The organism is Nocardia mexicana NBRC 108244 (genome assembly GCF_001613165.1).
In the GTDB taxonomy this organism is placed as follows: Bacteria; Actinomycetota; Actinomycetes; order Mycobacteriales; family Mycobacteriaceae; genus Nocardia; species Nocardia mexicana.
On sequence record NZ_BDBV01000054.1, the window covers coordinates 1 to 48,358 of the forward strand.

At 66.2% G+C, this 48,358-nt stretch carries 51 protein-coding genes and 4 tRNA genes; 38 read left to right on the plus strand and 17 right to left on the minus strand.

Going from position 1 to position 48,358, the window contains the following annotated elements:
• Nucleotides 1-185: 185 nt before the first annotated feature.
• Both NM1_RS41385 and NM1_RS21935 read left to right on the plus strand, forming a co-directional pair.
• Complete coding sequence (locus tag NM1_RS41385; protein ID WP_084519894.1) at nt 186-1,544, plus strand: Fic family protein; 1,359 nt, start codon at nt 186-188, stop codon at nt 1,542-1,544.
• A 293-nt stretch (nt 1,545-1,837) separates the two neighbouring features.
• Entirely contained in the window at nt 1,838-2,095 is a 258-nt protein-coding gene (locus NM1_RS21935; protein WP_068022810.1) for a hypothetical protein, read from the plus strand.
• 265 nt (nt 2,096-2,360) lie between these two features.
• Here the strand turns inward: NM1_RS21935 and NM1_RS21940 are convergent, their stop codons facing one another.
• From NM1_RS21940 to NM1_RS21950, 3 genes are all read right to left on the minus strand, one after another.
• The gene (locus NM1_RS21940; RefSeq protein WP_068022813.1) at nt 2,361-2,987 is read right to left on the minus strand and encodes a hypothetical protein; all 627 of its coding nucleotides are present in this window, start codon (nt 2,985-2,987) and stop codon (nt 2,361-2,363) included.
• 442 nt (nt 2,988-3,429) lie between these two features.
• Complete coding sequence (locus tag NM1_RS21945) at nt 3,430-3,951, minus strand: GNAT family N-acetyltransferase (RefSeq protein ID WP_068022816.1); 522 nt, start codon at nt 3,949-3,951, stop codon at nt 3,430-3,432.
• The gene (locus NM1_RS21950) at nt 3,951-4,739 is read right to left on the minus strand and encodes a GntR family transcriptional regulator (RefSeq protein WP_068022819.1); all 789 of its coding nucleotides are present in this window, start codon (nt 4,737-4,739) and stop codon (nt 3,951-3,953) included. The genes NM1_RS21945 and NM1_RS21950 overlap by 1 nt, the downstream gene beginning before the upstream one ends.
• A gap of 865 nt (nt 4,740-5,604) precedes the next feature.
• Between NM1_RS21950 and NM1_RS21955 the strand changes: the two genes are divergently transcribed.
• Genes NM1_RS21955 through NM1_RS22000 form a run of 12 tightly spaced genes read left to right on the plus strand, consistent with a single transcriptional unit; the run spans nt 5,605 to nt 13,088 of the window.
• Nucleotides 5,605-6,078 carry a hypothetical protein gene (locus NM1_RS21955; RefSeq protein ID WP_068022822.1) on the plus strand — a complete coding sequence of 158 codons (474 nt, stop codon included), beginning with the start codon at nt 5,605-5,607 and terminating at the stop codon, nt 6,076-6,078.
• Between the two features lie 26 nt (nt 6,079-6,104).
• The gene (locus tag NM1_RS21960) at nt 6,105-6,374 is read left to right on the plus strand and encodes a hypothetical protein (protein ID WP_147289046.1); all 270 of its coding nucleotides are present in this window, start codon (nt 6,105-6,107) and stop codon (nt 6,372-6,374) included.
• Nucleotides 6,374-7,012: a DUF2637 domain-containing protein gene (locus NM1_RS21965; RefSeq protein WP_068022828.1), complete on the plus strand. Its 639-nt coding sequence runs from the start codon at nt 6,374-6,376 to the stop codon at nt 7,010-7,012. Before NM1_RS21960 ends, NM1_RS21965 begins: the two co-directional genes overlap by 1 nt.
• 39 nt (nt 7,013-7,051) lie before the next feature.
• Nucleotides 7,052-7,306 carry a hypothetical protein gene (locus NM1_RS21970; protein ID WP_068022831.1) on the plus strand — a complete coding sequence of 85 codons (255 nt, stop codon included), beginning with the start codon at nt 7,052-7,054 and terminating at the stop codon, nt 7,304-7,306.
• A complete protein-coding gene (locus tag NM1_RS21975; protein WP_068022835.1) occupies nt 7,303-8,628 on the plus strand; it encodes an FtsK/SpoIIIE domain-containing protein in 1,326 nt (441 codons plus the stop codon). The genes NM1_RS21970 and NM1_RS21975 overlap by 4 nt, the downstream gene beginning before the upstream one ends.
• On the plus strand, nt 8,625-8,942 hold the full coding sequence (locus NM1_RS21980; RefSeq protein ID WP_068022838.1) for a hypothetical protein: 318 nt from the start codon (nt 8,625-8,627) through the stop codon (nt 8,940-8,942). Before NM1_RS21975 ends, NM1_RS21980 begins: the two co-directional genes overlap by 4 nt.
• A 2-nt stretch (nt 8,943-8,944) precedes the next feature.
• Nucleotides 8,945-9,160: a hypothetical protein gene (locus tag NM1_RS21985; protein ID WP_068022842.1), complete on the plus strand. Its 216-nt coding sequence runs from the start codon at nt 8,945-8,947 to the stop codon at nt 9,158-9,160.
• Entirely contained in the window at nt 9,157-9,327 is a 171-nt protein-coding gene (locus NM1_RS42435) for a hypothetical protein (protein WP_157123979.1), read from the plus strand. The genes NM1_RS21985 and NM1_RS42435 overlap by 4 nt, the downstream gene beginning before the upstream one ends.
• A 56-nt stretch (nt 9,328-9,383) precedes the next feature.
• A complete protein-coding gene (locus tag NM1_RS21990) occupies nt 9,384-9,968 on the plus strand; it encodes a hypothetical protein (RefSeq protein ID WP_147289048.1) in 585 nt (194 codons plus the stop codon).
• Entirely contained in the window at nt 9,968-11,662 is a 1,695-nt protein-coding gene (locus NM1_RS21995; RefSeq protein ID WP_068022847.1) for a replication initiator, read from the plus strand. The genes NM1_RS21990 and NM1_RS21995 overlap by 1 nt, the downstream gene beginning before the upstream one ends.
• An 8-nt stretch (nt 11,663-11,670) precedes the next feature.
• Complete coding sequence (locus NM1_RS41390; RefSeq protein ID WP_084519895.1) at nt 11,671-11,880, plus strand: helix-turn-helix transcriptional regulator; 210 nt, start codon at nt 11,671-11,673, stop codon at nt 11,878-11,880.
• Nucleotides 11,880-13,088, plus strand: coding sequence for a tyrosine-type recombinase/integrase (locus tag NM1_RS22000; protein WP_068022849.1), 1,209 nt, complete (start codon nt 11,880-11,882; stop codon nt 13,086-13,088). The genes NM1_RS41390 and NM1_RS22000 overlap by 1 nt, the downstream gene beginning before the upstream one ends.
• Before the next feature lie 32 nt (nt 13,089-13,120).
• On the opposite strand, the gene NM1_RS22005 is transcribed toward NM1_RS22000, so the two are convergent.
• A tRNA-Ser gene (locus tag NM1_RS22005) sits at nt 13,121-13,205 on the minus strand.
• A gap of 70 nt (nt 13,206-13,275) precedes the next feature.
• The gene (locus NM1_RS22010; protein ID WP_068022851.1) at nt 13,276-14,028 is read right to left on the minus strand and encodes a VOC family protein; all 753 of its coding nucleotides are present in this window, start codon (nt 14,026-14,028) and stop codon (nt 13,276-13,278) included.
• Nucleotides 14,029-14,198: 170 nt separating this feature from the next.
• On the opposite strand from NM1_RS22010, the gene NM1_RS22015 reads away from it, so the two are divergent.
• A complete protein-coding gene (locus NM1_RS22015) occupies nt 14,199-15,266 on the plus strand; it encodes an alpha/beta hydrolase (protein WP_068022853.1) in 1,068 nt (355 codons plus the stop codon).
• 203 nt (nt 15,267-15,469) lie between these two features.
• On the opposite strand, the gene hisC is transcribed toward NM1_RS22015, so the two are convergent.
• Nucleotides 15,470-16,549 (minus strand): histidinol-phosphate transaminase, encoded by a 1,080-nt coding sequence (gene hisC / locus NM1_RS22020; protein ID WP_068022855.1) that lies wholly within the window; start codon nt 16,547-16,549, stop codon nt 15,470-15,472.
• 124 nt (nt 16,550-16,673) lie between these two features.
• On the opposite strand from hisC, the gene NM1_RS22025 reads away from it, so the two are divergent.
• The 3 genes from NM1_RS22025 to NM1_RS22035 all read left to right on the plus strand — a co-directional run bounded on the left by NM1_RS22025 (nt 16,674) and on the right by NM1_RS22035 (nt 17,703).
• Nucleotides 16,674-17,399 carry a dienelactone hydrolase family protein gene (locus NM1_RS22025; protein WP_068022857.1) on the plus strand — a complete coding sequence of 242 codons (726 nt, stop codon included), beginning with the start codon at nt 16,674-16,676 and terminating at the stop codon, nt 17,397-17,399.
• Nucleotides 17,400-17,503: 104 nt separating this feature from the next.
• Nucleotides 17,504-17,593 (plus strand) — tRNA-Ser (locus NM1_RS22030).
• Between the two features lie 37 nt (nt 17,594-17,630).
• Nucleotides 17,631-17,703: transfer RNA gene (locus tag NM1_RS22035), tRNA-Arg, on the plus strand.
• 241 nt (nt 17,704-17,944) lie between these two features.
• Here the strand turns inward: NM1_RS22035 and NM1_RS22040 are convergent.
• Nucleotides 17,945-18,238 carry a hypothetical protein gene (locus NM1_RS22040; protein WP_068022859.1) on the minus strand — a complete coding sequence of 98 codons (294 nt, stop codon included), beginning with the start codon at nt 18,236-18,238 and terminating at the stop codon, nt 17,945-17,947.
• Nucleotides 18,239-18,822: 584 nt separating this feature from the next.
• Between NM1_RS22040 and NM1_RS22045 the strand changes: the two genes are divergently transcribed.
• Nucleotides 18,823-20,067: an NsdA family TPR-like regulatory protein gene (locus NM1_RS22045; protein WP_211339442.1), complete on the plus strand. Its 1,245-nt coding sequence runs from the start codon at nt 18,823-18,825 to the stop codon at nt 20,065-20,067.
• Nucleotides 20,064-20,543 carry a hypothetical protein gene (locus NM1_RS22050; protein ID WP_084519897.1) on the plus strand — a complete coding sequence of 160 codons (480 nt, stop codon included), beginning with the start codon at nt 20,064-20,066 and terminating at the stop codon, nt 20,541-20,543. Before NM1_RS22045 ends, NM1_RS22050 begins: the two co-directional genes overlap by 4 nt.
• 304 nt (nt 20,544-20,847) lie before the next feature.
• On the opposite strand, the gene NM1_RS22055 is transcribed toward NM1_RS22050, so the two are convergent.
• Together NM1_RS22055 and NM1_RS22060 are read right to left on the minus strand one after the other, a co-directional pair.
• Entirely contained in the window at nt 20,848-21,681 is an 834-nt protein-coding gene (locus NM1_RS22055; protein ID WP_068022933.1) for a class I SAM-dependent methyltransferase, read from the minus strand.
• 508 nt (nt 21,682-22,189) lie between these two features.
• Entirely contained in the window at nt 22,190-23,062 is an 873-nt protein-coding gene (locus tag NM1_RS22060) for a type II toxin-antitoxin system death-on-curing family toxin (protein ID WP_084519898.1), read from the minus strand.
• A 938-nt stretch (nt 23,063-24,000) separates the two neighbouring features.
• Here NM1_RS22060 and NM1_RS22065 point away from each other — a divergent pair.
• Entirely contained in the window at nt 24,001-24,381 is a 381-nt protein-coding gene (locus tag NM1_RS22065) for a VOC family protein (RefSeq protein ID WP_068022936.1), read from the plus strand.
• 13 nt (nt 24,382-24,394) lie between these two features.
• Here NM1_RS22065 and NM1_RS22070 read toward each other — a convergent pair whose 3' ends face one another.
• The 3 genes from NM1_RS22070 to NM1_RS22080 form a co-directional block, all read right to left on the minus strand.
• Nucleotides 24,395-25,210: a pentapeptide repeat-containing protein gene (locus tag NM1_RS22070; RefSeq protein ID WP_169814305.1), complete on the minus strand. Its 816-nt coding sequence runs from the start codon at nt 25,208-25,210 to the stop codon at nt 24,395-24,397.
• Nucleotides 25,211-25,535: 325 nt separating this feature from the next.
• Nucleotides 25,536-25,766 carry a hypothetical protein gene (locus NM1_RS22075; protein WP_068022866.1) on the minus strand — a complete coding sequence of 77 codons (231 nt, stop codon included), beginning with the start codon at nt 25,764-25,766 and terminating at the stop codon, nt 25,536-25,538.
• Between the two features lie 160 nt (nt 25,767-25,926).
• Entirely contained in the window at nt 25,927-26,403 is a 477-nt protein-coding gene (locus NM1_RS22080; protein WP_068022870.1) for a MarR family winged helix-turn-helix transcriptional regulator, read from the minus strand.
• Nucleotides 26,404-26,509: 106 nt separating this feature from the next.
• Here NM1_RS22080 and NM1_RS22085 point away from each other — a divergent pair, with 106 nt between their 5' ends.
• The 5 genes from NM1_RS22085 (at nt 26,510) to NM1_RS22105 (ending at nt 31,340) form a co-directional block, all read left to right on the plus strand.
• The gene (locus tag NM1_RS22085) at nt 26,510-27,664 is read left to right on the plus strand and encodes a GDSL-type esterase/lipase family protein (RefSeq protein ID WP_068022873.1); all 1,155 of its coding nucleotides are present in this window, start codon (nt 26,510-26,512) and stop codon (nt 27,662-27,664) included.
• A gap of 392 nt (nt 27,665-28,056) precedes the next feature.
• Nucleotides 28,057-28,923, plus strand: coding sequence for a haloalkane dehalogenase (locus tag NM1_RS22090; RefSeq protein WP_068022939.1), 867 nt, complete (start codon nt 28,057-28,059; stop codon nt 28,921-28,923).
• Nucleotides 28,924-29,104: 181 nt separating this feature from the next.
• Nucleotides 29,105-29,974: an RNA polymerase sigma factor gene (locus NM1_RS22095; RefSeq protein WP_068022876.1), complete on the plus strand. Its 870-nt coding sequence runs from the start codon at nt 29,105-29,107 to the stop codon at nt 29,972-29,974.
• A 39-nt stretch (nt 29,975-30,013) separates the two neighbouring features.
• The gene (locus NM1_RS22100) at nt 30,014-30,550 is read left to right on the plus strand and encodes a barstar family protein (protein ID WP_068022878.1); all 537 of its coding nucleotides are present in this window, start codon (nt 30,014-30,016) and stop codon (nt 30,548-30,550) included.
• A gap of 157 nt (nt 30,551-30,707) precedes the next feature.
• Nucleotides 30,708-31,340, plus strand: coding sequence for a hypothetical protein (locus tag NM1_RS22105; RefSeq protein ID WP_218022173.1), 633 nt, complete (start codon nt 30,708-30,710; stop codon nt 31,338-31,340).
• A 119-nt stretch (nt 31,341-31,459) separates the two neighbouring features.
• On the opposite strand, the gene NM1_RS22110 is transcribed toward NM1_RS22105, so the two are convergent.
• Entirely contained in the window at nt 31,460-32,227 is a 768-nt protein-coding gene (locus tag NM1_RS22110; RefSeq protein WP_068022884.1) for an SDR family oxidoreductase, read from the minus strand.
• A 179-nt stretch (nt 32,228-32,406) separates the two neighbouring features.
• On the opposite strand from NM1_RS22110, the gene NM1_RS22115 reads away from it, so the two are divergent.
• On the plus strand, nt 32,407-33,324 hold the full coding sequence (locus NM1_RS22115; protein ID WP_068022887.1) for a helix-turn-helix domain-containing protein: 918 nt from the start codon (nt 32,407-32,409) through the stop codon (nt 33,322-33,324).
• Nucleotides 33,325-33,388: 64 nt separating this feature from the next.
• Here NM1_RS22115 and NM1_RS22120 read toward each other — a convergent pair whose 3' ends face one another.
• On the minus strand, nt 33,389-34,180 hold the full coding sequence (locus tag NM1_RS22120; protein WP_211339443.1) for a MerR family transcriptional regulator: 792 nt from the start codon (nt 34,178-34,180) through the stop codon (nt 33,389-33,391).
• Between the two features lie 269 nt (nt 34,181-34,449).
• Here NM1_RS22120 and NM1_RS22125 point away from each other — a divergent pair, with 269 nt between their 5' ends.
• From NM1_RS22125 to NM1_RS22135, 3 genes are all read left to right on the plus strand, one after another.
• Nucleotides 34,450-35,592, plus strand: coding sequence for a DNA cytosine methyltransferase (locus NM1_RS22125; protein WP_174556905.1), 1,143 nt, complete (start codon nt 34,450-34,452; stop codon nt 35,590-35,592).
• Nucleotides 35,593-35,724: 132 nt separating this feature from the next.
• Nucleotides 35,725-36,141, plus strand: a complete 417-nt coding sequence (locus tag NM1_RS22130) for a very short patch repair endonuclease (RefSeq protein ID WP_068022894.1) — start codon at nt 35,725-35,727, stop codon at nt 36,139-36,141.
• 265 nt (nt 36,142-36,406) lie between these two features.
• Complete coding sequence (locus NM1_RS22135) at nt 36,407-37,168, plus strand: DUF998 domain-containing protein (RefSeq protein ID WP_084519899.1); 762 nt, start codon at nt 36,407-36,409, stop codon at nt 37,166-37,168.
• 117 nt (nt 37,169-37,285) lie between these two features.
• On the opposite strand, the gene NM1_RS22140 is transcribed toward NM1_RS22135, so the two are convergent.
• On the minus strand, nt 37,286-38,842 hold the full coding sequence (locus NM1_RS22140) for an esterase-like activity of phytase family protein (protein ID WP_068022897.1): 1,557 nt from the start codon (nt 38,840-38,842) through the stop codon (nt 37,286-37,288).
• 113 nt (nt 38,843-38,955) lie between these two features.
• Between NM1_RS22140 and NM1_RS22145 the strand changes: the two genes are divergently transcribed.
• Nucleotides 38,956-39,732: a maleylpyruvate isomerase family mycothiol-dependent enzyme gene (locus NM1_RS22145; RefSeq protein WP_246011484.1), complete on the plus strand. Its 777-nt coding sequence runs from the start codon at nt 38,956-38,958 to the stop codon at nt 39,730-39,732.
• A 35-nt stretch (nt 39,733-39,767) separates the two neighbouring features.
• Here NM1_RS22145 and NM1_RS22150 read toward each other — a convergent pair whose 3' ends face one another.
• Nucleotides 39,768-40,049, minus strand: coding sequence for a putative quinol monooxygenase (locus NM1_RS22150; protein WP_068022901.1), 282 nt, complete (start codon nt 40,047-40,049; stop codon nt 39,768-39,770).
• Nucleotides 40,050-40,212: 163 nt separating this feature from the next.
• Between NM1_RS22150 and NM1_RS22155 the strand changes: the two genes are divergently transcribed.
• The 3 genes from NM1_RS22155 (at nt 40,213) to NM1_RS22165 (ending at nt 44,979) form a co-directional block, all read left to right on the plus strand.
• A complete protein-coding gene (locus tag NM1_RS22155; protein WP_068022904.1) occupies nt 40,213-42,078 on the plus strand; it encodes an ABC transporter ATP-binding protein in 1,866 nt (621 codons plus the stop codon).
• Between the two features lie 297 nt (nt 42,079-42,375).
• A complete protein-coding gene (locus NM1_RS22160; RefSeq protein WP_068022907.1) occupies nt 42,376-44,235 on the plus strand; it encodes an ABC transporter ATP-binding protein in 1,860 nt (619 codons plus the stop codon).
• 195 nt (nt 44,236-44,430) lie between these two features.
• On the plus strand, nt 44,431-44,979 hold the full coding sequence (locus NM1_RS22165) for a putative glycolipid-binding domain-containing protein (protein WP_084519905.1): 549 nt from the start codon (nt 44,431-44,433) through the stop codon (nt 44,977-44,979).
• Nucleotides 44,980-45,212: 233 nt separating this feature from the next.
• Here the strand turns inward: NM1_RS22165 and NM1_RS22170 are convergent, their stop codons facing one another.
• Nucleotides 45,213-46,226 (minus strand): prephenate dehydrogenase, encoded by a 1,014-nt coding sequence (locus NM1_RS22170; RefSeq protein ID WP_084519901.1) that lies wholly within the window; start codon nt 46,224-46,226, stop codon nt 45,213-45,215.
• Between NM1_RS22170 and NM1_RS22175 the strand changes: the two genes are divergently transcribed.
• The 4 genes from NM1_RS22175 to NM1_RS22190 all read left to right on the plus strand — a co-directional run.
• On the plus strand, nt 46,225-46,764 hold the full coding sequence (locus tag NM1_RS22175; RefSeq protein WP_068022922.1) for a tRNA adenosine deaminase-associated protein: 540 nt from the start codon (nt 46,225-46,227) through the stop codon (nt 46,762-46,764). The two genes, NM1_RS22170 and NM1_RS22175, sit on opposite strands and share 2 nt — an antisense overlap.
• A 177-nt stretch (nt 46,765-46,941) precedes the next feature.
• Nucleotides 46,942-47,415 (plus strand): nucleoside deaminase, encoded by a 474-nt coding sequence (locus NM1_RS22180; RefSeq protein ID WP_068022925.1) that lies wholly within the window; start codon nt 46,942-46,944, stop codon nt 47,413-47,415.
• A 54-nt stretch (nt 47,416-47,469) separates the two neighbouring features.
• Nucleotides 47,470-47,557 (plus strand) — tRNA-Ser (locus tag NM1_RS22185).
• 143 nt (nt 47,558-47,700) lie between these two features.
• Nucleotides 47,701-48,358: helix-turn-helix domain-containing protein (locus NM1_RS22190; protein ID WP_169814306.1), on the plus strand; the 658-nt coding region annotated here is incomplete at its 3' end.

The window sequence follows — 48,358 nt, forward strand, 5'->3', positions numbered from 1 at the left end:
GTCCCCTAGTGCAAGCACCAGGAGCCAGGCAGTGTTCTTGCCACGACCCAAGGCCGAGTCAGAACATTTCTGCAGGTCAACCAGTGTTTCCACGACCGACCAGCCAGCAGCGAGCCTGTCGGGGGAGCCAAAACCAAATTTTGTTAGGATTTGGGTATAGCATGGAGTCCTGACAGGGAGGGTCGATGCATCCTGCGCCGCCGCCTGAGCAACATCAACTACTGACGACGATCGAACGCGATCGTCTCAAAGAGATCTTAGTATCTAACCTCGGATCACCGGCTGATTCGTATTTGCCCTGGGATAAGTTGCGGTACAAGAAGCCGCCGGGGGATCTTACTTCAGAAGAGTGGTGGCTTGTTGTCAAGATGAGTCGGAGTGGTATGCAACGCTTCCTGCCGCTCATGACAATAGAAGGACGGCCGTTTACCTATGCTCTTCCGGATGAAGTGCTTAAGCTAACAGACGAAATAACCAAGAGGGCAAGTGGGCAGATTGCCGCACCCGAACAGGTCACTAACTCCGCTACAAAAACTCGCTATGTTGTTAGCTCCTTAATTGAGGAAGCGATCACGTCAAGTCAACTTGAAGGTGCGTCGACTAGCAGAATTGTCGCCAAAGAATTGATCAGATCCGGTCGTCCTCCACGTGACCGCAGTGAACAGATGATAGTAAACAATTATAATGCAATGGTGTTCGTCGCTGAGCATAAAGATGAGAACCTTACGCCGGCGCTAGTATGTGAACTCCATCGAATAGTAACAGCAGACACGCTAGACAACCCCGAATCGGCAGGTCAAATACAAAGCAATCCAGACCCAGATGACCGCGTTAAAGTTTTCGGTAGAGACAACGACGTACTGCATACACCTCCTCCGGTCGAACAACTCCCGTCTAGATTGCAGGCATTGTGTGACTTCGCGAATGCGACAAGCACGGGAGAAACGTATATACCACCCGTGGTCCGAGCGCTTGCGATCCACTTCATGACCGGGTATGACCACTATTTCGAGGATGGAAATGGGCGTACTGCGCGGGCGCTATTCTACTGGAGTATGCTAAAGGAGGGCTACTGGCTTACCGAGTATGTGACAATCTCCCGTAGGCTCAAAAAAGCCCCAGCGCAGTATGTACGCTCATTTATTTTGACCGAGCAGGACGACGGGGATCTCACGTACTTTATAATCTATCATCTTAATGTCATACGACGCGCTCTCGATGATTTGAATGAGTATCTGGCCCGAAAGGCCGGAGATTTACATGAAGCTCGCCGTCTGCTGTCAAGTAAGGGCGAGTTTAATCACAGGCAACTCGCATTGATCGAGTCGGCAATAAAGAATCCAGGAAATAGGTATTCTGTTCAGACTCACATGGTAAGTCATGGCATTTCCGACCAGACGGCAAGAAATGACTTGAGCGACCTGGAGAAGCGCGGACTACTGATTCGAAGAAAAGTCGGAAGAACCTTCAGCTGGTCTCCAGCTTCGAACCTTGAGAAGGTTCTGTCACGTCGACAATCTGGACATTCTCGTAGATCTGTGTGATTTCTCGGCCTCCTGCGCCGTCCTGGCGAAACACAACTGAATGTCACTTTGAGCTGGAGCATCTACGCTGTCTGTCCAGTTCTTCGGCATTCGGAGACCTTCACGGCCTGGAGAGCGCCGAATGTGCCGCCCTGGAGTGCTCAGCAGATCGCAGTGGGGGAACGGAATGAGTTCAGCAGTTGTCACCGTCGTCGGCTTCGCCTGGCCGTGCTGGAAGTGCAGCGAACACACACGGTGCGTCGTCGGTATATCCCGGCAAGGGCGAGCATGTCATTCGCCTTGGCGATGCAGCAATGACCGTGGCCCGGGATGTGCTGGAGCGCGCCGGCCATGTCGAGCTGGCCTCGCTGATCGTCCAGCACTACTTCCAGGACGGCGAGACGGTCGGGATTGCCTCTGATTGCGAGAAGTGCGGAGCCCTCCAGGGCAACTTCCATATGCATGGTGAGGCGCTGATGCGAGTCGTCGACGCCGATGGACTAGATGGCCTTGACGCACTGGCCACCGGGGGCCGCGACCGACGAAGGGTGGAACGCTCTCGTGGCAGATGAGGATCAGTCCGGCGTCATCCACTTCTGATCCTGCTTGCACAGGCCAGCTACCGAGAGTGGCCCTGCTGGGTGGTGGTCTGCGCATACAGAGGGCTGGCTTCCCCACCTGCCCATAGGGCCTGCCTTTCTCGCGTAGAGGCTCCGCGGTCAAGGGTGGCGTAGGCCATCAGCGGAGCTGACGCCATAGGCGCCCTTGAGGGTGGAGGGACGCGGGAACACAATGCAGGCCACCACCGAGTAGGGTCACGCGGCCGGAGGTCGCGGATTACTTAGGTTCGCGGTATCGGACTGGCACCAGGCCTATGCCTCCTGGTCTCGTTTCGCCAGTTGAAGAGGCAAAATGTAGGAACTCAAGCCTCACTTGAAGCTCCTTCAGGGCGTCCCGGATTGATTCACGGAGATCGATTTGCTTCATGGGAATCGACCGCTCGATCTCCTTAAAGCGCTTATTCAGTCCCTCGAACTCGGGCGCTTCCTGGTTCGCCTTCAAAGGTTCCGCCGCGCCGTCGATGAGTTGCTGTTCCTTCCCCAGCAGGTCCCATCGGATGTCTACCTGCCTGACCTTTTCGGTAAGGACATTGAGCGATGCCCGTTCCAGCTCATCGCTCAGCTTCTCCGAGAAGTTCGCCAAACGGTTTACAGCACCATCGACCTCGGGCGTCACCTCTGTCGGGAAGTCCCGACCCGATGCGATTCCCTCGAACGCTGTCTTGAGCTCGGTTCGAAGAGCTTCCAAATACCCAATCAGCTCGTCCCGGAGCTCCGCATTCCGTTTGCGTGGCAGTTCGTTACGAGTCCACTCCCGGTCCTGGTTGGCCTTGACCATGTTGTAGATGTTGAACCCGAAGCTCAGGATCGCTGTTCCCAGCGCTATCCACGCGACTGCCGTCACTGCGGCGGCTCCTCCACCCTGCTACGAATCTCACTGACTCCTTTGTACGTATAACCGATGAATGTACAGCGCCGACCTGGTTCACGGATCCAAGAAGGCGACCACGGCAGGTGGACCGGCTTGAGTGCAGGCGGGTTCGTGAGCGACTGCGGGAGGCAAGCCGGGTACGGCTCTCGTCGTGCCCACACTTCTCGGGTATCGAAATTCAGCCATCTCGGTTCAGGTAGTGACGGTGTGGCGCGTGGCCGACGCACCGGCGCGCCGGCGGGCGGAGCGCGCGGAGCCCAGCCGCTGCGGGCCGTAGTGCGGCGGCGGCGCGCCGCGCCGTCGCCCTTGATCCTGTATGGCTGAATTCGGCAGTACTCCGCGGCGTTCGTGAGGCATGGTGCGAAGCAGGAACGGCGGAACATTCGCAGCTGCGATCGCGGGGACGTCCCTGGGCTCAAGCCGGTCGACGACTGGGTGCGACGTATACAGCGGCGGGCTCAGCCTGGTCGCCACTGTGGGTGTGGGTGACTGTGCCGATGCGCTGACATCCCATCTTCTCGTACAGGCGGATTGCGTTGCGGTCCTTGAGCATTACGTCGAACGCTATCGCGAGGCCATGGGCTGTGGCGTATTTGTACGCGGTGGTCATGAGGAGGGTTCCGGCGCCGGAGCCGCGGTAGTCGGGGTGAACGAATAGGCGGACCAGGATGGCTAGCTCGGTGAGGCTGTGTCCTGTGGTCTGGTGCCAGAGGTTGGCGGCGTCGTCGTCTTCGCTGGCCTGGGTGAGTGCGATGTGGCCGATGGGCTGATCATCGATTAGGGCGGTCCAGGCCGCGAGTTCGTGGGGTGGGGTGAGCCAAGCGTGGGGGTCGGAGACTCCTTCGACTGGATAGCCGTCCTGGGCGTGTACGCGAACGAGCACCTTGGCGAGTTCGGCGAGGTCGGTGCTTTCACGCGGGCGGACGGCTGGGTTCATCAGTCGTCTACCCGCATCGTGTAGTCGAGGCCCATGTAGTCGGCTCTCATGGTGAACTCCGTGACTTCGAACGGGTGAAGGTCCTGGTCCAAGCCAGTATGCAGGACTACGAGGACCGGTACGCCGTCAGGCAGCATCAAACCGCGTGCTTCCTTGAGGGTCGCCATTCTGGCGGTGACTTCCTCACGGGTGTACGTGATGAGGTGCCCCTTGTCCTCGAACCGTGCGTACAGGTCGCCAGGTCCTAGGTCGTCGCTGTCTGCCAGTACCGAATCCTTGGCGATCTCCCAGGGGATGTACGTAACGCCGATCTGCATCGGTTCGGAGTCGGCGAAGTACCAGTTTTCTCGGCGTACGACGCTCTCGCTGTCAGGGTCGACGTGTAGACGCTCGGCGATGGGAGGCGGCGGGACCACTCGGCCGATTTCCGTGAGGAAGGCGTTCGGGGTGCGTTTCTGGGCTTGAACCTCGGCGTGGAACGGTGAAACGCCAGTCTCGTCTCGGAGCTTCTTGGAATAGCGGCTTTGGCCGAAGCGCATCAGCCGCGGCTTGCTCCGGACGAAAACGCCACGGCCGTGTTTCGCGGTTACCAGACCGGATTCGGCCAGCTGGCGAATGGCTTCTCTGGCTGTATTCCGTGCGACTTTATGTGAGGCCGCGAGTTCTCGTTCGGATGGGAGCTTGGCTCCGGGTTGTATTTCGCCGGATTCGATGGCGGCGCGGAGGGCGGCGGCGATTTGCCGACTCGCTGTATTGCTGCCTTGCGGTGTCCTTGGTGGTTGTGTCATGCCCCTACCTTACTACTGGTCCAAGCCAGTGTTGAGACTGGCTCAAGCCAGTGTTACTCTGGGGTGGCTTAAGCCACATGATGCGACTACGGCAGGAGTGACATGGCCAGATTCGACTGGTGGAGGGAGGCTGAGCCGGACGAGACATCGGCCCAAGCGATCGTGGACCGAGTACAGGCGGAGTGGCGCGCCGAGCGGGATCGTCGGCGCACTCCGGGCGTGCGGTACTGGCCGGACGGGTGGCCGCATGAGGCTCCCGAGCATCCGCTGGGTGTTGATGAAGCTCACAAGATCATGCAGCGCCATCGGGCATGCAGAACTGACGAGTGCCCGCGCAAGAATTCGGCTTGGCGGACCTTGATCGAAGCAGGGCACCTGAAGCCCGATCCTCGGCGTAGCTACTGAATTGCCTGAGTGATCAGCTAATGAGAGGCTGTGATCATTGGAAATTGATGAATGGAAAGAAATGTATACGCAATGGGCCATTGTGACGTTGGGGGGAAGTTGCGGTGAGCACGGTGGTCCTTGTCCCAATGGTGTGTGGGGGCCGTATGGAAGTTTGTTAGAAGCGCGTTCGGCGTCGCGGTTTGTGTCGGCGGGTCATAAATCGCACGTGGTGCCATACTGGGCACGTAGGGCTAAACCTGCTGGTTGATAACAACCTCTGAGAACTCACGGGTCTCCGCAGCTGTGCGGAGGCCCGTTTTCTGTTGCTCAGCTCCTTCTTCGCGCTCCCGGCGCATGCTCCCGGCGCCGCTCGGCGTGGCCACAAACCCACTGGCTCAAGCCAGTATTGCAACTGGCTCAAGCCACTGCTACTCTGGCTTAAGCCAGTAGAGATCAAGGTCACAAGGAGGCAAGAAACATGGCGATCAACAGGGGTTTCCGGTTCCCGATCGGGTTCAACCAGGCGTTCCCGAAGGGGCTGGTGTTGAACAGCGAGATCGTGCCGTTGACGAAGTACAACCCGGATCCGCGGTCGATCCCGGAGCAGGAGTTCGACATCGACAAGAAGACCGGTGAGGGTACGGGGAACCCGTTGTGGAAGGCGACGGTGACTGATCCGCACGAGGACAAGGCGAAGCGGAAGAGCTTCGAGGTCATCTTCATCGCGCCGGTGCAGCCGGTTCCGTCGACGGAGGAGATCGTTCCGGGTACGGGCTGGCGGATGGTCGAGCTGGAGGGGCTGACCGCGGAGCCGAAGGTGATGGGGCAGGGCGAGTTCAAGTACCTGGGTTATCAGTACCGGGCGACGGGGATCAAGGGTGACAACTCGGGGGCGAAGCAGCCTCCGAACAACGTCGGTGCGTCGCGTCCGCGTGACGACAAGGCCGCGTGATTGCCATGGGCTCTTACATCAGCTCGATGAGCACGGGCTTCGCCGGTGTCGAGGTGGAGTATTGGCCGGAGCGGCGTACCGACTGGGGCAGTGTGGTCGATCCGGGTGTGCTGGTCCGGCTCAAGACCGAGGCCGGTCACGCGACGATGGGCCTGTCGATCGAGGACGCGCGCGCTATCGCTGAGGCGCTCCCGCAAGTCCTGATGCTGCATGACGCCGCGGTGCGTCTGGCTGCCGATTGTGCAGTGGACGAGGCGGTTTCGGCTGCGGTCGATGGGGTGGGGAAGGCTGCGTGATGTTCACGCCTGAGCGGGGAATGCTGGCAGCGCGGGTGTTCGCGGTCGTGGTGATCGTGGGCGTCGGCGCTGCCGCGTTCCGCTTGTCCTTCGCTACGTTGCGGGATCTCGCCGTGCTGGCGCATATTCCGGCGTCGGATGCGTGGCTGTTTCCGGTGATCATCGACGGCACGATCGTGCAAGCGACTGCCGGCGCTTTGGTGCTGGCGAAATCGGCTGAGCGGTGGTTCTTCACCTGGGTTCTGGTGGTCGGGGCGCTGGTGTCGTTGGCGGGCAACAGCATTCACGCCGCGATGGCGGGTGAGCCGCTTCCGCCGTGGGCGTGCGCGCTCGTCGCTGCTATCGCCCCGATTTCGCTGCTGGTCGACACGCACGGGCTCGCGGTGTTGTTCCGGATCGCGCAACAGCGGCGTTCCACCCCGGCTCCCGATCCGGTCACAGAGCCGGTGAAAGAGCCTGCACCCGAACTGGTTCCGGCTCCTGCGCCTGCCCCGGAGTCTCGTCCGGTGGCCCACGTTCCTGCCGTGGTGCCGATGTCGCGGCCTCGCCCGGTGGCTCCGGTGCGGCCTATTCGTCCTCCGCGTCCGGTGCAGCAAGAGGCACAAGAAGCACTGTTCGCGTCTCCCGCTGGGGGTTGATCTTCGATGAAACCACTATCCGACGACACGAAGAGTGTCTTGATCACTGCCGGTGCCATGACCGTGGCCGGACTCGGTACCGCCGGGTTCCTGATGTTCGGCCCGCACCACGAGTCCCATGACGCTCCGGTGCGTCCGGCGGCGGTGTCCGCTCCGGTGGAAACGACTGTGCCGCAACCGGTTCCGGAGTGCCTGATGTTCTGCCACGAGCCTGCGGCTCCGCCCGTTGCCGCCGATGGCTGCCGTCTGTTCTGCGAGCTGGGCACCGGGTCGTTCGAGGAGGTCATGCGATGACCGTGGTCGACATGGTGCCCTACGCCGTCGCTGCGGCCGGTGCGGCTGGCCTGTTCACCCGGATGTGCCTGTGGCGTCGCCTGCCTGCGCACAACACGCCGCGACCGATCGCCGAAATCATGGCTGAGGCTCCGGAAGTGCTGCGCACGGCGGTCCTGCATATCGCCGTGACGGGCTACACGTGGCGGATGTTCGCCGACCTGCGTCTCGGGTCGGTCGACAAGGGTTTCCCGACTGTCGAGTGGTGGGACTACGACCGCCACGGCCTGACGGTGGATCTGCTCATGCTGGGCGGCCAGTCCCTCTCGGATTGGACGCAGGACAAGACTCTGGATGCGTTGGCCGCGTATCTGGGGGTGCCGCGGGTGACAGCCTCGTCGCCTGCTCCGGGCTGGGTCCGTCTTCAAGTGCGAGTGCATGACACTCTCGCGGCGTCGACAACGCGGTCGACCGCTGTCCCCAACGAGGTGGACTTGGAGGCGGTCCCGGTCGGGTTCCGCGAAGACGGCGACCTGTGGCTGCTGCGCATCCTCTACGCCCACATCCTGCTCGCCGGTGCCACCGGATCAGGCAAGGGCTCGGTGCTGTGGTCGATCCTCGCGGGTCTGGGTCCTGCCATCCGCGCCAAGCTGGTGGATGTCCGCATGGCCGATCCGAAGGGCGGCGCGGAGTTCGGGCGCGGGGAAGACAAGCTGTTCACCCGGTTCGCCACCACAGCGCCCACCATTCTCGCGCTGCTGGAAGAGGCAGTCAGGGAGATGGATGAGCGGCTGGTGCGGATGCGCCGTGCCGGTGTCCGCAAGCTCGTCCCGACCGCCGATGAGCCGCTGATCCTGATCATCATCGATGAGGCGGCGTCGCTGTCGTCGTATGCGGAACGCCCCGAACAGGAGAAGTTCCGGCAACTGACCGGGCTGTTGCTGTCCAAGGGCCGAGCGGCGGGGGTCTCGGTGGTCGCTGCGTTGCAGGACCCGTCAAAGGAGACCATGCCCAACCGGCAGTTGTTCCCGGTCCGGATCGGGCTGCGCTTGGACGAGCCGACCCAAACGACCATGGTGCACGGGCAGGGCTCACGGGCTCGGGGGGCACGCTGCGACGAGATCTCAGAACACACACCCGGTGTCGGCTACGTGGGTGAGGACGGCACGACAGAGTTCGTGCGGGTGCGCGCGTTCTGGATCAGTGACGACCAGGCCGACGACATCGTGGATACCTACTCTCCGGCACCGGAGATCGCCGGACCCACCGAGGACTACACGGGCTTCGATCCCGATGACTTGGGCGACGAGTCGGCCGGTGGCGACCTGGGGGAGGCGGCATGAATTCCGGGTTCGTCACGCAAGCGCATGTGGTGGTCCTCTGTGACGGTTGCGGGGACCGCTACAGCGAAACCGCCTACGACCAGCTGTGTTTCGCCTCGGCGAACGAGGCCATCGCCTACATCGCCCGTCGCGGTGCCGGGGTCGGGTGGGTCTACGACGGGGACAAGGTGCTCTGCGACGGCTGCGTCGCGTCGGCCCGTTGCGCCGAACACGGGCACCGGTTCCCTGAACCGCGGCGGCGGCTGCTGGCCGGTAAGAACCGCTCGGGCGTCTGCTCGGTGTGCGGCATCAACGACTCAGAGATCGAGGAGTAGCCATGTCTCGCAATGATATTCACGACTACCACGATGCAGCTCTGCGGATGGAAGAGGACGTGATCGACGCTGTGGTCGATATCCGTTCCCGGCGTCGCTGCCACTACGAACGCTCCGGCCTGGACCCGATCACCACCGCAGTACATCTGTGGGCGGAAACCGGAGAGATGCCGGGCTGGGATGCCGGTCTCGATGACGGCGGGGGCTGGGCGGCATGACCGGTGCGAGTAGGGGCCAGGCGCAGCGGCCGGTGAATCCGATTGTCGCGAAGGCCGCTGCCCAGGTACGCGAAGCGAAGGCCCGTCGCCGGAAGCTGCCCGATGTGCCGCAGTGGGACTGCGCCGGACAGCTGACCTTGTTCGTCGCGGAGGGGGAGAGCAGATGAACCGTGAACGAAACATATTGCATTGCAACCAGCCTCGCGACCCTTGCGATGTGATCGTGAGTGCGCTGCTCGAGCTGGTGTGGCAGGTCGTTCGCGTGGCGTTGGTCGCGGTGTGGTGGGCGGCGTTGTTCCCGGTGATCACGCTGCCGCTTGTGCTCGCGGTGGCGGTGGGTGCGGTGTGGGGCTGGGGTGAGGGTGTCGTGGTGGTCGGGGTGTTCATCGCGGGGATCATGCTCTGGCGTCGGCGGAGTCCGGAGATGTTCGAGCGGTGGGTCACCTCGCGGGCACGCGCCCGGTTCCTGGCCTGGTGGCGCTACCGCCGACTGTGGACCAAACGCCTGCACGCCTGTCACCTGACGGTCCGTGATGACGAGGCGACGCGGGTGCCGCGCCTGGTGGCGGTGGAGATCGGGGAAACGCTGGATCGGTTGCGGGTGCGGATGCTGCCCGGCCAGTGCCCCGACGACTACAACAACCGCGTCGAGCGGATCGCGCACACCTTCGGCGCCCACGCCTGCCGCGCCACCGTCGCCGGTCCCAGCGTCATGGAACTCGTTCTGCGCCAGTCGGATTCACTCACCGAAACCATCACCCTGCCCGATATCGACGGTCCCGACCGGACCGGGAGGGAGGCTGCTTGATGACCACCGAACCCACCACCGACAACGTTCCGGCTCGGCAGACTGCTGCGCAGCGGCGGGCCATGCCGAACCTGTTCGAGATCGCGCAAGCCACCGCCGAGAAGTTCGACGTGTGCCAACGCCCGATCCCGATGCGGGTGGAGGACCCACGCACGGGCACCGTCACCTACGAGGGCGCACCGTGCAAGTCCACCATCGAATCGGTGTGCCCGGCCTGCGCCAAAGCCCACCGCGCCCTGCGGATCGCGCAGTGCCGAGAGGGCTGGCACGCTGCCGCTGAGCCGGTGGACTACAAGACCGATCCCACCGAACGGCAAACAGAACTGCTCGCCGAACGGGCGGACCTGGCTGCGGACTACCGGACCGCGGTCGCCGACGGCAACGACGATATGGCCGCGACCCTGCGGGAGGCTGTGGCGGGTCTGGATGAGGAACTGCGGGAAACCGGTCTGCGTGGTCGTCTCCCGGCTCTGGACGCCGTGGGGAAGGATCGGCGTCGGCGGTCGACTCGTCGGCGTCAGGACGTGCCGGACCTGCCTCGCAAGAAGGTGGAGAAACGCAGCATCGGCAAGGTGTTCGACGGCAAGCACCAACCGTCGATGTTCGTCACGCTCACCATGCCGTCGTACGGCCGGATCAACTCCGATGGTGCGACCAGCGACACGGGGGAACCGTGCTCGGACGGCTCGGCGGTCAACCCGGCCGGTTATGACTACGCCGGGCAGGCGCGCGATATCGTGCACTTCTCCAAGCTGGTGGACCGGTGGATTCAGAACCTTCGGCGCGCGATCGGCTGGGACGCACAGTATTTCGCGACGGTGGAACCTCAGAAGCGCGGTGCTCCGCACCTGCACATCCTGATCCGAGGCGCGATCTCCCGCGGCATCCTCAAACAGGTCACCGCGGCGACGTATCACCAGGTGTGGTGGCCTCGGTTCGATCCGGCCAACCGCGTCTACGGCGGACAGCACCAACCGATCTGGGACCACAAGCGCGCGACCTTCGTCGATCCCGGTGACGGCCGGCCGTTGACCTATTGGGATGACGCGCTGGACATCCTGGATTCAGTCGACGACCTCGAGCCTGCGCACACGGTCCGGTTCGGCGTCCAGATGGACCGCAAGCACATCAAGGGCGTAGTCCCGGAGAAGGCGGGCAAGACCATCGGCTACGTCACCAAGTACCTGGTGAAGTCCATCAGCGAAATCGTGGAACCGCGCTCGGACCGCGCCGCGGACCACTACGCCCGGTTGCACCGCGAACTCCAGAACGTCCCCTGCTCGCCCCGCTGCCCGGTCTGGCTCGAATACGGCATCGTCCCGCGTGGAGCCACCGACAAGACCGTCCCGGGTCGCTGCAAGGGCAAAGCGCATCGCCGCGACACGCTCGGCCTGCCGGGTCGCCGTGTGTTGGTCTCGCGTCGCTGGTCTGGCAAGACTCTCCCGGACCACAAGGCCGACCGAGCCGAATTCGTTCGGCAACTCCTCGCCGACGTCGGCATCGTCAAGCCCGACACCTCGCACCTGAAGGTGACACCGGTCGAACCAGGCGACAAGGACCGGCCCCTTCGTGAGCACCTGATCATGGGCGCGATCTCCAAGCGGTCCCGCTGGCGCGCGGAATACCTCAAAGCCCGCATGGCGGCCAGTCCGTCAGGGGCGCAAGAAACTTCGGCAATCCATGAGGCGGCATAGGAGTCGACGTGAGTGACAACGAGATCTATCTACGGGCGAGACAGTTAGAGGAACGGACCGGGATACCCGAAGCCACCTGGCGATGGTGGGCGCACATCGGCTACGGCCCGGAAAGCTTTCTGATGGGTCCGCGGCGGCGAGTGTGGAAATGGTCGGTAGTGGCCGAATGGATCGCCGAGCAGGAACGGTGCACGGCCCGCGGCGGGAAGGCGGCGTGATGGCTGTTCGTCGCAACCCTCGCTCCGGGGTCGAAGATCGCTGGTACAAGACGGTCACCGTAGTCGATCCGGTCACGGGTGCGAAATCTCGGCAGCGGGTGAAGTCGGATCTGTACGGCAAGGGCAAGCGCTGGCGTGCTCGCTACGTCGACCCGAACGGCGTGGAACGGGCGCGAGCGTTCGCGACGAAGGTGGAGGCTCAGAAGTTCCTGGACGGCGACGTCACGACGAAAGTTGTCACGGGGACTTGGGTCGATCCGGACCGTAGCGGTGTGCTGTTCCGGGTGGTAGCCGAGAAGTGGTACACGACCAAGAAGCTCCGCAAGCCCAAGACAGTGGGCGGGTACAGGTCGCTGCTGGACACGCTCGTGCTGCCGCGGTGGGGTGAGGTGCCGCTACGGGAGATCGAGTTCGAAGACATTCAGGAGTGGATCGTCACTCTGTCGGAGTCGGGCAGCGTCCGGTTCGAGGGACGTGGCTTGTCGGCGTCGCGGGTGCTCCAGTGCTACCAGGTGTTTACCCAGGTCCTTCGGTTCGCGATCAAGTCCAAGCGACTCGCGACCAACCCGGCGGCGGATGTCGAGTTGCCCACGATGGTCTCCGGTGAGCGCTGCTACCTCACCCACCTCGAGGTGTTGAAGCTGGCGATGGCCGCCGGTCGCTTCCGGCCTCTCGTGTTGACGCTCGCCTACACCGGAATTCGGTTCGGCGAGGCGACAGCGTTAAGGACATCGGACGTGGACTTCACTAGGCGGCGTATTCGCATCGCGCGTTCGGCAACTTTTGTGCGGGGCCAAGGCACCGTGGAGTCCGATACGAAGAACCACACCACTCGCGAGGTACCGGTGCCGAGCGTGCTCGTTAAGGAACTCGGCAATCTGCTGGAGGGTCGTGAACCTTCGGCGCTCGTGTTTCCGAGTCGCAAGGGCGGATATCTGGAGTCGACCGAATTCCGGTGGGTGTTCGACCAGGCCGTGGAGGCGGCGGGATTGAAGGGCGTGGTTCCGCACGGACTCCGGCACACCGCGGCGTCCCTCGCGATCAGCGCTGGGGGAAACATCAAGGTCGTGCAGAAGATGTTGGGCCACAAGACGGCGACCCTGACCCTCGACCGTTACGGGCATCTGTTCCCGGACGACCTGGATGCCGTGGCCGAGGGTATGGACGCTGGCGCGCGGACTGCTGCGGACGAACTGCGGACTGCCTGAGCCCCATGATCGCCAAGAGCGTTGCTGACCTGCGGTGGGTGTGGGATTTGAACCCACGGTGGCGTGAACCACGACGGTTTTCAAGACCGTTCCCTTAGGCCGCTCGGGCAACCCACCTCGCTCCGGGAGGCCGGAGCCATCCCAGACTACTGGTGGGACCCGGTGCGTGCGCAATCGGTGGCGCGGGTCAGCGGGGCTCGGCGGGCGCGGTGCGGAACCGGAGGCCCGCGATGGTGGTGTCGCAGGGGTGAGGTCCCGTCAGGGTTGTCTCGACGATGCGGTCGGCCGGGCCGGGAATGAATTGCACCGCCGTGCCCGGTAGCGCAATCGTATTGTCGTGGGCGGGAATTCGCACCAGGTCGGCGAGCCAGGAAGCGGCGCGGCCGGGTTCCGGTGTCTCGATGAGGATGGCGGTGAGGTCGAAATCGCCGGGGTCGAAGGCGCCCGCGGGGACGTCGGCAAGGAACTGTTCGCGGGGCGGGTCATAGGTGATGAAGAACGGCGCCCACGACGGGCCGTCGAGGACGAAGACCTCGTGGAAACCGACGGTCCCTCCCATGTCTTCGCGGCTGACGGGGGCCTCCAGGACCTGGTGCCCCTCGGCGCGCAGCCGTTCGGCCGTTGCGGCTGCGTCCGAGACGTTGACCGCGAAGGTGAGCGCCCCGCCGCCGAGCTGTGCGGCAGTCTCGGCCGACTGCCGCAACGCGGTCCACGCGCGTGCGAAGCAGTGCGAGCGGAACTGGTGTTCGTCCACGACCGTGAGGATTTCGACGTACCGCTGGTCGAGTCGCCATCCGCCGTTGTGGAAACCGCCTGCGGCCTCACCCGCTTCCGCGGGCATACCGGCTGCGCTGTATTCCCGAACCGCGGCCACGACGTCGGGTACCCAGTGCAGCAGATGGTCGAACTCGGGTTGTTCCGTCGACTTCGGTGTTCCCAACGTGGCCGCCTGTTCTCATATGCGTAGTCGGATATACATGACTTAGGCTAGCCTAACTCAAAGTGGGACCGGGCAGGATACGCCGAACCCCTGTGGCCCGGGTCACTTTTCGCACGACTTGTGCATGACGAACTTCGACGTCTTCTCCCGCCTCTGGCAGGATATCGGCCATGGTTCGTCGCCGGGCTGGGCGTCGGCTGTCCGGCGCCGCCATTGTCTGTGCCGCACTGATCCTCGGTGCGGCCGGTTTCTCGGCGCCGGGTGCGGCCGAACCTCCCCCCAAACATCAGCCGCCGGCCGAATCCGGTTCTGCCGACGGGCCGCAGCCTCGGGCCGAACCTTCCCCGCCGAAGGTGCCCGAGATCGATCGCATCGAGCCGATCAACGACCGCCTGCTCCGAGTGTTCGTGAAGTCGCCGGCCATGGGCCGCACCGTGCAGGTGCAGATACTGCTCCCGGCCGACCGGAGCAAGCCGCGCCCCACCCTGTACATGCTCGACGGTCGCAGTGCCAGCAACGACTACAACAACTGGATCGAGCGCGGCGACGCCCTGCCGTTCTTCGCCGACAAGAACGTCAACGTGGTCTTCACCATCGGCGGCCCGGCCGGGTACTACACCGACTGGCAGCGCACCGATCCCGTGCTCGGCACCAACAAGTGGGAAACCTTCCTCGCCAAGGAGCTGCCGCCGCTGGTCGACGCCAAGTTCCAGGGCAACGGGCGCAACGCCGTCGAGGGCGTGTCGATGGGCGCGGAGGCGGCGATGATGCTGGTGATGCGCAATACGAAGCTCTATCGCGCGGTGGCCGCCCACAGTGGTTGCTACGCCATGGGTTCGGACCTCGGCCAGGCGCAGGCGCGCGCGGTGGTGCGCACCTACGGCGGCGACCCGGACAACATGTTCGGCAACCAGGACGACCCCGACTGGCTCGCCCACGACGTCATGGTGAACGCCGAAGGCCTGCGCGGCGAGGCGATCTACCTGTCGTCGGGCAGCGGAATGCCGGGCCCGCACGACATCCCCGGCAGCCCGGACTCGGCCACCTCGGTGACGTTCGGCGGCCCGCTGGAGGGTGCCGCCAACGCCTGCACGATGGCGCTGGCCGACAAGCTGTCCCGGATGCAGATCCCGGCGGAGGTGAACCTGCATCCGGTCGGCACACATTCGTGGCCGTACTGGAAGGACGAGCTGCCGCGGGCCTGGCCGACGATCGCGAAGGCCCTGGGGACCCGCTGATCCGGCCTGATCGTTCACTCGTCGGCGATCGGTGTGCAATATTGCCGGTTCGACTCGAAAAGTGGGCGAATAGGCCGGAATCCGCCTCGTGTCGGTCGCGGATGCTGGTCGCTCTCGTCGCGGTGCGCAGCAGCCCGCGCAGTGGAACGGCCTGTCGTCGAGCGCTTCTCGCTCGCCCGTCCCTCTGAGCCTGCACGGGCAGTTCAGCTCAGGAAGCGCGAGATTGTTCCCGGATCCGTGGCGAACTGCAGGAACAGGTCGTTCTCGTGCGGATCGCCCGCCGTCACGCGTACGCCGTCAGTCCCGTAGGGGCGCACCAGAACTCCCGCCTCCGCGCTCGCCTCGCCGAACTCCGCGCTGCGCTCGCCCAGCGGCAGCCACACGAAATTCGCCTCGCTCGGCGGCACCGTATACCCGGCGGCTTGCAGAGCGGTGCGCATCCGATCCCGTTCGGCGACAACGCCGTCGGTGCGTTCGAGCAGCTCGTGCCGGGCGTCCAGCGAGGCGATCGCGGCGGCCTGTGCGAGGCGATTGACGCTGAACGGGATGTGCACCTTCAGCAGCGCGGTGATCACCTCGGGGTCACCCACCGCGTAGCCGACGCGTAGCCCCGCCAGCCCGTACGCCTTCGAGAAGGTGCGCAGCACAAGCACATTCGGGCGGTCGCGGCGGATCTGCACCCCGTCCGGATGGTCGTTCGCGGGCAGCCGCAGGTACTCGTAATAGGCCTCGTCCAGCACCACGAGGATGTGATCGGGCACCATGTCGAGGAACCGCACCAGCTCTGCGCGGCCGTAGGCGGTACCGGTGGGGTTGTTCGGGTTGCAGAAGAAGATCAGCTTGGTGTTCTCGCCGACGGCCGCGGCCATCGCGTCGAGATCGTGGGCGTAACCGTCGGTCAGCGGCACCTGCACGGCCCGGGCGTTGCCGACCTGCGTGACGATCGGATACGCCTCGAACGACCGCCACGCGAACAGCACCTCGTCGGTCGGCGCCGCGCAGGTGATCTGCACCAGCTCCTGGCACAGCGCGACACTGCCGCAGCCGACCGCGACCTCGGCCACGTCCACCCCGTGGAACTCCGCGATGGCCGCGCGAAGTTCGCTGGCCATGTTGTCCGGATACCGGTTGGCGAGTTCCGCAGCCTCCGCGATGGCCTTGGCGACGGTCGGCAACGGGCCCAGGGTGCTCTCGTTGCTGGCCAGTTTCACCGCGCCGGGATGGCTGCGGCCGGGAGTGTAGGCGGGGATGGACTCGAGGTCCGGACGAATGCGAGCGGTCACCCCACCACACTAGAACCTGCCGGACGGACTCGGTCGCAGAGTCCGTCCGGCAGGAAAATTTCTGGATAGCAGTCCTCACGTGCGACTTCTTCAGAAGTTTATAAAGGCGAACTACCCTGGATTCATGTCGGGCATTTATCGAGATATTGCACCATTGCGCGACAGCGGTTCGGAGACGGAAGACGACCGAGGGCCCGTGGCGTCCGCCCGAGTGCCCATCACCGTGATCGAGCCGGAAGGGTACGCGCGCGGCGGCATCGTGGTACTGCACGAATCACGAGAGTTCGCCGACGCGTTGCTGGAGTTGATGGGCTCGCTGTCCAGCGAGGGGTGGATCGTGGTGGCGCCCAATCTTTTCCACCGCAACGGCGCCACCGACAAGGTGTTCGGAGACGACCTGTTCGCCGATTTCGACGCGTGCTTCGACTGGCTCACCGCGCGCGGAGTGTTCGGCGACTGCATCGGGGTGCTCGGCTTCGACTCCGCCGGGACCGCCGCCTTCCTGGTGGCGACGAGCCGGCCGATCGGGGCCGCGGTCAGTGTGGCGGCGCCCGGGATCGCCGAACCGCTCACCGACCGGGCGGATGCGCTGATCCGGGCCGCGCCGCGGCTGCAGGCGCCGTGGCTGGGCCTGTACGGCGACGACGATTTCGGCACCCCCGCGGCCCAGGTCGAGCACCTGCGCGACGCCGCCGCGTCCGCGGTGGTGGCCACTCTCCTCGTCAGCTACCCCGGCCTGCACCACCGCCCAGACCGTCCCGGCTTCGACTCCTCCGACTCCGAGGACGCGGAAACGCTGATGGCCGCCCAGACCAGAATCTTCGACTGGTTCGACAGCCACCTCCGCTGAACAGCCGCCTCCCTGACCAGCCGTTTTGCTTCCTGAGCGGTTGCTCTGTACTCTTGCCTCTCGGCGGTTCGAAAGGACCGGGCCCCTCATACGAGAAGGCTCCAGGAGGCGTGCCAGAGCGGCCGAATGGGACTCACTGCTAATGAGTTGTCCCTTCACGGGGACCGGAGGTTCAAATCCTCTCGCCTCCGCCAAGCCCGGTCCGCCGGGCACCTACAACTTGATAGACATGCGCCCGTAGCTCAACGGATAGAGCATCTGACTACGGATCAGAAGGTTGGGAGTTCGAGTCTCTCCGGGCGCGCAGTTGGGAAGAGGCCCCTCCGCTCAGTGCGGAGGGGCCTCTTGCCTTTCGCTGGGTGAGGCGCAGACGAAGGGGGCGGAACGGGCGCGGGTCCGCCATCATCTGCTCGGCGGCCCGCCGGACGGCCCATCCGGGAGCGCGGTCATACGCTCAAAGTATTCCGATTCCGTTGTCGCCGTGGGGTGTCCAGCTGCCGTGGTCCACAAAGTACTTCCACCGACCTGCGCGAAGCACAGGCGTGTCAATACGCGCGGCCCGAGTCCGGTCGAATTCGCCGGGCTTCCACGAGCGTCCGAAACGCCGCACGCTTGCGCGGGCAGTCCTCGCGGCGGCAGGTCCGGTGCTGCTGCATCGCGCGGTGCGCCTGCGTAACCGTGAACGGTCGGCCAGGCGCAGTGTGCGTGTACGTCACGAACTCGGAGGCCTGGGTTGGCTCACTGTCATCGCCCAGCTCGGTGCGCACCAGCACCCCGACCACGCCGCAGACGATCACCAACAGCGCCACGAACACGGCCCAGGCTGCCGAGGTACTCATGCCTGCCCCACTTGGCAGGGGAATGTCGTCCAGCGAGCGAAACTCGTACGCGGAGAGGCAGTTTCGACGTCGACTATGCACATCAGCGCGTGCAGCTGAATTACGCCCAAATGGCTGGGCGACGGTGTGATCACAGCATCGACATCGGCCGCCCGCACCTGGTCGATCAGCGGAAGCACGGAGGGACCGGGCCAGTACAGGACATAGCCCAGCCGCCGGGCGAGTCTCCGGATCTGTGCGTTGTCCCACGTCGGCCACAGGCCGCCAGCCGGGTCTACCCATGCGAACGCTGTCGGACGTGCCCTCATAACCCGTCTGCCTCCCACTACCGTCGTTGAAGAGCGCCCGCCGCCGGGGAACAGCTGCCACCGGCCGGGGTGGCGTCGCAAAAGGTTGGGTCGGCCGATGTACCGAAGAGTGCGGCATCGACCCAGCGGCGGGGCATGGCTCTAGGCTCGCCGCATCAGTGCTGGTGATCGACTGCATGCCCGGGGGAAAGCCGTGGGAAAGTTGTGGGAAGTGTCCGATCGGACCATGTGCGGAGATCTATTCTGGGGACAGGTCCAGCAGGGAGGCCGCACGCCGTGACGAAACGGAACGAGCTGCTTATCGAGGCTCGGTTGCGGGTGGAGTCGCCTGGGTCGCCTGGCCATTCGATGACACGCCACGAGCTGGCCGATGCCGTGAACGACCACGTTTTCCGGGCAACGAACAAGAGGGGCGCGGTTGATGAGCGGCACATCGGGAAGTGGGAGCGAGGCGAAACAACGTGGCCGAGAAAGGATTACCGGGCCGCGTTGCGAGCGGTCCTGAACGTAGCGACCGATGCCGAACTCGGGTTCGCCAAGCATCGGCAGTCAACGGGTGACGAAGACGTGAACCGAAAGCAATTCTTGAAGACCACGCTCGCCATGAGCGCGGCCATGCTCACCAATACGGCACCGAGCGAATCCGACCTGCTCGACACAATGGCCGGTCCGACCACCAATTACCGGCGCATGGAGTCGTCCGTGCCCTCTGACCGGCTGTCGCCGGCGGTGGAGGCACATCTCAGCTTGGTCTCCGGCATCGTGCACGACAAGATGCGCACCGCAACCGGGTACCGGACGCTGTCCGAAGTGGCCGGGCTAGCGGCATGGCTGGCAGCCGATCGGGGCGACGATGCAGCCGCGCGGCAGCGTTACGCCGACGCCATCACCTACGCCGAGCGCACGCACCATCCACTCCTGGTGTCCTACATGACCGCCAGCCTCGGTCACTACGCCGTCGAAACCGGCGACGGCCGCGCCGGACTCGCACTGCTGCGAACCGCCTCGGCGCAGATGGGTCAGGACGCACCGGACAGCGCAGGCGCATGGTTGTCATCCCTTCTGGCGGTCGCGTACGCGTCGATCGGCGATCGCAATGCGACTCTCGCCGCACTCGACCACGCCGAACGCATGGCCAACCGCCAACGCGGCGAATCGCAATGGCCGTGGGTCTTCGCATTCGACGGCGCGAAGGCTGCTCGCTACCAGGCGAGTGCGCTTGGACGCCTCGGTGACCACCGCGCTGCCCGTGCAGCTTTCGTGGCGGCTGGCCCGGCTCTGGGTGCTCAGAAGCCGCGCGCTCTTGCTCAGGTCGAGCACGCGCATGTGCTGGCCCGCAGTGGCGATGTCGAGGGAGGATGTGCGCTCGCCACTGATGCGCTCCGAGTCGGTCTCGAATTGCGTAGTGAGCGGATTACCAGGGCTGCCAGAACATTTCGGGCTGGTCTGCCAGCTCGAACTACCGAGGCAAGCTTGTTGGACGATGCTCTGGCGACTCTGTACAGGCGGGACCGACGATGACACGTATTGCGATCACCGGACACCGCGGACTGCCCTCGGAGACAACGGAACTGGTGGACAAAGCGATCCGAGCCGAGCTGGCGAAGCGCAGCGACGAAGAACTGGTCGGGTTGAGCTGCATCGCAGATGGCGCTGACACCTTGTTCGCTCGGGCCGTTCTCGACGCGGGAGGATCGCTCATCGTCGTAGTGCCCGCTCAGCAGTATCGGGACGGGCTGCCCACCGAACACCACGTTGTCTACGACGATTTGATCGCGCGAGCGCTCGACGTGATCGCGTTGAGCTACCGAGAATCCACGTCGGAGGCACACCAGGCGGCAAGCGAGCGCATGCTCGACAACGCTGATGAACTGTTCGCCGTATGGGACGGGAAACCGGCACGTGGATACGGTGGCACTGCCGATGTGGTGGCCGTCGCGCAACAGCGAGGAATGCCGATCACGGTCGTCTGGCCCGACGGTGCGCGGCGGGACTGACCGCAGGTCTTCGCAAGAGCGTTGAGCACCACTGCCATCGAGTCGTCCAGATATGGAACGGACTCGCGGAAGTAGTTCTCGGCGCCAGGCCGATCTCCGTTTCGGACACCTACCAGCCCATGTAAGTCCCGGACTGGACCAGCGCAGCCGTGCTCGAGGAGACCGTTTCGGATCGGCTCCCTATGCCCAGTGATGCCGCCTGGCTGGGTACGGCGTCCGGCCATCTCGTACGGGTGAGGCGTAGCACCGATACTCGTACGCAATACCGATCTAACTGGCTACTCCGGTTGGGTCGGTTGGCGTATCAGCGACGAATCCAGCATTGCGCCCGATCCGCCAGGTTCCACCACGAAACAAATTGCGGGTCTTCAGACTTCACTTCCCAACGCGTGGCTAACGCGTCGAAGAATGCGTCATCTCCGGTCTTTCCACCTTTCGGCTCACCGATATAGACCAGTCGCTCACCGCCCGCGGCCTCGAACGCGGACAGCGCTTCCGAAGCCATCGCGTTGCCCCAGCCCGGCGGCCAGCACAGGAACAACACGTCATCCGGTCCGGCCGACCGTGACGCGTACTCTTCCAGGTCACCCACGCTGTGCCATACGTCCGCTTGTCCCGCGGCCTCGATGAAAGAGGCATTCACCATCCGATTCGGTGGTTCGGAGTCGTACGCCTCAACGTTGAGTCCCGCATCGGCCAGCTGAGCCGCCCAGTATCCCCGCCCAGCCCCGAGGTCCACGATCCGGCGACCATCGCAAACGTCGGCCATCCAGTCGACCGTCGCGGGGGAGGGGATCGCATACGCGTAGGCAGCTTGCAAGATCGTCTGCGCAAAGCCGAGCCGAGCGCTTCCCTTATCCCGCCCACCGTTGACCACCTGGCGGCCGTCGTGCTCGAACACCGATGGCGCAACGATGTCCCAGTACAGGTTCGCGCTCACCGACCGATCCCCAGTCATGTAGTGCACGAACCGAAGATCGAACGCCGCGTCCGCTTGTTCGTCCCCCGTCCCCGGCAGCATCGGCGCCGTGTCCAGGTACTCAGCTACCTTCGGATATTCGGTCTTCAGTCTCTGCTCGTCCCCCAGCAGTGCGGCCAGTTCTTCACGACGGTCCGCCGTCAGCGCAAGCTCAGCCATGACCCGATTCTCCCGTGGCACGGCCAGATCCGCGATCAGTTCCACCAAGATCGCGCCGAGCGCGAAGGCATTCGAGCCGTACCCCTACGACAGGCATACGCCCGGAACCGTTGAACCCCAAACGGTCCCAGAGGCGCGGCGAGTGGCGCGCATCGGCTCCCGTGTCCGGTGTGGTCGACGGCATTGATCGGCTTTCGACCGTGTCTCACGATTGCTGCGAACTACTGCCGAATTCAGCCATACAGGATCAAGGGCGGGCGCTGGCGCGCCCGCCGAGCGGCGCCGCCGCGCGGCGCCGCACAGCCCGCCCGCCTCCGCAAGCTCCGGCGAGCGGGGAGCGTTGGGCGCGTCGGCGCCGCTTTGGCGACGGGGTAGAACGCCGACCATTCCTATCTGGCCACCTTTTCAACAACGAGGCCAGTGCTGGGCACGTCGTCAGCCGTACCCGACTGACCTCCCGCAGCCGATGACGAAACGGCCGGCGGGCAGCCCGGTCAACGGCTTGTCGTCACCACACACCAAAATCGGACTGTTGAAAATCCAGCGACACGGTTCGCGTGGAATTCTCGTTCCCCTCGACAACCAGCTGAAAGACGTGACGGCCTGGCTCATGAACATCAAGCTCTACGTTCGCGAAGAAGTATCGGTTCTCCGACTCGTTGATTTTTGCCATGAGCCGAAAAAACTTCCGCGGTTCACCGCCTGGCCGTACGACGCAGCCATCGATCGATCTGGTCTGTCCGACGTCAGCGATTCCGCTCTGGCAGATCATCACGATGGTCAGCCCCACACGGACAGGGAAGGACTGGACAAAATATCTGTCCAGGACGCCTCCAAGTACGTCCATCTTGCCGTTGTCTGCGGCGCGACAATACTCCGCGAAGAACGCACCGGTAATCACCATCGACACGCTGCTGGCAGGCAGTTCCCATGATGAGGCAACGTCAGCCCGGCTGGCCTCCGACTTCGTTCGGAACCACTCGGCTGCCTTCGTCAACGTCAAGTCGAGATCTTCGTCCGTCTTCCAGACGTCCTGACCGACCGCCTGTACAAATACCTCAGCCTCGATGTCCGTCACTCGTGGCAGATCGACTCCATTCACGGCCAAGAACGTCACCGCGGCCAACCATGCCGTGCGCTTGTTTCCATCCGTGAAGTACTGGGTCGTTGCAATGCCGTGAACGTAGGCAGCAGCTTTTGACCAGACGTCCGGGAATCTCTCTACTCCTCCGAACCCCGCAGCTGGCCTCAACGCATTCGACTTGACCCCGTCAAGGTTCGCGACACCCACGCCACCGTCCTGAGCCGCATTAAACCGGATCAAGTCGTCGGCGCTCAGGTACTCCACCACTACTTGAGCCGGTCGAGCAGAGTCGACCACCGCTCCATCTCACGTTGGAACACCAGATCCACCTTCTCTCTGGGTGCAAACGTGATCTCAGGTCCCACAGCATCAGACGAGGCGTCATCCACTGCCCCAGCATGCTGTACATCGCCCATAAGTACAGGCTACAAGAAGACCACCACAGGGTGGGGCGGACAACGGGGCCAGCTCCCATCTTCCTCATGGCCCGATGGTCTCGCTCCAGCCGAACGAGTCAAGGACCACCTACGGTGTCCGCTACGCGGTGCCCAAGGCATCCTTGACACGCCCGACCTCCGCTGAGGGGTGGCCAGTATGAGGAAGATGGGGGAGAAGCAGTCAGGGGCCGGATAGACGACCTGTCCGGCGAGCGCTCTCTGACGTGCTGGACTCAGACTGGCACTGCGGTCGCGGCGACATTGAGCATGACACTCGAAATCGCGAACGCAGAGGCATTGAACACCACTCGAAACGTACGGGAACCGATCATCCTCATCACCTTCCCTTCTGTGTTACCAGCCCAGCAGGCTGACAGATTCGGAACAAGGCTGAGTGCTACGGCCACCGCGACGATGGGCAGTGCCAGCCCTGGCGTTGCCACCAGTCTCAATCCAGCTATGCCAATTTACGGGAACAGCCGCAGTCTGTCCACGGCCCACCGATTTGATCGAGCATCCTTTACTTTGCCCGTACAAACGTCCGCGTATGAACCCGTATTTACCTGGACAGGCGAGGACGGTGATTGCCGAAAACCGTTGCGACGCAATGCTGTCTCCGGACATTGGCGGACAATCATGTACGTCCGAACCAATCAGAAGGTTGGGAGTTCGAGTCTCTCCGGGCGCGCAGTTGGAAGCCTCTGGTCTGCATCGCAAGGCCGGGGGTTTCTTCTTTCCCGAGATCACTGGGACGGGATTCCGCACTTCCCCTTACCTCGGGATCATAGACTGATGCGCATGGCATGCCGCATCAGTGAATTGGTGATCGACGCTGCCGATCCCGAACGGCTTGCCGCGTTTTGGGGTGAGGTCCTCGGCTACGTCGAGCTCGGCCGGGAGGACGGAAGTATCGAAATCGGGCCGCCTGATGCCGGTTTCGGCGGTCCGCAGCCCACGCTGATCCTCAGTCCCAGTGACGAACCGCGCCGTGGGAAGCTCCCGCTGCACATCGATGTCAATGCCACCGACCGTGACCAGGATGCCGAATTAGAGCGGCTGCTCGCGCTCGGTGCCGAGCCCGCCGACGTCGGCCAGACCGGCGACGAGAGCTGGCACGTGCTGACCGACCCGGAAGGTAACGAGTTCTGCCTGCTGCGTGCCCGGCTCCAGGAACTTTGACCACGCGGGGAGATCACGGAACCGGGATCGGTGGTGGGGGCATGAACCCTGTCGGCCATCGGGTCTGCTCGTCGTAATAGACCGAGTCTCCGGTCCCGTCGAGGCCGTCCACCTGGGCGAGCTTCGCGCTCGCCAGGAATGCGCCGTTGAGGTTGGCGCGGTTGAGGGTTGCGCCGGTCAGGTCGGCGAAAAGTGTTGCGCCAGTGAGGTTGGCGCCGGTCAGGTTTACTCTGCGCAGATTCGGCAGGTCGACGCCGGTCGAGTGTGGTCGGCCTCGGAGTTGCAGGCCGGTCAGGCACGTATCGCTGAGGTCGATGGGGATGTCGAATCGGTCGTTGCGGGCGTCGCGGCGGCCGATCACGGTTACGGCGGTCTGGACGTCGAAGTCGAGCCGCCCGGGTTTGCCCGGCGGCCCGACGGTGCGGCACTGCCATACCGGAGACTGGCTGCGCACGAAGGAGGCGAGTACGGAGTAGATGGTCGGGTGGTCCGGCGGTGAGTCCTTGGCCAGGCGTTCGAGCAGGTAGATCGCGGCGAGGCGGGCATCCAGTTTGTCGGTGGTGAGTTGTTCCACCGCCTTCTGGAAACGGTCGGTGACGGCTGTCTGCTGCGACAGCGCGTACTGATTGTCCGTCGCCCGAAGCGACTGTCCCGAGAACCAGAGCGCGGTCAACGCCGCGATCGTCGTCGCGATCGAGGCCACGCTGGCCCAGCCCGACCAGGCAAACACCCGGTGGATGGCCTGCGCTATCCGTTGCGGGGGAACGGTTGTGGACGGCGGAGCTTTGTCATGCCCGGTCGTAGCGGGTCGTTCCGGCCCGTTCGTCATGGGGAGGACAGTAGCGATGGCGGGTATCGGACACGCCGAAACCACCGAAATCCGTTGGGGCACAAGGCCGATAGTCATGGCGTTCGGACATATCTTGGTCGCCCGTCCGGGTCCGATGTGGTGGGCCTCCACGGGGTCCTGTAGGCCGCCTGCTTGCGCGCGCGGCCGCCTGCTCGTCCCGGGCGGCATTGGCGCGGTGTCCAGCTACTCCCCTTCGGTGGGTTGAGCTGACCTCGACCCACCGAAAACGGTTACCGGGCTCGGGCGCCGTCGGCCTGTGAGGTTGTGTCGCAGGCGAAGTCGCGCCGAGCCCGGGCTTCGAGGCTTAGTGGCAGAGGCCGTCCGGGCCCGCGGGCTCGTAGGTTCCTGAGCCGCCGTCGCAGACGTTGCGGAGCCCGCCCGGGGCGAGCGGGTCCGCCGCCATGACGGTCGGCGAACCGGCCGTGTCCTCGATGGTGGTGGGCTCCAGGGGGACCGTGGCGGAGGCTGTGGCGGCTGTGAGGCCGCCACCGATCACCGTCAGTGCGGTCACGCAACCGGCGAATGCGTACTTCATAAAGCTTGCAGTCCCTTTCGTCGACATCCGTGAAATATTCCGGTTGGAATCTTCGCGTAGGGGTCGGCTCACTCGGGCCAAACTTGTCCCCGCATCTGGGGAGGTGCAGGTAGGGAGTGGGGTCGGTGGCAACCGCGACTCAGCGACCGGACGCGGGGTGCTATCGCGACGACCCGGTGATGGCGGTTGCGGAGGAGTTGGTGGCGTCTCGGAGGATTCGGAGGCCGGTGATGAGGCCGTCCAGTTGGTCTGGGGTCAGGAGATCGATCAGCCAGGTTTGCAGGGACGCAAGGTAATCCGGGAGGACCTCCTCGAGGCGATCCCTGCCTGCGGGGGTCAGGGACGCGTAGGCGCTGCGGCGGTCGGCGGGGTCGAGGAGCCGTTCGACGAGGCCCCAGCCGGCGAGCCGGTCGACCAGGCGGGTGACGCCGCTGGTGGAGAGTGCGGTTTGGGTGGCCAGGTCGGTCATGCGCAGGCGGTGGTCGGGGGAGCGGCTCAGGCGCATGAGGGCGTTGAGTTCGAGGCCGGAGAGGCCATGGGCTCGCCAGGTCGGTTCGACCTTGGCGAGCAGACCGCTGTTGGCCTCGAAGAGCAGGCCGGAGATGGTCAGGCGGGGGTCGTCGAACAGTTCGGACATGTGAACACCCTAGCCGATGCTTGCCGAGTAGATAGTTGACAGGAGGAATAAGTGTAAGTAACTATATGCATGAGCAACATTCCGCACAGCAAATATTGGAGCAGTCATGTCGCACAACACCTGGGTCGCTGGCTTCCGGACCGGTGTCATCAGCCCGTATGAGCAGATCAAGCTCGCCGAGTCCCGCGAGTTCGGGGACGAGACGGTGCGTCAGATCTTGCATATGGCCGGGGGTGGGAGTGCGCTTCGCGTTCGGTTGACCAACCGCTACGGCGTCACTCCGCTGTCGATCGGCGCGGCGGGCGTCGCCCTGCGCAAGTCCGGTTCGGCGATCTCTCCGGACACTTCCCGGGCGCTGACCTTCGACGGTGCGGCGACCGCGCTCATCGCTCCGGGTGCGGAACTGATCAGCGATCCGGTCGAATTGCCTGTCGCCGGAGGCGAAGACCTGATGCTGAGCCTGTACCTTCCGGAGTCGACCGGTCTGGCGACCTTCTCGCACCAGCCGAGCGAGATCTCCTATGTCGCAACGGGTAACCATGTCGACGATGTGGAATTGCCGGAGGGCCGAGAAGTTCCAGCACGATTCTTTGTGACGGGTGTCGATGTCCTTGTATCACAAGAGGTTCCAGTGGCAGTTGCGCTGGGCGACTCCTGGTTCGAGGGCTTCGGCACGACGCCGAGCACGAACCGTCGCTCCGTCGACGCCCTGAACGCCCGCCTCACCCACGGCTGGGTGGTGAACAACGGCATCTCCGGAAACCGGCTCACCGCCGTCGAAATCGGTGAATCCGGGACGAACCGCCTCGATCTCGACGCCCTCCAGACTCCCGGCGTCACCGACATCCTTGTGAACTTCGGCATCAACGACCTCATCCTCGGCGCGATGGGCGGTCAGCCGTCGGCGACCGCCGACGAACTGATCGCCGGGTTCACGGACCTCGCCACCCGCGCGCACGCGGCGGGCCTGCGTATCCACGCGGCCACCATCGGCCCCTACGCCGGCTGCGTCTACCCCGGCATGCCTATCGCCGAGACCCAGCCGACCCGGCACGAGGTCAACGAATGGCTGCGCACCACAGATATTTTCGACTCCCTCTTCGATGTCGACCGCGCGGTGGCCGACCCCGACCGCCCCGACTTCATCCGCCCCGAGTTCGACAGCGGCGACGGCATGCACCTCAACGACGCCGGTGCCGCGGCGATGGCGGGCACGGTCGACATCACGGCGCTGTTTCGAACAGGACCTCGAAACGCATAGTTCCGGAGGGGTGATGTGCAGGAGCACGTCATCGAGAACGTGGTCTGTCGACGCACGACCGGCTCACCGATCGGTGAGCCGGTTGTTCTGTTCGACGCAAGCCCGATCCGGTGCCGGGCAGATTCTGATGCGGTGCCGGGCAGGCTCTGCGCGCACTCACGTGGCGGAGATGGGGAGAAGTCGAAGCGCAAGGAGTGACGCACATCACTCCGGCTGTGGTCACAGCAGGCCCCGAACCTGTGTCGAAACCGGGTGTAAGTAGCTGAACACCCGGAAGGGCGGACATGAAACTCCTGAATCGACGGTCACTGCTCCGGGTGATGGGCGCCGTGGCACTCGTCGCGAGCAGTACCGCCGCATGTCTGGCACAGTCCGAGAAAGGACACCCCGTCGTGAATACCGTCGACGTTCTCGATTCGTACATCTCCTACACCGACATCGGGTCCGGTGACACGCCCGTCGTCTTCCTGCACGGCAACCCGACCTCGTCGTACCTGTGGCGCAATGTGATTCCGCATGTGTCGGACAAGACCCGGGTGCTGGCGCCGGATCTGATCGGCATGGGCGCCTCCGGCAAGCCCGACAGCCCTTACCGTTTCGCCGACCACGCCCGGTATCTCGATGCCTGGTTCGAGGCACTCGACCTCGATCAGGTGGTCATCGTCGGTCACGACTGGGGTGGTGCGCTCGGCATGGATTGGGCGGCAAGGCATCCCGGTCGGGTGCGCGGTATCGCGGTGATCGAAACCTTCCTGCGCCCGGGCAAGTCCAGCGAGTCGCCGCCGCAGGCCCGGGAGCTGTTCGCCAAGTACCGCAGCGAAGAAGGGGAGCGAATGGTGTTGGAGGAGAACATGTTCATCGAATTCAACCTGCCCGCGCAGGTGACGGACCTGTCGCCCGAGGACCATGACGTCTACCGCGCACCATATCCAACTCCCGCCTCGCGCAAGCCCCTGCTGGCGTGGCCGCGGGAAATCCCTCTCGACGGCGAGCCCGCCGACGTGGTCGCCATCGTCGAGAACTACGGCCGGTATATGGCGAGCACGCCCGAAATCCCGAAGCTGATCATGGCTTTGGAGAACGGGCAGGGTGCCGCTGCGGCGGGAGTCGAGTGGGCGGCGACCACCTTCGCGAACGCGGAGAAGGTCTCGATCCCGCCCGCCAAACATCATGCGCCGGAGGACCGCCCGCACGAGATCGGTGCCGCGGTGGCGAGTTGGCTCGACGAGCACGCGCTGACCGGCGCCAGGGTTTCCTGAGAAGGGTCGATCTCCCGTGTGCCATCAGTACCGCAACGGCACGGGGCGTACCTGTGGATTCCGGCCACAAGCATGCCGGAATTGGGGGAGGAGCCGTTGCAGCAACGCGGGAATCCGGGAGGCCCCGGGTGTGTGGTGTTTGTCCCGTGACGGATGCGGCCCACCGTCTCACAATGGCGGGATGGACAGTGACATCGCCGAGGCGGCCGACGGCACCGCGCGTGCCGCCGAGCTCGAGTTGGTCGCCCGCGCGGTCGCCGGTGATCAGGCGGCGATCTCGCGGGTGGTCCGGAGCGTCCAGGATCCCCTGTACCGCTTGGCCCTTCGCATGACCGGCCGCCCCACCGAAGCCGAGGACGCGACGCAGGAGATCCTGCTGCGCGTCCTCGGCCGTCTCGACACCTGGCGTGCCGAGGCCAAGCTGCTGACCTGGGCCTACCGTATCGGTGTCAACTATCTGATCAACCTGCGCCGACAGTCGCCGCAGGAACGGGCCGAGCTCGACCTCGACAAGTTCGCCGACGGACTCACCAACGGGCTGTCCGCCGAGGACTACCGCGGCCCGGACGCGGCGCTGCTCTCCGGTGAGGTCCGGCTCAACTGCAGCCAGGCCATGCTGCAGTGCCTGGCCCGCGACGAACGCGTGGCCTTCGTCCTCGGCGACGTCTTCGAACTGAACTCCGCCGAGGCCGCCTGGATCCTCGACGTCACCCCGGCCGCCTATCGGAAGCGCCTGGAGCGAGCCAAGAAACGCATAGGCGACTTCCTGAACTCGAACTGCGGCATCGCCAACCCCAAGGCCCGCTGCCGGTGCTCGCGCCGTGTGGACACGGCAGTGGCGCGCGGCCGCGTCGATCCACGCAACCCCGCCTTCTCCACACACCCGGTAACCGCTGGCGGCCGAACCGCCACCGCGGCAGAGGAGCAGATGATCCGCCTCCACGACGCCGCCTCCGTACTCCGCGTCCACCCGGATTACGCTGCCCCCCAAGCCAAGATGCAGGCGATCACCAGACTCCTCGGGTCCGGAAGATTCCCTCTGCTGGAGTGAGTGCCTGCGCATTCGAGGCTTCGCATAACCTCGCCCACTATGGCAACCTTCGACCCTGACTCGGACCTGAGCCATGATCGGGCGTTCCGGTTGATGATGAACACCTCAGTGACGCTGTTCTGGCGTCCACAGGTCCTCAACGACGCCACCGACTGGCTGGAGGCGCACGGTTACCAGGTCACCTGCCTCGACGCCGCACGCTGGGCAGCTGATCGCGACCTCCATCGCGATCTCGCCGCCGTGCTCGGCTTCCCGGATTACTACGGGCGGAACCTGGAGGCGCTCAACGATTGCATGCGAGATGTCGTCGACCAGGATTACGGCTGGGCACCGGAGGCCGCCGGTCTTGTGTTGGTATTCACCAGCTTCGACGCCTTCGTGACCCGTTCACCGCGTACGGCACAGATCGTCCTCGACATCATGGCCAACCATTCACGCACCGCCGCGCTCTTCGGCCGCCGTCTCCTCTGTCTGGTGCAGAGCAATGACCCGGACATCCGGTTCGAGCCGGTCGGCGCAACCCCCGTGATGTGGAACGACGACGAATGGCTCGACTCCAGACGTCGCACCGACTAGCGAGTCTCATCGGATGCCTCTGCCCGAGCGCGGATTTGGTAGCTGCGTCCGGTCGGCGGTGTCGACGTCTCGGAGGATCGTTCGCGTGGCTGTCAGTTCGCTGCGCTCACGAGCAACCGGAGTACCACTGCCGTACCTAAAGTCGCCAGTGCCCGGTGTGAGCTGCTCCGTCCAGCTCACGCCGGGCGCGACCGAGTACGAACGATTTTCAGGAGTGTCGATGCGCAGGGTACAGACGAGCAAGCTACTGGCAGGGGCCGCTATTGCTGTTGCGGCGGTTGGCTTCTCGGTCGGCACCACGCCTTCTGCCGCCGCCGAGACCGGGTCGGCCGATGGCGTCGATGTCACCGTGACGCCGCAGAGCCCGTCCACCCTCCGGCCCGGTGGGGTGCCGATGCGCTTCACTGTCACGCTCGCAAACAACACGCCTACCGACAACCCCGCGGTGGGCCTGGTGGTGTCGCTGGGACACTGCTCGTGCAGCCCGAGCCCGGTCAAGATGATGCCCGCCGGATCGATGCGGATGCTCGACACCGGGACCAACACCTGGGGCGAGGTGCCGTATGTCGCGGAGGGCGGCGGCACCGATTTCCTCAGCCGGACCGTCGTCGCGCCGTTCCCCCTCCAGCACGGGCAGAGCATCATGTACCAACTGGAAGTGCAGCTCGACCCCGACCAGGCGGTCACCATCGGTCAGTCCGCCGTCGACGTGACCATTACTAACCCCGCCACGAGCACCGCGGTCGGCCCCACCCCCACGACCTCGCTGCCCATCACCGTCGAACCCTAGCGCCGAAAGCGTCGGCCGCCATCGCACCTGCGTGTGGCGCTCGGCATGGATTGGGCGGCACGGTATCCCGGGCGAGTGCGGTCTGGTGGTGACCTTCGTGTCTCGCTGGAGGATCCGCGTTACGACGGCTGCCGGGTCGGCATGATGGTGACCTGCTGCAGGTTCACGCGCGGGGGCTGGGCGGCCAGGAAATCGACGGCCGCGGCGATATCCTCCGGTTCGAGCCAGGTCATCGCCTGTTTCGAACCTTCGAGCCAGTCCCGGGCACCGGTGTCGGTGACGTGGCTCTGCAACTCCGTGCCGACGATGCCCGGTTCGATCGCGGAGACTCGGACATCCTTGGCTCCGAGTTCCGCGCGAAGGGTGCGCGACAGATGCGTCACGTAGGCCTTGGTGCCCGAGTACACCGCGAAGTTCGGGAAGATGTTCTGCGCGGCGATCGAGGACGTGTTGACCAGGTCGGCCACGCCCTTGTCGGCGGCCGCGGCGATCAACTGCGGGACGAACGCGCCGATGGCATTCATCAGGCCGGTCACGTTCAGATCGATCTGCCGCTGCCACTGCTCGACCGGCAGCTCCTCGACGGGTGCGGGCAGCATGACACCCGCATTGTTGAACAGCAGGTCGACGGTGCCGAGTTCGGCGGCGACCCGCTCGGCCGCGTGACGCACGGCCTGCGCGTCGGTGACGTCGACGGCCAGGGCCAGTGCCGTCCCGCCCGCCTGCTCGATCTCCTTGACCAGCTGTTCGAGTCGATCGGCCCGCCGTGCGAGCACGGCAACCCGGGCTCCGGAGGCGGCCAGCCGTGTGGCGGTGGCCTCGCCGATGCCGCTGGAGGCGCCCGTCACGACGGCGACGCGTCCGGCGAGGGTGTGCTGAGTAGTCATAGGTGGTCTCTCCTCGGTGTCGTCCGCGGCGGTTCTGGCCGCGTATTCGAGACAACCGCCGAGAGAGCCCCCGCAGACGGTCAAATCGCGCCCTGGTCGACCTAGGTCCGGCGAACCTGGGTCCAGCAGACCGACCCTCGGCGGCGACAGGGTGCTCCCGGTCGGGTCAGACTGGATCCATGGAGCACAACGCCGAGCTGAAGGAGTTCCTGCGCACCCGCCGTGCGCGCCTGAACGTCGACGACGTGCAGATCGGTGGAACGGGCGGCGTGCGCCGGGTGCCGGGACTGCGCCGCGAGGAAGTGGCCCAGCTGGCAGGGGTGAGTGTGGACTACTACAGCCGCCTCGAGCAGGGCCGCAACCTGAACGTCTCCGACGAGGTCCTCGACGCCGTCGCCCGCGCCCTGCGTCTGGACGAGGTCGAGCGGTCCTATCTGTTTCAGATCGCCCGGGCGAATCCGCGGCGTGCCCGTCGCCGTAGTCCGGCGCGAGTGCAGCGCGTCCGCCCCGGGGTCCGCCGCATCCTGGAGACGCTCGACGACGTGACGCCCGCCTTCGTCTTCGGCCGCCGCATGGACATCCTCGCCACCAACCGTCTCGCCCGGGTGTTGATGACCGACTTCGAGGCGCTCCCACCTCGGGACCGAAATATGTTGCGCTACACCTTTCTCGACGATTCCGCCCGCCGGCTCTACGTCGATTGGGAGGAGGTCGCCCGGGACAATGTCGCGGTCCTGCGCCTGGACGCCGGCCGCCACCCCGACGACCCGCTGCTCACCGAACTCGTCGGCGAACTCGCGGTCAAGAGCCCGGAGTTCCGGCGCTGGTGGGCGGACCACAACGTCCGCGAGCGCAGTCACGGCACGAAGCGCTACCACCATCCCCTCGTCGGCGATCTCACCATCGACTACGAAAGCGTTTCCCTGCCAGGTGATCCCGACCAGACGTTGTGCATCTACACAGCGGAGGCGGGCTCGCCGTCGGAGACCGCCCTCGAGCTGCTCGCCACGTGGACCGGCGCACAGCGGGCGGCGGCCGACGGCCCCGATCCGGAACACCTGTCGCGAGCCGAGCGGTCGGGCGGCCAGGAACGCTGATATGACACAACGCTGCTGGTGTCCGCCGCTTTCGCGGATGGCACTCACAGGCCCGGCGACATCCTTACTGCAGCGGTGACATGAACGTCCACAGGTGCCGTTCGTTGTCGTGGACGCTGTAGTCGCGGTAGCCGTAGACCTGGTCCGTGGGCTCGTAGATGACTTCCGCGCCTGCGGATTTCGCGTGGCGATAGTGCGCGTCGACGTCCTCGACGACGATCGACATGCCCTCGGTGCAGGCGCCGACCTGCTGCGGGGAACGCAGCCCGAACTGCTCGGCGACCTGGTGCAGCCAGAGCACGCCGTCGCCCGCGGTGACCTCGGCGTGCACTGCGGTGCCGTCGGAGGCGCGCGCGATCTGACCCGGCTCCAGTCCGAAGACCTCGGTCAGAAACTTGTGTGCCGCTTCGATATCGGTGTAGACGAGCGTGGGTATCCGACGCTGAATCGCGGTGTCCAGCATGGCCATATCCTCCAATGTTCCCAGCAGCTCCCGGGTGTCGAGGCTGCGTTGTTCGGCGAGGGCGCCGACCATGGTGGTCAGGCGCTGACGCAGGCGGTGACCGACGGCGAGCTTGCGGTCCAGCTGGCCGATGTGCCGGTTCATCATGGCGACGAGATCCTGGCCCGGATCGTCGAGCGCCGCCGACACCTCGTCCAGCCGCAGACCCAGCCGCCGCAGCAGTCCGATGCGGTACAGCCGCTCCACGTCCGCGGACGAATACAGCCGGTGCCCCGCCCCGCTGCGCCCGGACGGCGACAGCAGCCCGATCTCGTCGTAGTAGTGCAGCGTCCGCACCGTCATCCCGGTCGCGGAGGCCAGATCTCCCACCTTGAGGTAGCTCGCGGTAGTCACGAATCCGACACTAGGACCTCACGTGACGTGAGGTGCAAGCCCCGATGTGACGGTCCGCGCGTTCGGAGAGCCGTTGCCCGCCGTATCGCCACGACCAACCCGCCGAATCCCCGCGCTTGCACGTCGTATCGGGCGCAAACCCCGGCGACTCGGGTGTTGATCGCATACCGCCTCAGAGCACTCGAGTAACGTTCTCCCGCAGGCCCGGCACGGCGGTGTCGGCCCCGGGGGGACCGGACTGCGAAGGGACTGGAGTGACGGGCGCGCGGATGGTCGGGCTGTTCGCCGGTATCGGCGGGCTGGAGCTCGGCCTGAGCGCGCACGGATGGCGGACCGAGCTGCTGTGTGAGATCGATCCGGGGGCGGGGGCGGTGCTGTCGGCGCGTTTTCCCGAGGTCGACCTGCACACCGATGTCACCCGGCTGCGGGCGCTGCCCGCGGATACCGATCTGGTGGCCGCCGGATTCCCCTGCCAGGACCTGTCCCAGGCCGGACGCACCGCCGGAATCGGCGGTGCGCGTTCCGGATTGGTGGACGAGGTGTTCCGGCTGGTACGCCGCAAGCGCGGGCCGCGCTGGCTGCTGATCGAGAATGTCCCGTTCATGCTGCAGCTCGACCGCGGCCGGGCGATGCTGCACATCACCCGCGCGCTGGAGGAACTCGGCTACACGTGGGCCTACCGGGTGGTGGACGCGCGCGCGTTCGGCCTGCCGCAGCGGCGGCAGCGGGTGCTGATGCTGGCCTCCCGCACCGAGGATCCGCGGCCGGTGCTGTTCGGCACCGACGCCGGGCCGCGCGTGATCGGCGACCCCGAAACCGACCCCTGCGGCTTCTACTGGACCGAGGGTGTGCGCGGGCTGGGCTGGGCCGTGAATGCCGTGCCGACGCTCAAGGGCGGTTCCGGACTGGGCATTGCCAGCCCGCCCGCCATCCGGCTGCCGTCCGGCGAGATCGTCACCCCCGGAATCACCGATGCCGAACGGCTGCAGGGTTTTTCGAGCGGCTGGACGGAACCGGCGCTGGACGCGCCGGGGGTCCGGCAGGGCCATCGGTGGAAGCTGGTCGGCAATGCGGTGAGCGTGCGCATGGCCCTGTGGGCGGGGGCACGCCTGGCCGATCCGATGGTCGACACGGTCCCCGACGAACTGCCGCTGCCCGCGCACCGCTGGCCCGCGGCAGCATGGGGCCGAGCCGGAGTGGCGCATCGCGTGGCGGTGTCCACCTGGCCGGTGCACCAGCCGTACGAGGATTTGCGCTGGTTCCTGGAGGACCCGCGCCTGCTGTCGGCCCGGGCCACCGCCGGATTCCTGCGCCGCGCCGCCCGCGGCAACCTGCGCTTCCCGCCCGGCTTCCTCACCGATATGGAAAACCACCTGCTCCGCATGGGAGGGTTTCCCCAGGAGGCGGCATGAACGTCCGGTCCGGAGCGGCACCGAGGACCCCGCTGGTACGCGGGGCTGGATCGATGAGCGGCTGGACACCGGACCGCACCGGCGGATGACGGAACAGGATGCGCGAGAACAGGGCTCGCAGGGAGGTGCCGCATGACTTCGGGCCGCCCCACCACCGATCCGCAGACCAGCGCGCGGATGTCGCGGCAGCGCCGGGTCGGCACGAAGCCCGAGACCGCGCTGCGCAAGGAACTGCATCGCCGCGGCTACCGGTTCTTCGTCGACCGCGCTCCGCTGCAGGGCCTGCGGCGCCGGGCCGACCTGGTGTTCCCGCGGCGCAAGGTGGCGGTTTATGTGGACGGTTGCTTCTGGCACTGCTGCCCGGAGCACGCCACCTATCCGAAGAACAACGCGGAGTGGTGGGCCGAGAAGCTGGCCGGGAATGTCAAGCGTGACCGCGACACCGATACCCGGCTGACCGGGTCCGGCTGGCTGGTGGTCCGGGTGTGGGAGCACGAGGATGCGGTCGCTGCCGCCGACCGGGTGCAGGCGGCTCTGTCGAACGGATAGGTCGCGCAATCACTCCGACGACGACCGGCCGACCTCCGCTCGGGCTCGCCGACCTGCCGCGGGGCAACGTTCGACCGGACCTCGCAGGCACCGGCCGACCACTCGGTTCACCGTCCCGTGACCCGTGACTTTCGACAGCCTGCAGGTGAGCAGCCGACGAGCGTGGCCGAACGACCGTAGCGCGCCGGGCCTGGTCGACGCCTCGGACAGATAGGTCATGATGGAAAGAACCCAACCAGCCGACCAGTCCGATGAAGCGAGGGCAATGACGCCTGACGAGCGTGCTCGCGCCACGACCGCCGCGCGGCCGGAACGCCGGTGGAACCGGCCCCTGCGCTGGTGCGTCGCCGTGGCGATCGCCCTGGCCGGAGTCTGCTACTCGTCGTGGGTCCTGGAATTCGTGCTGCCGATCGGCCTCGATCCGGTCAACTCGTTTCTCAGTCAGCTCGACGAGGAGGGGCGGCCCTACCGGTGGGTGTTCTCCACGGGCGACACGCTCACGGGCATTCTGGCGCTGGCGGCCGCGGCGGGCGGGCTGTTCGCATTCTCGCGACGCCGGTTGTCGACCGTCGGGTGGGTCGCGCTGGGCTGCTTCGGCGCCTCGACGATCGCGGACGCGCGCTGGCCACTGCAGCCGTGCTCGGCGGACTGCGACAAGGGCCTGTTCCCGCAACTACACCAGGTACACGCGCTGACCAGCACGCTCGCCGTGACGTCGATCTTCGTGGCCATGATCGCCTTCAGCGCGGCCGCGTTCCGCTACCGCCGCTGGCCGATCCTGCAGCACTCCGGACTGTGGATTCTGGTGGTCGGATCGGCGGCGACCGCCTGGATGCTGATCGCCGACAACCTGTCCGGCGACTACGCGCTCGGCATCGCCCAGCGCATCCAGGTGGCCTCGATGTCGCTGTGGCTGATCGCGCTGGCCGTGCAGATCGGGGTGGCGGACCGGGTCAGCGGCGGCGGGCGCGCACGGCGACCAGCGAACGCGGGGCCGACGACGCCACAGCCCCCGACATGGCCATGACGGCCAGGATGGCCACGGTGGCGGCCATGACGACGAGTTCGATGACGATGTTCATGGTTCCACCGTGCCATCGCCGGCTGTCAGGGGTCCGTGCTGCACATGGGTAAATCCTGAGAATCAGCCCACGGTGACCGTGATCGAGGTGGTTGCGGTGCGTGCGGGCAGTTTGCCGGTATCGACCTCGAGGATTTCGCCGGTGTCCTGGGTACCGTCCGGCAGGGTCTTCGCCCGCAGCCCGAACGGCGGCTGCTGCCCGGTGCTGCCGTCCAGGCCGAAGTCGGAGTCGTTGGCGATATACAGCGTCTTACCGCCGTCGGTCGTGGCGACACCCTCGATCTTGTCGTGGCCGAAGAAGCCGCCGTCGGCGGCCAGGGCATCGACGAGCCCGCCCAGATCGAGGTGCGACCGCTTGGCCACCGGCGTGATCCCGGCCCGCCGCAGCGCCGCGACACCGTCGGCGGTGGGCACCGCGCCGACGTAGGTCTCGAGCGGCCGGTCACCGACGAGCAGGCCGAGCTTCGGGTCGTAGTGCGCGCCGGGCACGGCCGCCCCCGGGCCGATGTCGGTGGCGCCGGACAGATCGATGGTCCACAGCTTCTTGTTCGCCTTCGGGGCGAGCTTGCCGTCGCGCTCGTCGACGACGAACGTGGTGGCGTTCAGCGCGGTGATATCCGAGACGGCCAGCTTGCTCTTCGGATCCTCGAGCGGATACACGAACTCCTTGGTGGCCTTGGTTTTCAGGTCGACGGTGACGATGCGGGTCATCGGCACCTCGCGCGCCGATTCGACTCCCGGTGTCTGCAAACCACTTTGGACGATCCCGACCAGGGTGCCGCCGTCCGGAGTGACGGTCAGGCCCTCCATGCCCTGATTCGGGGTGCGCAGCGAGAGTTCTTCCGGCAGACCCCGACCCGGCGCCAGCCGCTCCAATTCGGTTCCGGAGGCATCGAAATGCACCAGGAACGGCCCGTATTCGTCGGAGACCCAGAAGGTTCCGTCGGGCAGTGCGACCAGGCCCTCGGTGTCGAGTCCGTGATCGGTGGGGGCCAGCGGGTTACCGGCCAGGTCGCGGATCGTCTCGCCGGTCGAGGCCGCCGAATCGATCAGCCCGTTGAACGGTACTCCCGCACGGTTTTTCAGTTCGATGGTCGATTTCAGCACCGCCCGCGTGCCGGACAGCTGGAAGCGACCGATCTTCGGGGCGAAATCCGGTGTCGGCGTGAGCTTTTCGTTCTTGTTCGGGCCGTCCACATTCGGACCGCGGTCGGTGAGCCCGTAGAACTCGCCCGGAGCACCCGGTACCGGGGCGAACGCCGAACCGAATCCGCTGCCCTGCACGGTCGTTTCGCCGAATCGGCCGAGGGCCGGGATGTCGGTGGTGTAGCGGCGCACCGCATCGGTCGTGGTGATCGAGAGGGTGTCGTCGCCGGTGTAGCCGGGGTCCGGAACGTAGACCAGGGTGCCGTCGGCGCGGTGCTCGATCCGGCCGTGCTGCGGATCGGCGACCGCGACCGCGGTGCGGCCGCCGGTGCGGGCGAGCAGGTCGTCCGGTGCGATCTCCAGCGGCCGATCCTGTCCGGTGATGAGGGGTGTCGGATCACCCCCGGACGAGCAGGCGGCCGCGCACAATACGGCGGCCAGGGTTGCGGATCGGATACTGCGCTGGAATCTCACTCGCGTTACCTACCGTGGCCAGGGAACGGCTGGTTGACCGGCATCTGAACAGTTACCTCCCGGCGATCGATATCGGGCAGCGTACCGGCGGCGCGATGAGTAGTGTCACAGTCGTGACCAGCGATGCACCGGAGCTCAGTGCGCAACTGGCCCTGCTCGACACCGTCGACTCGGCCACTCGACGCCTGCTCGACACCGTAGGCAAGCTGACCGACGCCGATGTGCCCGGTCCGTCGCTGTGCGAGGGCTGGACCCGCGGACACGTCCTGGCGCATCTGTCGCGCAATGCCGACGGCCTGGTGAACCTGCTGCTGTGGGCGCGCACCGGCATCGAAACCCCGCAGTACGCAAGCCAATTCCTGCGCGACACCGATATCGAGATGGGTGCGCCCCGGCCGATCGCCGAACAGCTCGACGACCTGCGCGCGGCCTCCGATCGCTGGCTGGCCCTGGCCCGCGCGATGCCCGCCGACCGCTGGCCCACCCCGATACGTACCCGTACCGGCAAGGAGCTGCCCGCCGCGCAGATTCCGTGGCTGCGGCTGCGCGAGATCGAAATCCATCACGTCGATCTGACGGTCGGCTACCAGCCCGCCGACTGGCCCGACGAGTTCGTCGCCCGATTGCTGTCCGAGGTGGTCGCCGGACTGGACCGGGCCGCCACACCGAACGTTCCCCCCGGGACCAAGCCGATGACCTCCGACCCGGCGGAGCCCAAGCCCCCCACCTTCACGGTGAGTACCACCGACACCGGCTACACCGCCACCGTCGGGCCCGCGCCGACGACGACCGTCAGCGGTCCGGCCGCGGAGGTCGTGGCCTGGCTCACCGGCCGCTCCGACGGCACCGGCCTCACCGGCGAGCTGCCGACCCTGGGCGCCTGGTTGTAGGCGTACCTCCGCATTCGCTCCGGCCGTGAGCGCGCCTAGGACAGCTTCTCCTCGGTCTCGCAGGAGAATTCGCGCACGTCGGCGGCGGTGATCTGCGCGGACAGCTCGTCGCCCGGGCCGCTGCCGCGGAACGCCTCGACCGCCGCGCGCGTGGCCCACCGCTCGTACACGTTGACGCGATCGAGCTCGAGGAGATCGGCGCCGAGGCTGTAGTCGAGACAGCCCTCGGCCGCCCGGGCGGCCTCGACCACCGGGCGGCAACGTGCGAGATAACGGTCGCGGTCGGTGACGCGCAGATATCCGGCAACAATCAGCACACGGGCACTGTAGTCCGGACCGGGCGGGCGGGCCGGAAAATCGGTGGCGAGCCCCTGGGCCTGCTGGCAACCTGGAATGTCGTACCCCGGTGCGAAGCTGTGTGGTGGCCCCGTTGTGTTGGGCGCGGGGTGAATCTTTGCGAACGACGAAGGGGGAGAAGCTGTGTCCGTCGTGCTGGCGGGTGCCTCATCCGATGCGGAGGCCGACTGTCCCAGACCAACTGTGGCGGAGCGTGATTCGGGACAGGGTCCGCTGCGTCGCCTGTGGCCCGATATCCGGCCGTTCCGGCGCATGCTGTATTTCGCCGCGGGGCTGTCCGGGCTGGGGATGCTCAGCGACATCCTGCTCCCGGTGCTGACCGCGCGCATCGTCGACGGCCCCATCGCCGGACACGATTTCGGCGCGATCTGGTGGCCGCTGTCGCTGGTGATCGTCTTGTCGCTGGTGAGTACGGCGACATCCTGGCTGCGCCGCTGGATCATCGCCCGTCCGGCCGCGCAGCTGGAGGTGAGCCTGCGCTCCAGTCTGTTCCGGCGGCTGCAGATCCTGTCGGTCGGCGTGCACGACGGCATGGAGTCCGGGCAGCTGACCTCGCGCGCCATCACCGATATGTCCACGCTGCGCCGGTTCTTCGCCTTCGTGGCGCCCACCATGGTCGCGCTGTCGATCATGGTGGGCGCGGGCGTGGTCATCCTGTTCACGTTCGCCTGGCAGATCGGCCTGGTCGAGCTGTTGATCGCGGTGCCGCTGGTGCTGCTGGCCCTGCGGTTCGAGCAGGAGTACGGGCGGGCGTCCCGGCGCGCCCAGGACCAATCCGGCGACCTGGCCACGACCGTCGAGGAATCGGCCCAGGGCATCCGCGTGCTCAAGGCCTTCGGCCGCGGTCCGTGGCTCGGTCAGCGGTTCCGGCGGCAGGCCCGCGAACTCCAGCACCTGGAGATGGACAAGGTGCGCCTGGCGGCCCGGCTATGGATGGCGCTCAACACCGTATCGGCGCTGGGCATCGCGGCCGCGCTGGCCATCGGCGGCTATCTGCTCACGGTGCCCACGATGACGATGGGCACGCTGGTCGCGGGCATCAGCCTGGCCACCTACCTGCAGTGGCCGATCATAGGTTTCGGATTCCTGCTCGCCGAGTTGAATCAGGCCCGCACCGCGGCCGAGCGGTACTGGGAGATCATCGACACCCCGGTGGAGATCACCGACCCCGCACGGCCGGTTCCCGCGCCGCGCCCGCTGCGCGGTGAATTGCGGTTCGAGAGTGTGCGTTTCCGCTTCCCGGACGCCGAACAGGATCTGCTGCACGATATTTCGCTGCGGCTGCGCCCCGGGGAGACGGTCGCGGTGGTGGGTGCCACCGGCAGCGGTAAGTCGGCGCTGCTGGGGCTGGTGCCGCGGCTGTTCGATGCCTCCGGGGGCGCGGTCACGATCGACGGGGTCGATATCCGCTCGCTGCGGCTGTCGGAGCTGCGCTCGATCGTGTCGGTCGCGTTCGAGGATCCGGTGCTGTTCTCGGCGAGCGTGCGGGAGAACATCACCCTCGGCTATCCGGACGCCACCACCGACCAGGTGCGTGCCGCACTGGAGGTCGCCAGCGCCACCGAGTTCGTCGGCAACCTCCCGTGGGGTCTGCGCACCCGCATCGGCGAACAGGGGCTGAGCCTGTCCGGTGGGCAGCGTCAGCGGCTGGCGCTGGCGCGCGCGGTGCTCGACCGGCAGGGGCATCCGGGCGGCCACATCGTGGTGCTGGACGACCCGCTGTCGGCGCTGGATGTCACCACCGAGGAACTGGTGCAGGCCCGCCTGCACGCGGCATTGGCCGGCGCCACCGTCCTGCTGGTCGCCCACCGCCCGTCCACGGCCGCCTGGGCCGATCGCGTCGCGGTCCTCGACGGCGGCCGCATCATCGCCGACGGCCCGCACGAGCGACTGCTGGAGACCAGCCCCCGCTACCGCGAACTGATGGGGGGTGAGGCCGATGCCGATGTTGCCGAGGAGGCCGCAGATTATGCGGTTCGGCGTGGCTGAGACGAAACCGGCTGTCGCGGTGCGTGATACCGCGAGACCTACCGCCACGGCACCTGGTCCCGCGACGCACGTTGTGGCGGTGCCCTATACCGCGGCGTTCCGGGCGCGCCATGTGTCGCGCATGCCGCCGTCGAAGTCGGCTACCACACTCGACAGGAGGTGACAGACATGCCCGAAAGCCCTGCTGCGCAGCCGGACTCACGACTGCCCGGTATCCCCCCGGAATCCGCTGCGTCACAACCACGTTCGACTACCGCCGTCGACGGGCCGGGAACACCCACTGCCACCGCGGACCCGGTGCCCGACGCCGAGGAAGGGTGGCGGGGCGTCGCCGCGGAGGAAGCCGAGACCACCGACGAGGTGAACCTGGCCCTGGCGGCGCGGCAGCGGCGGCTGCTGTGGTCGCTGGTGCGGCCGTACCGGCTGCTGGCGCTGGCGGCGCTGGCCCTGGTGCTGGTGGACAACGCGGCCATGGTGGCGGCGCCGCTGTTCGTCGCGCACGGGCTGGATGCCGGTGTGGGCCCGGCGATGTCGGGCGACTGGCTGCCCCTGATGGTCGCGGTCGGCGGCGTCGCTGGGTGCGCGGTGCTGGGCGGGATCACCACATTCCTGTTCGTGCGCATCTCCGGCAGGCTGAGCCAGCAGGTCCTGTTCGACCTGCGGATGCGGGTGTTCACGCATGTGCAGCGGCTGTCGATCCAGTTCCACGAGAACTACACCTCGGGCAAGATCGTTGCCCGGCTCACCAGCGATCTGGAGTCGCTGGAGGATCTGCTCGACCGCGCCCTCAACGACGCGCTGAGCGCCGTGCTGTCGGTGGTCACCATCGCGGCGATCCTGCTCTGGCTCGACATTCCGCTGGCGCTGGTGGTGCTGGCCGGTTTCGTGCCGCTGGTCTATGTGACCAGGTGGGCGCAGCGGCGGCAGCGCGCGGGGTACCGGCGGACCCGCGGCGCCATCGCGAAGGTCGTGGTCCATTTCGTGGAGGTGATGGGCGGTATCCGCGCGGTGCAGGCGTTCCGGCGCGAGGATCGCAACGAGACGATCCTGGCGAGCGAGGACGACGAATACCGCGCCGCGAACGCCGGTGCGCTGCGCGGCATGGCGAGCTATATCGGCCTGGTGCGACTGATCAGCAACGGGACCACGGTGGTGATCCTGCTGGTCGGCGCGTGGCGGGTCATTCACGGCCACACCGAGATCGGCGTGCTGGCGGCCTTCCTGCTGTATCTGCGGCAGTTCTACGGCCCGCTGGACGAGCTCGCGCAGGTGTTCAATTCCTATCAGTCCGCGGCCGCAGCGCTGGAACGCATCTCGGGGGTGCTCGAAGAGCGGCCGACCGTGCCGGAACCGTCCACACCCCGTCCGATCGAACGGCCCCGCGGTGAATTGCGGCTCGAGGACGTGCATTTCGAATACCCGCCGCGAAAAACTCAGGAGGGGCAGGAATCACCGGAAAACGTCGGCGGCACCCCGGTGCTGCCGCAATTCACGCTGGTAATTCCGGCGGGACAGGTGGTGGCGCTGGTGGGTGCCACCGGTGCCGGGAAATCGACGCTGGCAAAACTCGTCGCGCGTTTCTACGACCCTTCCGGCGGCGCCGTTCGCCTGGACGGTGTGGACCTGCGCGACCTGTCCGATGCCGACCTGCGCCGCACGATCGCCATGGTGACCCAGGAGTCGTACCTGTTCTCCGGTTCGGTCGCCGACAACATTCGGCTCGGCCGGCCCGACGCCACCGATGCGGAGGTGCACGACGCCGCGCGGGCGGTCGGGCTGTACGACTTCGCGATGTCGCTGCCCGAGGGGTTCGCCACCGATGTCCGCAAGCGCGGCGGGCGGCTGTCGGCCGGGCAGCGGCAGCTGGTCGCCTTCGCGCGGGTGTTCCTGGCCGATCCGGCGGTGATCGTGCTCGACGAGGCCACCTCCAGCCTGGACATCCCCGGTGAGCGGCAGGTACAGCACGCACTGGACACCGTCCTGCGCGACCGCACCGCGGTGATCATCGCGCACCGCCTGTCCACCGTGGCGATCGCCGACCGCGTGCTGGTACTGGACGACGGCCGCATCGTGGAGGACGGTTCCCCGGACCAATTGATCGCCGCCACCGGCCGCTTCGCCGCCTTGCACACGGCGTGGAGGGAGTCACTGGTGTAGGCGGGTGCCCGCGGCCGAGGTTCGTACACCCTTGGTTTGCTCCCGCACCCGCTGTCGGCCGCACGGCGCGCGGGCGGTCGGCCGCGCGTCACTTACGGTAGAGGTGTGAGCAATCCAGCCCCGGGCAATTCGGCGGCCGCCCAGGCGAGCGGCGCCAGCGTGGACGCGGCATCGGCGGAGTCGCGCTGGCCGTCGATGCTCACCTGGCGGTCACACGACGCGTCCCGGATGGAGTCGGTGCGGGTCATCGTCACCGGCAACCGGGTTCGCGCCTCGGGCCGGATCATCGCGGGCGACTCCGCGGACTACCCGGCGTTCAGCGCCTCGTACGACCTGGTCACCGACGAGAGCGGAGTGACCAAGCGGCTGTCACTGCGCAGCACCGTCGCGGCGGGCGAGCGGCAGGCCTCGATCGCGCGCGACGAGGAGAACTACTGGCTGATCGACGCGGGCGGAACGCACGTCCGCTCCACATTCGGCGGTGCGCTCGACGTCGACGTCGTGCTCAGTCCCTTCTTCAACACCCTGCCCATCCGCCGCTACGGCCTGGCACACGCCGCCGAGGACGTGCAGGTCCCCGTCGTCTACGTGCGCCTGCCGGACCTGCTGGTGCAGGAGGCGAGCCTGACATACTCGAGCGGCGCCGACGGGATCCACGTGCTGTCCCCCGTATCGAGCGCAACCGTGACCGTCGACTCGGACGGGTTCCTCCTCGACTACCCCGGTCTCGCCGAGCGCATCTGACGGCCTCGCCGCCGCCCCCATCGGGAACACCGGTAGTCGTGGTGGGTTCGACCTGCCTCGTTCTGCGTGACCCGGCCTCCGGCCGTACCGCTGGACGTTGCCCATATCCCGTCGGTAACCGCTCCACCGAGCCGGACAATCCTTGTGCGGGCTCGACCTGCCTCCGTTCTGCATCGCCCGGTTTCCGACTCGCAGGACGGTCGGCAACCTCCACTGCGCCGGGACGCTCGCGATCAGCCGTCGAGGCCGCGAATCACCCCGCCACGCTGCCCGGCCTCCCGCAGCTTCTCCAGCCACTCGTGATCGCCCGGCCGGATTCCGGTGATTTCCCAGCGCTCGAGGGTGTCGTAGCGGTCCCGTTCGCTGTAGCCCGCGTCGATCAGTTCACCCAGTGCGCCGCGGGAGGCCAGCGTCTCGCGGGCGTCGCCGAGCAGCCGGAGGGTGTCGTCGAGGGCGTCCAGCAGCGCCGCGGCGTTCGGTTCGCAGATGGCGCGCACCAGGTCGGGAGCGGTGGCCGCGACCCGGGTGCCGTCGCGGAACGACCCGGCGGCCAGTCCCAGCGCCAGGTCACCGCCACCCGCGCCGGTGACCGCGAGCGCCTCGGCCAGCACATGCGGCAGATGCGAGATGCGCGCGACCGCCCGATCGTGTTCGGCCGCGACGACCGGCACCAGGTAGGCGCCGCAGTCCAGGGCCAGCCGGGCGACCCGCGTCCACGGCTCGGCCCGGGTGCCCGGGTCGACGCCGATGGCCCAGGCAGCACCGTGGAACAGGTCCGGCGCCGAGGCGGTCCAACCGGATTCGGCGGTCCCGGCCATCGGATGCCCGCCGACGTAATGCGTGCCCAGTTCGTGTTCGTGCACCGCCGCGGCCACGGGCGCTTTCACACTCACCACATCGGTGAGCGGGCATCCGGGGGCGAACAATTTCACGTCGGACAGAATCGAATCGAGGGCGGGCATCGGCACGCCGACGACGAGCAGGGCATCGGCCGCGGCGGCCCGGCCGAGTACCGATTCGATATCGGCGTCGACGTCGAATCCGTCCGCTCGCGCGGCCCGCACGCCGAACTCGGAACGGTTGTATCCCCAGGCGTCATAGCCCGCGGCGACGGCGGCGCGCAGCACCGATCCACCGATCAAACCCGTTCCCAACACACATACGGCTGATTTTCCATCGCCCGTCACCCGATCAGATTCGCATACGACTTCAACATTTCCGCCTAAGCGGACTACCGTTGCGGCCATGGCAGCACAGCGCTCGAGCACGAACAGGGCGGCGTCGGACGATTACGACGATGTCGAAGGGTTCGCAGTGGCGGTTGTCCGCGAAGAAACCACATGGCGATGCAGTCCGCTCAGTCCCGCGGCACTGAACAGCTTGTCGGCGGCCGAACACGAACTGCGCGCCCTGCGCAGCACCGGAGCAGTGTTCGGACTGCTCGACGTGGACGACGAATTCTTCATAGTGTTGCGGCCCGCCCCCACCGGCAGCCGACTGTTGCTCTCGGATGCCACGGCCGCGATCGACTACGACATCGCGGAAGAAGTGCTCGAGGCATTGAATGTCGAGGTTCCGGATATCGATCCCGATGAACTCGACGACATCGATCCCTGGGAGGAAGGCGACCTCGGCGTGCTCGCCGACCTCGGCCTGCCCGAACCGGTCCTGAGCGTGATCCTCGCCGAAACCGACCTCTACCCGGACGAACAGCTCGGGATGATCGCGCAGCGTCTAGGATTCGCGGACGAGCTGTCGGCAGTGCTGGACAAGCTGCCCCGCTGAGCATGGGGGAAACCGGGGCGTTGACCGGAGCCTGGCCGTTGCCAGGGGCTGAGCCGGTGCTGTGCCCGCTGCATGGTCCGTGCACTGTGGCAGTCCCCGCTCGCCGTACCGAGGCGGGATGCGGAGTTCACCGTGTGTCCTGAGCCGAGCCCGGAGGCCCGGTTCTTGTCGGACAGCATGCCCGATCCGGACACTGCGCCTTCCGACGAGGACCTGGTGCGCGCGGCATTGTCGGCCGCCGTGGACGCGGATCCGCGTGATGTGCCGGTCGGCGCCGTCGTATTCGACGCCTCCGGGCGCGAGTTGGCTCGCGCGGCCAATGCCCGCGAGGCGCTCGGCGACCCGACGGCGCACGCCGAGGTGCTGGCGCTGCGCCGGGCCGCCGAGGTGGTCGGTGACGGGTGGCGGCTGGAGGGCACCACGCTGGCGGTGACGCTGGAGCCCTGCACGATGTGCGCCGGCGCCCTGGTCCTGGCCCGCGTGGACCGGCTGCTGTTCGGCGCCTGGGAGCCGAAGACCGGCGCGGTCGGCTCCCTCTGGGACGTGGTCCGTGATCGTCGTCTCAACCACCGCCCCCAGGTCCGCGGCGGCATCCTCGAAACCGAATGCGCCGCAACGCTGGACGCCTTCTTCCGCACCCAGCGCCCCTAGCGGGCCCTCGCCCCGATTTCGAGATCCGCCACCCCGTCCGGTAAAGTCACCGGCGGTGGCGTGTCCGAGCGGCCTAAGGAGCACGCCTCGAAAGCGTGTGAGGGGTAACCCCCCTCCGCGGGTTCAAATCCCGCCGCCACCGCTCTGAACTCCTCACCTGCTGATGCAGGTGAGGAGTTTGCTGTTCAGCCCCTCCAGCCGCCTGCGCAAGCGATCGTGTCGGTGCTCGGTGGCATGATCTCGCCCGTGAGTCCCTCGGTTGCGGACAGAGCACCAATCGGGTCTGTGGTGCGGGCATACCGCTTCGCGCTCGATCCGGCACCCCAACAGCAGCAGATGCTGCGATCACACTGCGGGGCGCAACGCTTCGCCTACAACTGGGGCCTCGCCATGGTGAAGGCCAATCTCGGCCAGCGGGAAGCCGAGCGCACCTACGGCATCATCGAAGATCAACTCACGCCGACGCATCCGTGGTCAGCCTACGGTATGCGCAAGGTCTGGAACCGAGCCAAGGACAGTGCGGCACCTTGGTGGCGGGAGAACTCGAAGGAGGCATACGCCTCCGGTCTGGCCAATTTGGCTGCTGCCCTGAGCAACTGGTCGAAATCCGGTACCGGCGAACGAGCAGGGAAAGTGCGGTTTCCGCGGTTCAAGTCGAAGAAGAGCACGTTGTCGTGCCGGTTCACCACCGGTGCGTTCGGCCTGACGGAATCAGACCGGAGGCATGTGAAACTGCCGCGAATCGGAACGGTGCGTACACACGAATCCACCCGAAAATTGGCTCGTCGAATCGAAGCCGGGACAGCTCGGATCCGCTCTGCAACGGTGGCTTTCGATCGAGGTCGGTGGTTCGTTTCGTTCTCTGTCGAGGTCCAGCGCACCCTCGGTCCGCCGGAACGACCGGGTGCTGTCGTGGGTGTGGACTTAGGTGTGAAGCACCTAG

What these genes read in the sequence shown, in the direction of transcription:
- NM1_RS21965 (WP_068022828.1), top strand. Translation starts at nt 6,374, where the DNA reads ATGTTCACGCCTGAGCGGGGAATGCTGGCAGCGCGGGTGTTCGCGGTC.
- NM1_RS21995 (WP_068022847.1), top strand. Translation starts at nt 9,968, where the DNA reads ATGACCACCGAACCCACCACCGACAACGTTCCGGCTCGGCAGACTGCT.
- NM1_RS21985 (WP_068022842.1), top strand. Translation starts at nt 8,945, where the DNA reads ATGTCTCGCAATGATATTCACGACTACCACGATGCAGCTCTGCGGATG.
- NM1_RS22015 (WP_068022853.1), top strand. Translation starts at nt 14,199, where the DNA reads ATGGTTCGTCGCCGGGCTGGGCGTCGGCTGTCCGGCGCCGCCATTGTC.
- NM1_RS21935 (WP_068022810.1), top strand. Translation starts at nt 1,838, where the DNA reads ATGACCGTGGCCCGGGATGTGCTGGAGCGCGCCGGCCATGTCGAGCTG.
- NM1_RS22085 (WP_068022873.1), top strand. Translation starts at nt 26,510, where the DNA reads ATGTCGCACAACACCTGGGTCGCTGGCTTCCGGACCGGTGTCATCAGC.
- NM1_RS22115 (WP_068022887.1), top strand. Translation starts at nt 32,407, where the DNA reads ATGGAGCACAACGCCGAGCTGAAGGAGTTCCTGCGCACCCGCCGTGCG.
- NM1_RS22165 (WP_084519905.1), top strand. Translation starts at nt 44,431, where the DNA reads ATGCTCACCTGGCGGTCACACGACGCGTCCCGGATGGAGTCGGTGCGG.
- NM1_RS22175 (WP_068022922.1), top strand. Translation starts at nt 46,225, where the DNA reads ATGGCAGCACAGCGCTCGAGCACGAACAGGGCGGCGTCGGACGATTAC.
- NM1_RS22070 (WP_169814305.1), bottom strand. Translation starts at nt 25,210, where the DNA reads ATGACGAACGGGCCGGAACGACCCGCTACGACCGGGCATGACAAAGCT.
- NM1_RS42435 (WP_157123979.1), top strand. Translation starts at nt 9,157, where the DNA reads ATGACCGGTGCGAGTAGGGGCCAGGCGCAGCGGCCGGTGAATCCGATT.
- NM1_RS22050 (WP_084519897.1), top strand. Translation starts at nt 20,064, where the DNA reads ATGACACGTATTGCGATCACCGGACACCGCGGACTGCCCTCGGAGACA.
- NM1_RS21945 (WP_068022816.1), bottom strand. Translation starts at nt 3,951, where the DNA reads ATGAACCCAGCCGTCCGCCCGCGTGAAAGCACCGACCTCGCCGAACTC.
- NM1_RS21975 (WP_068022835.1), top strand. Translation starts at nt 7,303, where the DNA reads ATGACCGTGGTCGACATGGTGCCCTACGCCGTCGCTGCGGCCGGTGCG.
- NM1_RS22000 (WP_068022849.1), top strand. Translation starts at nt 11,880, where the DNA reads ATGGCTGTTCGTCGCAACCCTCGCTCCGGGGTCGAAGATCGCTGGTAC.
- NM1_RS22125 (WP_174556905.1), top strand. Translation starts at nt 34,450, where the DNA reads ATGGTCGGGCTGTTCGCCGGTATCGGCGGGCTGGAGCTCGGCCTGAGC.
- NM1_RS22055 (WP_068022933.1), bottom strand. Translation starts at nt 21,681, where the DNA reads ATGGCTGAGCTTGCGCTGACGGCGGACCGTCGTGAAGAACTGGCCGCA.
- NM1_RS22100 (WP_068022878.1), top strand. Translation starts at nt 30,014, where the DNA reads ATGGCAACCTTCGACCCTGACTCGGACCTGAGCCATGATCGGGCGTTC.
- NM1_RS22025 (WP_068022857.1), top strand. Translation starts at nt 16,674, where the DNA reads ATGTCGGGCATTTATCGAGATATTGCACCATTGCGCGACAGCGGTTCG.
- NM1_RS41385 (WP_084519894.1), top strand. Translation starts at nt 186, where the DNA reads ATGCATCCTGCGCCGCCGCCTGAGCAACATCAACTACTGACGACGATC.
- NM1_RS21955 (WP_068022822.1), top strand. Translation starts at nt 5,605, where the DNA reads ATGGCGATCAACAGGGGTTTCCGGTTCCCGATCGGGTTCAACCAGGCG.
- NM1_RS22065 (WP_068022936.1), top strand. Translation starts at nt 24,001, where the DNA reads ATGGCATGCCGCATCAGTGAATTGGTGATCGACGCTGCCGATCCCGAA.
- NM1_RS22170 (WP_084519901.1), bottom strand. Translation starts at nt 46,226, where the DNA reads ATGGCCGCAACGGTAGTCCGCTTAGGCGGAAATGTTGAAGTCGTATGC.
- NM1_RS21980 (WP_068022838.1), top strand. Translation starts at nt 8,625, where the DNA reads ATGAATTCCGGGTTCGTCACGCAAGCGCATGTGGTGGTCCTCTGTGAC.
- NM1_RS22040 (WP_068022859.1), bottom strand. Translation starts at nt 18,238, where the DNA reads ATGAGTACCTCGGCAGCCTGGGCCGTGTTCGTGGCGCTGTTGGTGATC.
- NM1_RS21950 (WP_068022819.1), bottom strand. Translation starts at nt 4,739, where the DNA reads ATGACACAACCACCAAGGACACCGCAAGGCAGCAATACAGCGAGTCGG.
- NM1_RS22130 (WP_068022894.1), top strand. Translation starts at nt 35,725, where the DNA reads ATGACTTCGGGCCGCCCCACCACCGATCCGCAGACCAGCGCGCGGATG.
- NM1_RS22135 (WP_084519899.1), top strand. Translation starts at nt 36,407, where the DNA reads ATGACGCCTGACGAGCGTGCTCGCGCCACGACCGCCGCGCGGCCGGAA.
- NM1_RS22080 (WP_068022870.1), bottom strand. Translation starts at nt 26,403, where the DNA reads ATGTCCGAACTGTTCGACGACCCCCGCCTGACCATCTCCGGCCTGCTC.
- NM1_RS22095 (WP_068022876.1), top strand. Translation starts at nt 29,105, where the DNA reads ATGGACAGTGACATCGCCGAGGCGGCCGACGGCACCGCGCGTGCCGCC.
- NM1_RS22180 (WP_068022925.1), top strand. Translation starts at nt 46,942, where the DNA reads ATGCCCGATCCGGACACTGCGCCTTCCGACGAGGACCTGGTGCGCGCG.
- NM1_RS22110 (WP_068022884.1), bottom strand. Translation starts at nt 32,227, where the DNA reads ATGACTACTCAGCACACCCTCGCCGGACGCGTCGCCGTCGTGACGGGC.
- NM1_RS22075 (WP_068022866.1), bottom strand. Translation starts at nt 25,766, where the DNA reads ATGAAGTACGCATTCGCCGGTTGCGTGACCGCACTGACGGTGATCGGT.
- NM1_RS21960 (WP_147289046.1), top strand. Translation starts at nt 6,105, where the DNA reads ATGAGCACGGGCTTCGCCGGTGTCGAGGTGGAGTATTGGCCGGAGCGG.